This window comes from Bacteroides sp. M10 (assembly GCF_014334015.1).
In the GTDB taxonomy this organism is placed as follows: Bacteria; Bacteroidota; Bacteroidia; order Bacteroidales; family Bacteroidaceae; genus Bacteroides; species Bacteroides intestinigallinarum.
In genome coordinates, this window is record NZ_CP060488.1 from 6,181,284 (window position 1) to 6,238,954 (window position 57,671).

47 protein-coding genes and 1 pseudogene (2 of these 48 cut by a window edge) are annotated in these 57,671 nt (G+C 42.5%); 26 read left to right on the forward strand and 22 right to left on the reverse strand.

Annotated elements, in window-relative coordinates; genetic code table 11:
- Positions 1–957: the 5' portion of an ISL3 family transposase gene (locus tag H8796_RS23050; protein ID WP_117938157.1), read on the reverse strand. 711 nt of this gene lie to the left of the window's left edge; only the first 957 of its 1,668 coding nucleotides appear in the window; the start codon lies at positions 955–957; its stop codon lies beyond the left edge, outside the window.
- A 216-nt stretch (positions 958–1,173) separates the two neighbouring features.
- Complete coding sequence (locus H8796_RS23055; protein WP_117937416.1) at positions 1,174–2,190, reverse strand: energy transducer TonB; 1,017 nt, start codon at positions 2,188–2,190, stop codon at positions 1,174–1,176.
- Positions 2,191–2,310: 120 nt separating this feature from the next.
- On the opposite strand from H8796_RS23055, the gene pheS reads away from it, so the two are divergent.
- The 8 genes from pheS (at position 2,311) to H8796_RS23095 (ending at position 12,389) form a co-directional block, all read left to right on the forward strand.
- On the forward strand, positions 2,311–3,330 hold the full coding sequence (gene pheS, locus H8796_RS23060; protein ID WP_004300862.1) for a phenylalanine--tRNA ligase subunit alpha: 1,020 nt from the start codon (positions 2,311–2,313) through the stop codon (positions 3,328–3,330).
- Between the two features lie 148 nt (positions 3,331–3,478).
- Positions 3,479–4,678: an MFS transporter gene (locus H8796_RS23065; protein ID WP_117937415.1), complete on the forward strand. Its 1,200-nt coding sequence runs from the start codon at positions 3,479–3,481 to the stop codon at positions 4,676–4,678.
- Positions 4,675–5,352 (forward strand): endonuclease III, encoded by a 678-nt coding sequence (gene nth, locus H8796_RS23070; RefSeq protein ID WP_117937413.1) that lies wholly within the window; start codon positions 4,675–4,677, stop codon positions 5,350–5,352. Before H8796_RS23065 ends, nth begins: the two co-directional genes overlap by 4 nt.
- Before the next feature lie 93 nt (positions 5,353–5,445).
- Positions 5,446–6,705: a phosphoglycerate kinase gene (gene pgk / locus H8796_RS23075; protein WP_117937411.1), complete on the forward strand. Its 1,260-nt coding sequence runs from the start codon at positions 5,446–5,448 to the stop codon at positions 6,703–6,705.
- A gap of 106 nt (positions 6,706–6,811) precedes the next feature.
- On the forward strand, positions 6,812–7,780 hold the full coding sequence (locus H8796_RS23080; RefSeq protein WP_117937409.1) for an ABC transporter substrate-binding protein: 969 nt from the start codon (positions 6,812–6,814) through the stop codon (positions 7,778–7,780).
- 10 nt (positions 7,781–7,790) lie between these two features.
- Positions 7,791–8,834 (forward strand): porin, encoded by a 1,044-nt coding sequence (locus tag H8796_RS23085; protein WP_099147592.1) that lies wholly within the window; start codon positions 7,791–7,793, stop codon positions 8,832–8,834.
- Positions 8,835–8,989: 155 nt separating this feature from the next.
- The gene (locus H8796_RS23090; protein WP_074705417.1) at positions 8,990–10,174 is read left to right on the forward strand and encodes a DUF418 domain-containing protein; all 1,185 of its coding nucleotides are present in this window, start codon (positions 8,990–8,992) and stop codon (positions 10,172–10,174) included.
- A gap of 7 nt (positions 10,175–10,181) precedes the next feature.
- Positions 10,182–12,389, forward strand: coding sequence for a tetratricopeptide repeat protein (locus H8796_RS23095; protein WP_187343883.1), 2,208 nt, complete (start codon positions 10,182–10,184; stop codon positions 12,387–12,389).
- A gap of 189 nt (positions 12,390–12,578) precedes the next feature.
- Here the strand turns inward: H8796_RS23095 and H8796_RS23100 are convergent, their stop codons facing one another.
- The 5 genes from H8796_RS23100 to H8796_RS23120 form a co-directional block, all read right to left on the reverse strand.
- A complete protein-coding gene (locus H8796_RS23100; protein ID WP_008999815.1) occupies positions 12,579–13,160 on the reverse strand; it encodes a Maf-like protein in 582 nt (193 codons plus the stop codon).
- A gap of 71 nt (positions 13,161–13,231) precedes the next feature.
- Entirely contained in the window at positions 13,232–13,753 is a 522-nt protein-coding gene (locus H8796_RS23105; RefSeq protein WP_004304399.1) for an HAD family hydrolase, read from the reverse strand.
- Positions 13,734–14,528, reverse strand: a complete 795-nt coding sequence (locus H8796_RS23110; protein ID WP_008999814.1) for a Rossmann-like and DUF2520 domain-containing protein — start codon at positions 14,526–14,528, stop codon at positions 13,734–13,736. Before H8796_RS23110 ends, H8796_RS23105 begins: the two co-directional genes overlap by 20 nt.
- Before the next feature lie 7 nt (positions 14,529–14,535).
- Positions 14,536–14,871, reverse strand: coding sequence for a hypothetical protein (locus H8796_RS23115; RefSeq protein WP_004300874.1), 336 nt, complete (start codon positions 14,869–14,871; stop codon positions 14,536–14,538).
- 2 nt (positions 14,872–14,873) lie between these two features.
- Positions 14,874–15,410 (reverse strand): nitroreductase family protein, encoded by a 537-nt coding sequence (locus tag H8796_RS23120; RefSeq protein ID WP_117937407.1) that lies wholly within the window; start codon positions 15,408–15,410, stop codon positions 14,874–14,876.
- Between the two features lie 122 nt (positions 15,411–15,532).
- On the opposite strand from H8796_RS23120, the gene H8796_RS23125 reads away from it, so the two are divergent.
- Complete coding sequence (locus H8796_RS23125) at positions 15,533–15,757, forward strand: hypothetical protein (protein ID WP_008999812.1); 225 nt, start codon at positions 15,533–15,535, stop codon at positions 15,755–15,757.
- A gap of 65 nt (positions 15,758–15,822) precedes the next feature.
- Here H8796_RS23125 and H8796_RS23130 read toward each other — a convergent pair whose 3' ends face one another.
- The 3 genes from H8796_RS23130 to H8796_RS23140 all read right to left on the reverse strand — a co-directional run bounded on the left by H8796_RS23130 (position 15,823) and on the right by H8796_RS23140 (position 21,770).
- Positions 15,823–16,365: a carbonic anhydrase gene (locus H8796_RS23130; protein WP_117937405.1), complete on the reverse strand. Its 543-nt coding sequence runs from the start codon at positions 16,363–16,365 to the stop codon at positions 15,823–15,825.
- Positions 16,366–16,484: 119 nt separating this feature from the next.
- Entirely contained in the window at positions 16,485–18,506 is a 2,022-nt protein-coding gene (locus H8796_RS23135; RefSeq protein WP_117937403.1) for a RagB/SusD family nutrient uptake outer membrane protein, read from the reverse strand.
- Positions 18,507–18,530: 24 nt separating this feature from the next.
- Positions 18,531–21,770 carry a TonB-dependent receptor gene (locus tag H8796_RS23140; RefSeq protein WP_117971777.1) on the reverse strand — a complete coding sequence of 1,080 codons (3,240 nt, stop codon included), beginning with the start codon at positions 21,768–21,770 and terminating at the stop codon, positions 18,531–18,533.
- A gap of 239 nt (positions 21,771–22,009) precedes the next feature.
- On the opposite strand from H8796_RS23140, the gene H8796_RS23145 reads away from it, so the two are divergent.
- The 7 genes from H8796_RS23145 to H8796_RS23175 all read left to right on the forward strand — a co-directional run bounded on the left by H8796_RS23145 (position 22,010) and on the right by H8796_RS23175 (position 29,385).
- Positions 22,010–23,008, forward strand: coding sequence for a GNAT family N-acetyltransferase (locus H8796_RS23145; RefSeq protein WP_008999808.1), 999 nt, complete (start codon positions 22,010–22,012; stop codon positions 23,006–23,008).
- A 175-nt stretch (positions 23,009–23,183) separates the two neighbouring features.
- Entirely contained in the window at positions 23,184–23,588 is a 405-nt protein-coding gene (mce, locus tag H8796_RS23150) for a methylmalonyl-CoA epimerase (RefSeq protein WP_008999807.1), read from the forward strand.
- Between the two features lie 28 nt (positions 23,589–23,616).
- Positions 23,617–25,170, forward strand: a complete 1,554-nt coding sequence (locus H8796_RS23155) for an acyl-CoA carboxylase subunit beta (RefSeq protein WP_008999806.1) — start codon at positions 23,617–23,619, stop codon at positions 25,168–25,170.
- A gap of 31 nt (positions 25,171–25,201) precedes the next feature.
- Entirely contained in the window at positions 25,202–26,122 is a 921-nt protein-coding gene (locus H8796_RS23160; protein ID WP_008999805.1) for an OadG family transporter subunit, read from the forward strand.
- 23 nt (positions 26,123–26,145) lie between these two features.
- Positions 26,146–26,577, forward strand: a complete 432-nt coding sequence (locus H8796_RS23165; RefSeq protein WP_008999804.1) for a biotin/lipoyl-containing protein — start codon at positions 26,146–26,148, stop codon at positions 26,575–26,577.
- 1 nt (position 26,578) lies between these two features.
- Positions 26,579–27,739 carry a sodium ion-translocating decarboxylase subunit beta gene (locus H8796_RS23170; RefSeq protein WP_117937399.1) on the forward strand — a complete coding sequence of 387 codons (1,161 nt, stop codon included), beginning with the start codon at positions 26,579–26,581 and terminating at the stop codon, positions 27,737–27,739.
- A 305-nt stretch (positions 27,740–28,044) separates the two neighbouring features.
- Positions 28,045–29,385 (forward strand): lipopolysaccharide assembly protein LapB, encoded by a 1,341-nt coding sequence (locus H8796_RS23175; RefSeq protein WP_117937397.1) that lies wholly within the window; start codon positions 28,045–28,047, stop codon positions 29,383–29,385.
- A 91-nt stretch (positions 29,386–29,476) separates the two neighbouring features.
- Here the strand turns inward: H8796_RS23175 and H8796_RS23180 are convergent, their stop codons facing one another.
- Positions 29,477–30,481, reverse strand: coding sequence for a class II fructose-bisphosphate aldolase (locus H8796_RS23180; RefSeq protein WP_008648889.1), 1,005 nt, complete (start codon positions 30,479–30,481; stop codon positions 29,477–29,479).
- 423 nt (positions 30,482–30,904) lie between these two features.
- Between H8796_RS23180 and H8796_RS23185 the strand changes: the two genes are divergently transcribed.
- Positions 30,905–31,159: a type B 50S ribosomal protein L31 gene (locus H8796_RS23185; RefSeq protein ID WP_004300906.1), complete on the forward strand. Its 255-nt coding sequence runs from the start codon at positions 30,905–30,907 to the stop codon at positions 31,157–31,159.
- 80 nt (positions 31,160–31,239) lie between these two features.
- On the opposite strand, the pseudogene H8796_RS23190 reads toward H8796_RS23185, so the two are convergent.
- A pseudogene (locus H8796_RS23190) lies at positions 31,240–31,383 on the reverse strand (ATPase); the annotation flags it as partial.
- Positions 31,323–31,511, reverse strand: coding sequence for a hypothetical protein (locus tag H8796_RS23195; protein ID WP_147340116.1), 189 nt, complete (start codon positions 31,509–31,511; stop codon positions 31,323–31,325). The gene H8796_RS23195 and the pseudogene H8796_RS23190, both read right to left, overlap by 61 nt.
- Positions 31,512–31,704: 193 nt before the next feature.
- On the opposite strand from H8796_RS23195, the gene H8796_RS23200 reads away from it, so the two are divergent.
- The 5 genes from H8796_RS23200 to H8796_RS23220 all read left to right on the forward strand — a co-directional run bounded on the left by H8796_RS23200 (position 31,705) and on the right by H8796_RS23220 (position 39,204).
- Positions 31,705–32,112 carry a hypothetical protein gene (locus H8796_RS23200; RefSeq protein ID WP_004304410.1) on the forward strand — a complete coding sequence of 136 codons (408 nt, stop codon included), beginning with the start codon at positions 31,705–31,707 and terminating at the stop codon, positions 32,110–32,112.
- A gap of 732 nt (positions 32,113–32,844) precedes the next feature.
- Positions 32,845–33,273, forward strand: coding sequence for a hypothetical protein (locus tag H8796_RS23205; protein WP_117937396.1), 429 nt, complete (start codon positions 32,845–32,847; stop codon positions 33,271–33,273).
- 366 nt (positions 33,274–33,639) lie between these two features.
- On the forward strand, positions 33,640–34,692 hold the full coding sequence (locus H8796_RS23210; protein WP_117937394.1) for an efflux RND transporter periplasmic adaptor subunit: 1,053 nt from the start codon (positions 33,640–33,642) through the stop codon (positions 34,690–34,692).
- A 159-nt stretch (positions 34,693–34,851) separates the two neighbouring features.
- Positions 34,852–37,884: an efflux RND transporter permease subunit gene (locus tag H8796_RS23215; protein WP_117937392.1), complete on the forward strand. Its 3,033-nt coding sequence runs from the start codon at positions 34,852–34,854 to the stop codon at positions 37,882–37,884.
- A gap of 48 nt (positions 37,885–37,932) precedes the next feature.
- A complete protein-coding gene (locus H8796_RS23220; protein WP_187343884.1) occupies positions 37,933–39,204 on the forward strand; it encodes a TolC family protein in 1,272 nt (423 codons plus the stop codon).
- 53 nt (positions 39,205–39,257) lie between these two features.
- Here H8796_RS23220 and H8796_RS23225 read toward each other — a convergent pair whose 3' ends face one another.
- From H8796_RS23225 to H8796_RS23265, 9 genes are all read right to left on the reverse strand, one after another.
- Positions 39,258–40,493, reverse strand: a complete 1,236-nt coding sequence (locus tag H8796_RS23225) for a sodium ion-translocating decarboxylase subunit beta (RefSeq protein WP_117937388.1) — start codon at positions 40,491–40,493, stop codon at positions 39,258–39,260.
- Entirely contained in the window at positions 40,493–42,328 is a 1,836-nt protein-coding gene (locus tag H8796_RS23230; protein ID WP_117937387.1) for a biotin/lipoyl-containing protein, read from the reverse strand. The genes H8796_RS23225 and H8796_RS23230 overlap by 1 nt, the downstream gene beginning before the upstream one ends.
- Before the next feature lie 26 nt (positions 42,329–42,354).
- Complete coding sequence (locus H8796_RS23235; RefSeq protein WP_117937385.1) at positions 42,355–42,615, reverse strand: OadG family protein; 261 nt, start codon at positions 42,613–42,615, stop codon at positions 42,355–42,357.
- An 800-nt stretch (positions 42,616–43,415) separates the two neighbouring features.
- Positions 43,416–44,255: a FecR family protein gene (locus tag H8796_RS23240; RefSeq protein ID WP_117937383.1), complete on the reverse strand. Its 840-nt coding sequence runs from the start codon at positions 44,253–44,255 to the stop codon at positions 43,416–43,418.
- A gap of 10 nt (positions 44,256–44,265) precedes the next feature.
- On the reverse strand, positions 44,266–44,856 hold the full coding sequence (locus H8796_RS23245) for an RNA polymerase sigma factor (RefSeq protein ID WP_117937382.1): 591 nt from the start codon (positions 44,854–44,856) through the stop codon (positions 44,266–44,268).
- Positions 44,857–44,934: 78 nt separating this feature from the next.
- Positions 44,935–46,509 (reverse strand): peptide chain release factor 3, encoded by a 1,575-nt coding sequence (locus tag H8796_RS23250; RefSeq protein WP_008025990.1) that lies wholly within the window; start codon positions 46,507–46,509, stop codon positions 44,935–44,937.
- A 76-nt stretch (positions 46,510–46,585) separates the two neighbouring features.
- A complete protein-coding gene (gene rfbD, locus H8796_RS23255) occupies positions 46,586–47,446 on the reverse strand; it encodes a dTDP-4-dehydrorhamnose reductase (RefSeq protein ID WP_117937380.1) in 861 nt (286 codons plus the stop codon).
- Entirely contained in the window at positions 47,447–47,992 is a 546-nt protein-coding gene (locus H8796_RS23260; RefSeq protein WP_117937378.1) for a DUF4924 family protein, read from the reverse strand.
- A 10-nt stretch (positions 47,993–48,002) separates the two neighbouring features.
- Positions 48,003–48,656, reverse strand: a complete 654-nt coding sequence (locus H8796_RS23265) for a LysE family translocator (protein ID WP_008774798.1) — start codon at positions 48,654–48,656, stop codon at positions 48,003–48,005.
- A 258-nt stretch (positions 48,657–48,914) separates the two neighbouring features.
- On the opposite strand from H8796_RS23265, the gene purL reads away from it, so the two are divergent.
- The 4 genes from purL to H8796_RS23285 all read left to right on the forward strand — a co-directional run.
- Positions 48,915–52,619: a phosphoribosylformylglycinamidine synthase gene (gene purL, locus H8796_RS23270; protein ID WP_117937376.1), complete on the forward strand. Its 3,705-nt coding sequence runs from the start codon at positions 48,915–48,917 to the stop codon at positions 52,617–52,619.
- Between the two features lie 268 nt (positions 52,620–52,887).
- Positions 52,888–56,892 carry a response regulator gene (locus H8796_RS23275; RefSeq protein WP_117937374.1) on the forward strand — a complete coding sequence of 1,335 codons (4,005 nt, stop codon included), beginning with the start codon at positions 52,888–52,890 and terminating at the stop codon, positions 56,890–56,892.
- Positions 56,889–57,431 carry a chromate transporter gene (locus H8796_RS23280; RefSeq protein ID WP_117937373.1) on the forward strand — a complete coding sequence of 181 codons (543 nt, stop codon included), beginning with the start codon at positions 56,889–56,891 and terminating at the stop codon, positions 57,429–57,431. The genes H8796_RS23275 and H8796_RS23280 overlap by 4 nt, the downstream gene beginning before the upstream one ends.
- 127 nt (positions 57,432–57,558) lie before the next feature.
- Positions 57,559–57,671, forward strand: partial view of a chromate transporter gene (locus H8796_RS23285; RefSeq protein ID WP_074637856.1) — the 5' portion only. Its footprint extends 436 nt past the window's final position; 113 of the gene's 549 nt are visible here — the first part of the coding sequence; its start codon is at positions 57,559–57,561; its stop codon lies beyond the right edge, outside the window.

A 57,671-nucleotide genomic window follows, 5' to 3' on the forward strand; every position in this document is an offset into this window, starting at 1 on the left:
CAAGCTTTCCCTGTATATCTTTAATTTTTCTCTGTGTCGGACATCTCCCATGTTAAATATGTCCTGAAGAATTAACGAAGAAGCCGTGTCTCTGTCAGGATATTCGTATTTGAGCTTTTTCTTGGTCTGACGAATCATTTTCTCTATTTCCGGTATCATCGTGTCCGTCATATTCTTGATTAGATGGAACCGGTCGCAGATTTGTGTAACACCAGGGATTATTCTGTTTATAGCTTCTGTGAAACATCTTCCACGGTCTCTCGTTATATATTGTATTTGAGGATTCCGGATGAGCCAGTTATCAAGTGCTTCTCCGTTTCTATCCTCTAACAAAGCAATAGGTATGTGTGTCATCTGGTCTACGACCACACTCATATAATCCTTACCTTTTTTATAGGCAAAATCATCAATACCTACATAAATACTTTTATTATGCATAGGATTATGTTGTCCGCACTGTTGTAGGATGCGTAAGCAGGAAGAACTACTGGCCGTTATATGGAACAGTTGTAAAAGAGAAGAGGCCTTTCGGGAAGTAAGTTCCAAGCTTATCGATCTGATGCGTTCCTCAACAAGATAGCTCCGTCTACCATACCGACGAGCCAGAAAAGACAACGGTTCGCAGAATATTTTTTGTGGACAAGAAACATTATCACAATAATATTTGCCAACCTTTATGACTAACTCCAAAGTATGACCGTAAACTTCAAGATCCTGAATATGACGGGAGTAGTAACTGTGCAATCGGTGACTGAAATGTCCGCAATAAGGACAGGAAGCCCCCTTGCCAGCCGTATGTAGAAAGACCGTCAATGAGCTAACAGCTTCAGAGATACCATCTTGTTGCAGATTATCGTAGCCAAGACTGAATCTGAAATCATGGAATAATCCCCTATTTGTAGGAGTATTTTCTTTTTTTGATGTATATTTGTACGTTGTAGATATGACTTGTTGCATTGTAACTCTTAATGATGTGGTGTCTTTAAAGTTACTAAAAAGCAAACATATCTACAACTTTTAATAGGATTAAGAAAGAAGAAGACCGGTGAAATAAAAAAGAGATTACCACCAAATTTGACGAAGAACCTTTTTTTATTTATTGGAGAGAGTATAAGTTCAACTTATAAATGCAATATTTCTTTTTTATTAATCGGACTTTAGATGCAAAGTTGCTTATTTATTCCGATAGAGTTGCGGACGGAAAGGAACATAAAGAGTGTAATTACTATCCGCCGGCTTTCCTCCCACCAATGCAGGTGACCATTTCGGCATTCCTTTGACAATGCGGAGAGCCTCCTCTGCAAATTCCGGATGAGTGGAACGTAGAATATGAGGACGAAGGATAACCCCTTCTTTATCAATAGTAAACTCACATAAAGCATAACCCGAAACATTCTTCTCCAAAAGCCCTGACGGATAAACCATTTCACTGGCAATATATTCTTCCGGAGCCATCGCAGAGAAATGAGCAGGTTCCTCCACCTGTCTTCCGGAAAGTGTCTTTGAACGGGAACCCACCGGATAAATTCCGATATACATCGGCCGCTTATAAGCATCCGGCTCTTCCTTGGTACGCTGTTGCAATGCTTTTAATAAAGCAGCAGCCTCCACTGCCAACGTCTGTTCCGAAATATTTTCCCCTCTGGATAACATATAAGCCGACTGACAAACCAACACGAGACGTTCCATCAACGTTCCTTTTTCCGGCGACCATTTACGTCCCATCTGCTCTTTACCTTTGGCATCCGTAGAAGAGAAAAAATAAACAATTCCATCCAAACCAGCCGTAGAACCGTCCAAATCCTGTACCTGTTCTGTCACCAAACGAAAGATAGCCCCTAAAGACTGATATAGGGAAGCACTAATGACAACCGATTTAGTATCCACCGTCACCGTCCCCTTCTCTGCCTGCCAATAAGTACGCGATAATGTGTTCGAAACCAGCGTATAACGTCCATTCCTCTTCTCTACCGACATTGCATACTCCGGCGAAAAGGAAGGGATAGCTGCAAAACGCGCATAAGGCTGTTTCTGGAAGCCCGTATTAAGTAAAGAAAACACACTACGATAATATTCGCCTAACTCGCCTGTATAAGTGGAAAAAGGCTTCACCGGCTCCAAATAGTCAATTTGGGCCGCAAGGCGAAAAGAAAAGGTTAAAAGCAGAAGACAGAAAACAATCTTTTTCATAAGTTGCCGGATTTTCGGTACATATCGGCAACAAAGATACAAATTATTTCGATGGTTCGTGATAAAATTATATCTTTGCACGGTTTTTACTAAGAAACTGAATAACAATACATCAAAAATATGATAGCTAAGATTGAACAACTTCTGAAAGAGGTGGAAGCCTTACACGCCTCCAATGCCGAAGAACTCGAAGCTCTCCGCATCAAATACCTAAGTAAGAAGGGAGCCATTAACGACTTAATGGCAGATTTCCGTAATGTAGCTGCCGAACAGAAAAAAGAAGTCGGCATGAGACTGAATGAACTGAAAACAAAAGCGCAGGACAAAATCAACGCGCTGAAAGAAATGTTTGAAAGTCAGGACAACGATTGTGACGGACTGGATTTGACGCGTTCGGCTTATCCTGTGGAACTCGGTACACGCCACCCGCTCACCATTGTAAAGAACGAAATCATTGATATCTTTGCCCGTCTGGGGTTCAGCATTGCCGAAGGTCCGGAAATTGAAGATGACTGGCACGTATTCTCGGCACTGAACTTTGCCGAAGACCATCCGGCACGCGATATGCAGGATACTTTCTTTATCGAAGCTCATCCGGACGTAGTGTTGCGTACACATACTTCTTCTGTACAGACCCGTGTGATGGAAACTTCACAGCCTCCTATCCGCATCATCTGTCCGGGACGTGTATATCGTAACGAAGCTATCAGCTATCGCGCACACTGTTTCTTCCATCAGGTAGAAGCGCTGTATGTAGATAAAAACGTATCATTCACCGACTTGAAGCAGGTGTTGCTGCTCTTCGCCAAAGAAATGTTCGGTGCTGATACAAAGATCCGTCTGCGTCCGTCTTACTTCCCGTTTACCGAACCAAGTGCGGAAATGGATATCAGCTGTAATATCTGCGGCGGTAAAGGATGTCCGTTCTGTAAACACACCGGCTGGGTAGAAATCCTCGGTTGCGGTATGGTAGACCCGAACGTACTTGAATCAAATGGTATAGACAGCAAAATATACAGCGGTTATGCCCTCGGTATGGGTATCGAGCGTATCACAAACCTGAAATATCAGGTGAAAGACCTCCGTATGTTCTCTGAAAACGATACACGCTTCCTAAAAGAATTCGAAGCGGCATATTAATAATGTGCTAAATTTACCAGTATGCCAATGTTCCCAATGAAACCGTCGGACGGTGATCGGGACATTGGCATATTCATCAACAGACCAATCAGGCCAACGGCGTTGGTTTCCAATCAACGCGAATCGGTCGATTGAACGATCATTCATTATGGCAAAGGATAGACTCATTACTCCCAGTTATTGTTTCATCTTGGCAGCCAACTTCCTGCTATACTTCGGTTTCTGGTTGCTGATTCCTGTTTTGCCGTTCTATTTATCCGAATTCTTCCAGGCTGGAAATTCCACTATCGGCATTGTCCTCTCCTGCTACACGGTGGCAGCTCTCTGTATCCGTCCATTTTCCGGTTATCTGCTCGACACGTTTGCCCGGAAACCTCTTTATCTGTTTGCTTACTTTATCTTTATGATGATGTTCGGCGGATATTTAATTGCCGGTTCCCTTACCTTATTTATTATATTCCGAATCATTCATGGCGTCTCTTTCGGAATGGTCACCGTAGGCGGAAACACGGTAGTAATAGACATTATGCCCTCTTCCCGGCGAGGGGAAGGCTTAGGTTATTACGGGCTTACCAACAACACAGCCATGTCCATCGGACCGATGTTCGGACTGTTTCTGCATGATGCGGGAGTTTCTTTTGCTACGATATTCTGCTATGCATTCGGTTCCTGTATTTTAGGTTTTCTATGCGCAAGTCTGGTTAAAACGCCCTACAAGCCTCCTGTGAAACGGGAGCCGATCTCGCTCGACCGCTTTATCCTGATGAAAGGACTGCCTGCCGGACTTAGTCTGCTGCTGCTTTCCATCCCTTACGGAATGACAACCAATTATGTTGCCATGTACGCCCGCCAAATAGGATTGAACACACAAACCGGATTCTTCTTCACCTTTATGGCAGTCGGTATGGCCATTTCGCGTATCTTTTCAGGAAAACTGGTGGATCGCGGAAAAATAACGCAAGTAATAGCCGCCGGATTATACCTGGTTGTTTTCAGTTTCTTCCTGCTTTCAACTTGTGTATATGTGATTCAATGGAATGATACAGCCTGTACCTTGCTGTTTTTTGGCATTGCATTATTAATGGGTGTCGGGTTTGGAATTATGTTTCCGGCATTTAACACGCTGTTTGTCAACCTCGCCCCCAACAGTCAGCGGGGAACAGCGACTTCCACCTACCTCACTTCCTGGGATGTAGGAATCGGTATCGGTATGCTGACGGGAGGATATATTGCAGAAATAAGTACATTTGATAAGGCTTATCTTTTCGGAGCCTGCCTGACGGTAGTTTCCGCTCTCTATTTCAGACTAAAAGTGACGCCTCATTACCATAAAAACAAGCTACGATGAGAAAGAAAGAACGTTATGAGAAAGTAATCGCCTGGTTTCAGGACAACATACCTGTAGCCGAAACCGAACTGCATTACAACAATCCGTATGAGTTGCTGATCGCTGTTATTCTTTCTGCACAATGTACGGACAAACGGGTGAATATCATCACTCCTCCTTTGTATAAAGATTTTCCGACTCCGGAAGCACTGGCTGCCACTACGCCGGAAGTGATTTTCGAATATATACGAAGCGTGTCTTATCCCAACAACAAAGCCAAACATCTGGTCGGTATGGCAAAGATGCTGGTGAATGACTTCAATAGCGAGGTGCCGGATAATCTGGAAGATCTGATAAAGTTGCCCGGTGTAGGAAGAAAGACTGCCAATGTGATTCAGTCGGTTGTATTCAACAAAGCGGCAATGGCGGTAGATACACACGTGTTCCGTGTCAGCCACCGTATCGGACTGGTGCCGGACAGTTGCACCACCCCGTTCAGCGTGGAAAAAGAACTGGTGAAGAATATTCCGGAAAAGCTCATACCGATTGCCCATCACTGGCTCATCCTGCACGGCCGTTACGTTTGTCAGGCACGTACTCCCAAATGTGACACCTGTGGTTTGCAAATGATGTGCAAATATTTCTGTAACACCTATAAAGTTACAAAAGAGGAACCAAAAGCCAAGAATAAATAACGATTTAATAGCAAAGAACCGAAATAAATAGTAACTTTGCGGTCGTTCTAAAAGAAGAATTTTAAAAACACTTTTAAATAAAAATAGAGTATTATGCAGACAATTGACAAATTCAATTTTGCCGGTAAAAAGGCATTTGTTCGCGTGGACTTCAATGTACCCCTGGACGAAAACTTCAACATTACAGATGACACTCGTATGCGTGCAGCTCTTCCTACTTTGAAGAAGATTCTGGCAGACGGCGGAAGCATCATCATTGGCTCTCACCTGGGCCGTCCGAAAGGCGTTGCCGATAAATTCTCTTTGAAACATATCATCAAGCATCTGTCTGAATTGCTGGGCGTTGAAGTTCAGTTCGCTAACGACTGCATGGGCGAAGAAGCTGCTGTAAAAGCTGCTGCTCTGCAACCGGGAGAAGTGCTGTTGCTCGAAAACCTTCGTTTCTACGCTGAAGAAGAAGGCAAACCAAGAGGTTTGGCAGAAGATGCAACTGACGAAGAAAAAGCTGCTGCTAAGAAAGCAGTAAAAGAAAGCCAGAAAGAATTTACCAAGAAATTGGCTTCTTACGCTGACTGCTACGTAAACGACGCATTCGGTACTGCTCACCGTGCACACGCTTCTACAGCATTGATCGCTAAATATTTCGATGTAAACAACAAGATGTTCGGTTACTTGATGGAAAAAGAAGTGAAAGCTGTTGATAAAGTATTGAACGATATCAAACGTCCGTTCACTGCTATCATGGGCGGTTCTAAAGTTTCTTCTAAAATCGAAATCATCGAGAACCTGTTGAGCAAGGTGGACAACCTTATCATCGCCGGTGGTATGACTTATACATTTACTAAAGCAATGGGTGGTAAAATCGGTATCTCTATCTGTGAGGACGACAAACTTGACCTGGCTTTGGATTTGATTAAGAAAGCAAAAGAAAAAGGTGTAAATCTGGTATTGGCTGTTGACGCTAAGATTGCTGACGCATTCTCTAACGATGCAAATACTAAATTCTGTGCTGTTGACGAAATTCCTGACGGATGGGAAGGTCTTGACATCGGTCCTAAGACTGAAGAAATCTTCGCTAACGTTATCAAAGAATCTAAGACTATTCTTTGGAACGGTCCTACAGGTGTATTCGAATTTGATAACTTCACTCACGGCTCACGTGCAGTAGGTGAAGCAATCGTTGAAGCAACTAAGAACGGCGCATTCTCACTCGTAGGTGGTGGCGACTCTGTAGCTTGTGTTAACAAGTTCGGTTTGGCTAACGGTGTGTCTTATGTTTCAACTGGTGGTGGCGCATTGCTCGAAGCAATCGAAGGAAAAGTTCTTCCGGGTATCGCTGCTATTCAAGAATAAGATAATTGTTAATTTTTACATAGTTAATGTTGACAGGGCAGTTCTTTGTGAAAAGAGTTGCCCTTATTTATAAAAACAGAGTTCCTCTTATTTATAAAAACGAGGTATGAAAAGACCGGTACTATTCTTTTGGTTCATCCTTTTCTTCCTTTACTCTTGTCAGAGTAAGAAAGGAGACAGCTCTTTTTTACCTCTAACCGAACTGCAACCACTTACCCTGGGCATGATGCCTACATTGGACGGACTTCCTTTTCATATAGCCAAAACGCAAGGCATTTACGACTCATTAGGACTGGATTTGACCATTCTTTCATTCAACTCTGCCAACGACCGGGACGCTGCTTTCCAAACCCGAAAAATGGATGGCATGATTACTGACTATCCCAGTGCGGTAGTATTACAAGCTATTCATCATACTGATTTAGGATTCATCCTGAAGAATGATGGTTATTTCTGCTTCATTGTCTCCAAAGAAAGTAATATCAACCAACAGGAACAGCTCAAGGAAAAGAATATCGCGGTGTCGCGCAACACGGTTATCGAATATGCCACCGACCAGCTATTAAGCAAAGCCGGAATCAAACATGCGGAAATAAATATGCCGGAAATCGGCCAGCTTCCTCTCCGCCTGCAAATGTTGCAGTACAATCAGATTGACGCCTCTTTCCTACCCGATCCTGCCGCATCCATCGCCATGAACAGTAAACATCGTTCATTGGTAAGTACGCAAGAGATGGGCATTGATTTCACCGCTACCGCTTTTTCACGAAAAGCGCTCAACGAGAAGAGAGAAGAAATCGAGCTACTCATCACAGGATATAACTTGGGGGTAGATTATATAAAAATGCACCCGCAGAAAGAATGGGAGCAAGTGCTGATAGAGATAGGTGTACCCGAAAATCTGACAGGACTCGTTGCCCTCCCCGGTTATCAAAAAGCAAAACGCCCCTCCGCTGAAGCGATAGACAAGGCTATACACTGGTTGAAAGAAAACCACCGAATACCTCAAACCTACTCTGAAAAGAATCTGATCGACACTACGTTTATCCCCACAGTATCAACCATAATCAAATAACAACTGACTCATGCGAAAAACACTACTCAAACTCTTCACTTTTGTATTATGTATAACAGGTATACAAAATGCCCTTCTTGCACAAGAACAAACACCACTAAATCAGGTTGTCAACACACTGAAAGAACGGATTAGTCTCTCCGGATATGCACAGCTGGGATATACATACGACGATGCAGCGAATCCCGACAATACATTCGACATCAAACGAATTATTTTCATGGCACATGGAAAGATCACCAAACGATGGACTTGCGACTTTATGTATGACTTCTACAATGGTGGTATGCTACTCGAAGTATATACCGATTATCAGTTTCTTCCCGGACTTACGGCACGTATCGGTGAATTCAAAGTTCCTTATACCATAGAAAACGAATTGTCTCCTACTACAGTAGAACTTATCAATTGCTATTCACAGTCTGTCTGCTATCTGGCAGGAGTAAGCGGTAGCGATAAGTGTTACGGAATGACTTCCGGACGGGATATCGGCATGATGCTTCATGGGAAAGTCTTTCGCGACTTCCTGCAATATAAAGTGGCCGTAATGAACGGGCAGGGATTGAATACCAAAGACAAAAACAGCCAGAAAGATGTGGTCGGCAATTTAATGGTTTATCCTCTGAAATGGTTATCCGTAGGTGGTTCGTTCATCCGCGGAACAGGGCACGCCATAGCCGATTCGGAATATACCGGAATCAAAGCGGGAGAAAACTACGCCAAGAAACGTTGGAGTGCAGGAGGTGTTGTCACTACTCCCACTTTTAATCTGCGTACGGAATATCTTGGCGGAAAAGACCGAAGTGTGAAAAGTGAAGGTTTCTATGCAACAGGAAGCGTACGCTTTGCACGAAATTTCGATTTCATCGCTTCGTACGATTATTTCAACCCGAACAAGAGTGCAGATTTCAAACAAAATAACTATATTGCAGGCGTACAATACTGGTTTTATCCCAGATGTCGATTGCAGGCACAATATACCTTTTGTGATAAAAAAGGAGACGGACAGAAAGATTCCAATCTGATACAGGCACAGGTGCAGGTGAGGTTCTAACTCAAGTATTAAGTGTCAAGTATTAAGTATTAATGCGTAATAGTTGAGAACAGACTATCATTCATTCCCATAGGATTATGAATGAAATTATAAATAAGGAATATATTCCTTTTGGAACAAATATTAATCTTATTAATAACAGTAACTAAAAAAACATGGAAAGTAAAATCGCCGAAACCAACGCCCGAATAGACGTGGCCGACGTATTAAGAGGATTGGCAGTAATGGGAATCATCCTCTTGCACAGCATTGAACACTTTAATTTCTATTCTTTCCCGGAAGAAGTCCCTTTTGAATGGATGAAATTTACCGATCAGGCAATCTGGAGAGGATTATTCTTCACTTTCAGTAATAAAGCATACGCTGTATTTGCTTTGCTCTTCGGTTTCAGTTTCTATATTCAGGACAATAACCAACAACGGAGAGGGAAAGATTTCCGCCTGCGTTTTTTATGGAGATTATTCATCCTATTCATTATAGGACAATTCAATGCCGCTTTCTTTACCGGCGAAATATTAACCATGTATGCGATTTTAGGAATTATCCTGCCGATATTCTGCCGGATGAGTGACCGTACGGTTGCCATCTTTGCTACTTTATTAATCCTTCAACCTATCGATTGGGCAAAATTGATCTATGCCTTGTGCAATCCTGACTATGTGGCAGGTAAAAGTTTGGCAGGTTATTATTTCAGCATCGCTTTCGACGTACAAAAGCATGGCAACTTCCTTGAAACAGTCCGCATGAATATGTGGGAAGGGCAAATGGCTAACATGACTTGGGCATTGGAACATGGACGTATCTTACAAACACCGGGATTATTCCTATTCGGAATGCTGGTTGGCCGCCGCAAATATTTCCTGTATAGTGAACAGAACGAACGCTTGTGGTTAAAAGCATTAGCAATTTCGCTTCTCTGCTTCTTCCCCATCTACGGATTAAATAATATGTTGCCGGAATTCATCGAACGGAGTGCCGTCCTTGTTCCTCTACAATTGATATTAAGTTCATTCAGCAGCCTTAGTTTCATGGTATTACTGGTGACAGGATTACTGTTGACTTTCTACCGTGTGAAAGACCGTAGTTTCTTTATGCGTTTCACATCTTATGGTAAAATGAGTTTAACGAACTATCTCGGGCAATCCATTTTCGGTTCTCTTTTGTTCTATCATTGGGGATTCGAATTGGGACGATATTTAGGAATCACATATAGCTTCCTTTTTGGCATCCTTTTTGTTCTATTACAAATGGTATTCTGTTCGTGGTGGCTGCGGCACCATAAACATGGTCCTTTTGAGGGTCTCTGGAAACGCTTGACCTGGATTGGAAAAAATAAATAATTAGATAATGATGAACGAAAAAACGATTAATGAACAATACGCATATATACGTGCCTTACTTGAAGAGAAAAGACTCAAGGAAGCTCTGATGCAGTTGGAATCTCTGCTGTGGCAGTGTCCTGACTGGGATCTACGCACTCGCCTGGAACAATTGCAGACTTCCTACAAATATATGCTGGAATACATGAAACAGGGAGCAAATGACCCTGAACGGTGGAATCTGTATCAGAAAATGGTATCAGACACGTGGGGAATTGCCGACCAATCACGTTTGCTCATATTGGATAACGCTTCATCAAGATACTATCATGAAGTACGACGTACTCCCAAATCGCCAGATTTGTCAAACTATGGTCTTAAAACCATATTACACATACTGGAGTCTTTTAATGACGACTTGGCAGTCAGCGGATTACTGTCTGACGAAAAGATGGATGAAGTATTAAAGCGGCATGAGGACACGCTCAAGTTTATGTTTATCAGAACATGGACAAACAGCGCATGGACTCCCGAAGACGAGGAAGATGCAAAAGCCATGCTTGCCTCGGAATTACTTCCGGGAGATGATTTATGTTTGTTTGTCAGTGCCCTCACATTGAGCTTGATGGAATGTTTCGACCTACGAAAAATAATGTGGTTGCTTGATGCTTACGAGCATCCCAACGTTAACGTCAGTCAACGGGCATTGGTTGGTGCGATGATTATTTTCCACATTTACAGAAGTCGCCTTACTTTCTATCCGGAACTGATAAAAAGGGTGGATCTCATGGAAGAAATTCCTTCATTCAGAGAAGATGTCGCACGTATTTACCGCCAAATGCTATTATGTCAGGAAACGGAAAAGATTGATAAAAAGATGAGGGAGGAGATTATTCCCGAAATGCTGAAGAATGTTTCCTCCATGAAAAATATGCGGTTCGGCTTTGAAGAAAGCGATGAAGAGAACAACGATATGAATCCGGATTGGGAAGATGCATTCGAGAAATCCGGACTGGGGGATAAATTGCGTGAAATGAACGAATTGCAGCTGGAGGGTGCAGATGTATATATGAGTACTTTTGCGGCTTTGAAGAACTATCCGTTCTTCCGCGAGGTGCATAACTGGTTTTATCCATTCAGCAAGCAACAGTCTAATGTGCTCAAGGCAATGAAGCAGGCGGGAAATCAGGGAGGCAGTCTACTGGATTTAATTCTTCAATCGGGATTTTTCAGTAACAGTGATAAGTACTCTCTCTTTTTCACAATCCATCAATTGCCACAGTCACAACAGGATATGATGTTGAGCCAACTGAATGAACAGCAGGTTGCAGAATTGGCGGAGAAATCGAATGTTGAGACGATGAAGAAATTCAATGAACGTCCGGGAACGGTCAGCAACCAGTACCTGCACGATTTGTATCGTTTCTTCAAACTTAGTGTGCGCAAGAGTGAATTCAGAGATATTTTTAAAGAGAAGCTCGATCTTCATCATGTCCCTGCACTCGACAATATATTGCACTGGGAAGATGTATTGTTCCCCATTGCCGATTTCTACCTGTCAAAGGAACGTTGGGACGAGGCTATCGAAATTTATGAAGAGTTGGAAACGATTGGCGGATTTGAAGGAGAGAGTGCTGAATATTACCAGAAGTTTGGCTATGCATTGCAAAAAAGAAAGAAATATGCAGAAGCTATTCAGGCTTATCTGAAAGCTGATACGCTGAAACCGGATAATATCTGGAACAATCGTCATCTGGCTATTTGTTATCGGTTGAACAGAAATTACCAGGTAGCAATCACCTATTATAAGAAGGTAGAAGAAGCTGCTCCGGAAGATACCAATGTGACTTTCCATATCGGTAGCTGTCTGGCTGAATTGGGGCAATATGAAGAAGCACTGAATTATTTCTTCAAACTGGATTTCATCGAGAACAACTGTATTAAGGCATGGCGTGGTATCGGATGGTGTTCATTTATCAGCCAGAAACATGAACAGGCGATGAAGTATTATGAAAAAATAATAGAACAGAAGCCTCTGGCTATTGATTATATGAATGCAGGACATGTTGCCTGGGTGATGGGAGATATTCAGAAAGCTGCCGTTTTCTATGGAAAAGCCATTACGGCTAGTGGAAACCGGGAACGATTCCTGGAAATGTTCCATAAAGATGAAGAAGCTCTTCTCACACAAGGAATTCGGGAAGAAGATATTCCTCTGATGTTGGATTTATTATAGTTTTCCACATCTTTCAGTTTGGGATATTCAATAAATGTTCCTGCTTAAAAATACAGAAAAAGGCTGCCTCATTTTCGATTTTGAGGTAGCCTTTTTGCATTATTGAACTAAGTATATCTTGTGTATTTCATGTAATCAATAAGTTAATTACACTGATACTGATATATTCAGATATATTCAAGATACTTACTACAGTTTTTTCAACTCTCCGTACAGTTTCTGTATGGGAAGTCCCATAATATTATAAAAACTACCGGAAATTGATTTAACCCCGATATACCCGATCCATTCCTGGACGCCATAAGCTCCTGCCTTATCCATTGGCTGATAACGATCTACGTAATACAGGATTTCATCTTCCGACAAGACATCAAACAATACTTCGGAGGAAGCGGTAAAGCTTTTTTGCCATTCGGTAGTAGTCAGACAAACTCCTGTGAAGACCTGATGAGATTTTCCCGAGAGAGCACGAAGCATTTCAACGGCTCCTTCCCTACCCTCCGGTTTTCCAAGTACTTTCCCATCCAGCCAGACTATGGTATCTGCCGTAATCAATAATTCTCCCGGCTTCATCATGGTACGGTAGGCATCTGCCTTTTCACGGGCAATATATTCAGGTATTTCAGCACCCACCAATGTATCCGGGTATGACTCGTCTACATCCGGTAATGTTCTGACTACATAGTCTACTCCCAGTCCCGACATCAGTTCTTTCCGACGGGGAGAATTGGAAGCTAATATAATCTGATATTTCTTTAAGTTATCAAGCATGGTTTTATTTACGATTTGACGATTTACTATTTACGATTGAAAATACTTTTTATTGATGTCACCAGTTGATTTCACCAGCCGAAAGCATCTTCCGCCATCCATAGACCGTGAGCTTTCAGCACCTGCTCCACTACATCACGTCCGCATCCCCGACCACCGTCTGCATAAGAAATATACTTTGCAACGGATTTCACTTCCGGCACGGCATCTTTCGGGCAGCATGGCAGTCCACACTCACACATCACTTCAATATCCGGTACGTCATCACCCATATATAGAATTTCATCATCGGTCAATCCGTACTTATCACGAAAAGCACGATAATCGTGTATCTTCACAGCAGAACCCATGTATAAATCCTTCACTCCCAGTCCCTCAAAACGGATACGTACCGCTTCTGTCCGGCCACCGGTGATGATAGCTATGTGAAGTCCTTTTTTCACAGCCAACTGGATGGCATACCCATCTTTGATATTCACGGTACGCATTGGTTCCCCGGAAGGATGCAAAGGTACGGTAGTCGAACTCAATACTCCGTCCACATCAAAAGCTAAAGCTTTGATACGGGATAAATCATAATTGATGGTGCTCATGGATACTTTTGCTCATTAGTTTATATATTTCCTGCAATGCCGGAGAATCTACCAACATGGCAAGATGATTACTCATCACATTCTCATCGTAACGAACAGCGGGTCCGGTCTGTGCATCACGTGGCGCCAATTCGTGTACTTTACGTGCTGTTTCATCTATCAGCGGAAGCATGACATCGAAAGGCAAGTTGTATTTTTCAAGCAAATCAGCTGCTAATGCATACATGTGATTTGTGAAGTTACAGATAAAAACAGCAGCCAAATGTAGGCTTTTACGTTGCTCGGAAGAAGCCTCGTAGACCTTTTCCGAAAGTGTGGCGGCAACAGCCTTCAACAATTCCACGTCTTCCGGCCTTTTCGCTTCAACAAAGAAAGGCACTTCCTGAAATTTAACTTCACGTTGTTTGCTGAATGTCTGCATCGGATAAAATACTCCGTAACGTTCTGCATGCCCTTCCCAAACGCTCATCGGAATGCTTCCTGCCGTATGCACTAACAAAGACGCTTGCTTTCCTTCTGTTATCTGCGGTAACAAATCTACTAAAGCATCATCTTTCACTGATACGATATACAATTTTGCATCTTTGGAGACTGCCTGTAAATCTGTTGTATATTCAGCTTCTACTTTCTCGGCTAAGGTACGGGCAGATTCCATGGTCCGGCTATATACCTGTACAATGCGGAAACCTTTACGATAAAGAGCTTTCGCCAGATTAGTAGCCAAGTTACCTGCACCGATAAACACGATCGGTGTATCTTCTATACTTCTTTTCATTATTCTCTTATCGTTTTGCAAACCAGAATAAAACGATTCCGATGATGAGCAGTGTCAATGGCAACAGATATCCGGATAACGAACCCAATAAGGACATGACCAAACCGATATTCATCACTAGCCAAAGCCCAAGCAACACAAAACCAATTGATTTATCGCGTTTGAAAATAAGGAAACAGATCGAAGCGTACAATAGCATATTGTCCTTATTCATCACCCAGGGTAGCCCAATGGAAGAAAAATGAATCAGCTTATCGATCAGAAAAAGTGCTCCGATTACAATAAAGGTAACAGCAGTAGCCAGATAGGTATCTTTACTATTATTCGCTTTAGCAGCTCCCATGCTTATTTTCCTCCGAACTTATTAATATGAATTTTCTCCCATTGAAGATGTTCTTCATTGAAAGGTTTACGTTCCATCCCTTTATGGCCGATAGCAATGACAGAAAGAATCTGAAGTTGCAAGGGAATATCCAAAATTCCATGGACAAATTCATCGGAAGGCATTCCGGTGGCAGTGAAACGTTCGCGAACCTGCACCCAACAACTTCCCAAGCCAAGATCTTCAGCCTGCAACTGTATCATGATGGAAGCAATGGAAGCGTCTTCAATCCAAACATCGCTGGCCAACGGATCGGCCATTACAACAATCGCCAAAGCTGCATCGGCAATGAACGAAGAAGCCTGTTCTTTGCAATGAGACAATTCTTTCAATATCTCTTTATCATCAACCACTACAAACTGCCAACTATTACTACGTTTGGAAGAGGGAGACATCAAGGCTGCCTTCATCAATGTAACTACCTGATCTTGTGTCAATTCTTCATCGGTGAACTTCCGCATACTACGACGGTTCTTTATCAATTCACTGAAATTTTCCATATTATTTCCGGTTTCATTTGATTAATGTATGCAAAGATAATGCAAACCGAGCGTAATAGGAAATAAAAGTTTATACTAAATGAAGAATATATTGTATCTTTGCACAGAGAAATAATTTCATTATGAAAAAGCGAATTACACAAGACGATTACGTTAAAGCGAATCGTAAAGCTAGCCGTGAGGCAGAAATTGAGATGTACGGGCACCCTATTTGTCACAAACGAGTGCACCAATCAAAGAAAGTATATAACCGTAGAAAGATAAAGGCAGCCGATAAAAAGCTGCCTTATTTTTTTGTATTCAAGATAGCGTCACTATCCTATAGACATAGCGATACCATACAATAAGGATAGTATCACTATCATGACAGGATAGCGTCACTATATTTAGAGGAATTAAAAAGATAGTTTATCTATACAATCCGTGTTAATTCTCCGGTTGTAGAATCGATAATAAATCCGTAAACTATCACATCTGAAGGAATCAAAGGATGACGCACGATAAAATCGACTGTTCCCCTCACGGACTTTTCCGTATCTTCGAAGCCATCCAGCCAAGCATGAAAATCAACTCCGCAGAAGCGCATCATGTCAATATAATCCGGATTTATCCTCCGTGCCGTCATCTTTTCAAGCATCGTTTCACTATGCATGTGACAAGCTCCACAATCAGAATGAGCAATCACCATTATCTCCTCCACACCCAGTTCAAAGATAGCTACGAGTAAACTCCGGATCACGCTACCGAAAGGATGGGAAATAACGCCACCTGCATTCTTTATCATTTTTACATCGCCATTCTTAATTCCTAATGCGGCTGGAAGCAAAGCAGTCAGTCGGGTGTCCATACAGGAAAGAATAGCTATTTTCTTATCGGGATATTTATTGGTAATATACGATTCGTATCCCTTGTTTTCAACAAATTCCTTGTTGTAAGCTAATATTTCTTCTACCATAGTTCCGCTTAAATTATAAAGCTCTGTTTGATGGCACAAAGATATAGAAAATATATAAAAAAGGGACATGTCATCACGACATATCCCCTCCGAAAATTAAAATTTAATCTGTAAGAGTACTAATACCCATTGTTTCCATATTCTTCTGCATTATCAATCTGACTCAAGAAGTTAAAAGAGATCGGACGTAAATAATGCTTGCTTTCATCAAAGTTTTCAGCAGCACGAGGATTACCAACAGTAAGACGTTGTTTGAAAGAATCTTTGTGACGTTTCATCGTCACCCAACGTTGATATTCTCCACATAATTCACGAGCATACTCGTCCATGACATCATTTTGTGTAGCATTACTCAATTTCATAGCATTGTAAGATGCATCATCACGGGCAGCACGTTTTTTCAGTACATTTAAATATTCAGCCGCTTTTCCGCCATTTCCTAATTGCTGGTTAGCTTCAGCTGCAATCAAATATACTTCAGCCATACGCATAATGAACACATCACCTGTCTTACGTTGCAAATTGCTACTATATGAATCTTCCGACAACCAATTGTATTTGTTGAAACCAGGGTACATATTTTTGTCATTAGTGACTTTTATATCTGTTTTACGATATTGTCCGTTATCAAACAAATCATCAATATTGATTACATAATATCGACGTTTTGCTTTTTCTGCATCCGAAAGTCTTTTCTTTGATAAGTAGAAACAAATTCTATCATCATCTTCAGCTACAGGGTAAGGTATCACATAGGGATTCTTCACTTCCTGCAATTTGGAAGGATCACCGCTATTTTCACCTTTCGGCCAAACTTTGGCTATCATTTTGGGAGCCCAAGTTCCATCATAATATGCATAATTCAAATCACCATAAGGATAAATATACTCATTATGGAATTTTGCATCCAATCCATAAGTATTAATTATATTTTGAGTAAGAATTGTAAATGAACTGATATTATCATTTACCCCATGTTTGGTGCCTATTTTCGGGGTTGTACCATCATCCAATGTCTGCTTCTTGGTAAATAAATAACTACCTCCCGACTGTACAGCAGAAAATTGTACAAACGCTGTTGTAAAGGTAACTTCCCATCGCTTATCATAATCAGCATCAAAACAATCCAGCAAATATTTAGACGGTGCCAGAGTGTTATTATTGGTACGTCCATACCAATAGTTCTGATTATCCGGAGTAGGATAAATAGTTAGAGTATTTGGCTTTGGATACATATAAGTAAAGTTGTTATTACATTGTGTCCCAGCATTCCAATTCTCCAGATTCGTGGCATCCGGACCGGCAGCAATAAATAAAGCTTCTTTATTATTCCGATTATTTGCCGGAGCCCAAACATCTTCCACATCATCATACAGACAATCACTATACGCCAAAATCATATCCTCTGCCACTTCTTTAGCACGTTGCCAATAGGAAACTCCCTCTTCAGTCAACCCATATTCACCGCCACCTTGAGCATAAACGCGAGCCAAAAGTCCTAATGCGGTTTTCTTAGTCACGCGCGCACGATTATTATCATAAGGAGTATCTTCAAGATTATTGGCCGCAAATTTCAAATCATCAATTATCTGCGTATATAGTTCTTCAATAGAGTTACGCTGTGGAGTCAAAATAGGATCTTGAGATGATTCTTCCAATGTTAACGTTACATTTCCATACGTATTCACCAATATGGAATAATAAAACGCACGAAGACAACGAGCTTCAGCCACTAAAGTCGTTATATCTTTTTCATTGCCATCCGTTAGTAGTTCAGCCCTGTTTACTACAGCATTACAATTACCGATCATAGAATAAGCCTGACCGAATAATTTATTTGTAGCGTTTGTATTCGTAGCTAAACCATCATAATAAATCACCTGCTTGGCATAATCCGGATTACCGGCAGGAGTTATCCAGCAGTCCGTACCACCTTCAGCCACAGACAAGAAATCATAGACACTGAATAACTGCCCGTAAAGTGATGAATAACAATAAGACTGTAACCCTTTAAGCCCATCGAACGTTGCAAGAATTTCATCTCCTGTTTTTTGGCTTGGATTATACTCATCAAGCGAGCAGGCAGACATTGAAGCCACAGCAAATGTAAGCGCTGCTATTTTATAGATTGTACTTTTCATTTCAATACTTTTTTTAGTAAAAAACTAGAATGTAACATTTACACCAAATACAAATTGTTTGGTCAATGGATACTTCAGAGAACCATTCATTTCCGGATCATAGTCTTTCAGCAAATGGCTTTTTGCAAATACAAACGGATTTGTAATAGTAGCATAGAAACGACATTTCTCTATACCGGCTGATTTTAAGATAGATTTCGGCAGACTATATCCCAATGTAATGTTCTTAATCTTTATAAACGAACCGTCTACATAGCGTAATGCGTAATATCCCGTATATTGTTCAAGACCTTTATTAGCATTGGCAGCAGGAAAATCATTTGAGGGGTTGTTTTCAGTCCAATAATTGAAATAGGTCGGGAAGTTACGTATACCCTTCGGGTCATAAGACGTCAACATATCATAAGCAAACATCTGTCCGTAACGTGCATAAACAAATACACTTAAATCAAAATCTTTCCAGGTAAAATTATTCTGGAAGCCTAAAGACCAATCCGGAGAGTTGTGCCCCAGAATTTGATAATCCGCATCACTTGGAGTATATTTATTATCAGAAGTGTAATAAATAACATTACCATTTTCATCTACAGCAGCACTACCCGTTTCTTCATCTATTTTATAGAATCTACCATCAGATTCTTTTACTAAATTAGGTATATTGATTTTCAAATCACCAGGTGCAGCACCAAATACCGCCGCATCAGTTTCCTCACCTTTTTGCCATACACCGTCCAACTTATAATGATAATAAGAATTAATGGCTTCTCCCAATGCCAATGCATAACCGGTGTCACCATTATTAAGCACATCTGAATCTCCGCCGGACAATTTAGTTATTTTCTCTTTATTATGATTAAAAGTTACACTTGAACTCCAGGTAAAGTTTTTTGTTATAATATTACGTGTATTAAGAGCCAACTCAAAACCTTTATTGCTAGTCTCACACATATTTAAATTAGTAGTATAATTCGCTTTAGGTCCGCCATCCGGAGAGAATGCTCCATTAATAACAGGAAGTGCCTTGTTCCATATAACATCTTTTGTTTTTGTATTATAATATTCCATACTGACATCAATGCGATTATTTAAGAATGCAGCGTCAATACCAATATTCGTGTTATACGACTTTTCCCATGTAAGCAAATAATTCGGAATATTCTGTGAGAATTTATAAATCGGCGTCAAAACACCTCCTAATATCATATTTACAGCAGTAGCATCTAATGATGCAGCAGATGAATACGGATCAATGCCTGCTGTACTACCCGTAACACCATATCCGAAGCGAATTTTCAGATTACTCAACCAGTTAGTCGTACTCTCCATAAATTTTTCATCAGAAATTCTCCATCCCAAAGAAAAAGCTGGGAAAGTATCCCATTTATTACCTTCTGCCAGTCTGGAAGAGCCGTCATGACGGACAGATGCAGCAAATAAATACCTACCCATATATGAATAGTTTAAACGGCCAACATATCCCATCCCCTTAGACATACTATAAGAAGTACTTCCCGAAGTTGCGGAATTGCCATCAAGAATATTATGCCATAAGAATTTATTATCAGAAACACCTTTTTGATATAAGGTAGTAACATCACTACGATTGTGATTCCAAGATGTAACTGCAGTAAGAGTTATATCATGCACTTTCTTAATCTGGAAATTGTAAGTGAGTATATTTTCCCACTTATAGTTATACGAACGGCTGTCTTTAACCTGTGCCTTAATGCCGTCTGCTGTTTGATTCGCCTTATACCATTGGACAGATCCCTCTCCTGTAAAAGTGTTACTACGTGAATATCCCAAACTGGCACCGGCACGAGTAATGAAAGTCAATCCTTTAAGAGGAGTAATTTCCAAATAAGGATTAAAATAGACCTTAAGGTTTTGAGCTTGATTACGGTACAAACTTTTATCTTCATTTAAAAGATAATTATATACTGTAGATGAAGGATCAGCGACAGGTTGCGGATTGATGCTTCCATCTTCATTATACAAGGATCCAAGAGGATTTGACGCCATCAAAGTCTGTAAATCAGAATCAGCTTTATTTTGATGTACATAAGACAATTGAGTATCAATACCAACCTTCATCCACTTCTTAATCTTATGATCTACCCGGATTTTGGATGAATAAAGTTTATAGCTGTCTTGTGCAAACTGTCCATCCTCATTAGAAAAGTTCAGAGAAAAATAGGCCTTTGTTTTTTCCGTTCCACCAGCTACAGAGACAGAGTAATTCTGTGTTACACTGGTTTTCAACAAGGCATCCACCCAGTCTATATACTGACCATTTTGATGTGCATTCCATTCAGCATCAGTAGTAAACAGATTTTTATCATCATCAACTGAACTCCAACGCCCATCACCGGCACCAATAGATGCATCTCTCAATGTCTGTATATAGCTCTCTCCACTACGCATCTCCGGCGTTCTTGACCAGCCGTTTACACCTACATACGCATTGAAATTAACAATAGCTTTACCTTCCTTACCGCCTTTTGTAGTAATTAAAATAACACCATTTGCACCACTCGAACCATAAATAGCCGTTGAGGAAGCATCTTTTAAAACTTCAATACTTTCAATATCATTAGGATTCAATGTAGAATAATCCCCCGGCATACCATCAATTATAAATAAAGGATTTCCAGAATCTTTCTGGAATGACCGGTTACCACGCAACTGCATCTTTACTCCCGAACCGGCCTGTCCCGATTCACGCGTAATATCCAATCCTGCCACCTTACCTTGTAAAGCCTGCATCGGATTTGAACTCGGATTCATCACTACATCTTCACTTTTTACAGAAGTGATAGCTCCTGTCAAATCACGTTTCTTCATCGTACCATAACCCACAACCACTACTTCATCCAATGCCTGCGTATCCGAAATCATTTTCACATTGACCGGTCCATTCCCCGCCACTGTCACAGTTTGTTCTTTGTAACCGATATAGGAAATGACCAGTTCTTTTCTTCCCGCCGAAAGATTGATAGAGAAATTACCGTTAAAATCAGTAATCGTACCTGTACTTGTTCCTTTCACAACAATAGAAACGCCAATCAGCGGCTCCCCGCTTTCATCAATGACAGTTCCTTTCACTGTCTTCGTTTGTGTGACAACTTGCACCATAGTATTAGATACTCCATCTTCTGCATAAACAGAATATGACAGAGGGGCAGACAATAAAGACAACCCTAAAATCATGGAAGCGCGTCTATGATGATTCTTCCATGCTTCAACAAATGCATTGTATCTCATTCGTTCTAATTTAAAGTTAATATTAATTCTCGTTGTTTTGCAAAAGCTATTCGATTATAATCTTATATATAGACGAACATAATTTATACACGTACTCACTTTTCATACCATTTTTCTCTTAAAAGATACATTTTTTCCAATAAATCCGCAAAGATAAACAGTACTTTACTTCAAGCATCTCCAACAAATTCTTTGTTTTGTTGTTGAATAAAGAATAAAAAGTGTAAATTTGTACCTAGATGCCACTTAAACTAACGACATATTATCAAGGGAAGGATATTCCTGAATTGCCGGGAAAAAATACCTTCCATTCCAAAGAGTTATTTCAGATTTATGAAGCAACTCCTGGATATACTCCTTTATTAATAGTAGCAACGGAAGACGGCAGACCGGTAGCACGCCTGCTAGCCGCTATCCGCAAAGCAAAGAAGTGGCTCCCTTCCTCTTTAGTGAAACATTGTGTAGTATATAGCGAAGGTGAATTTCTAGACGAATCCCTTTCTGCCAATAAAGAGAAAGCAGAAGAAGTCTTTGGGGATATGCTTGAACATCTCACGCAGGAAGCATCGCGCAGCTGTGTCCTGATCGAATTCCGAAACCTGAACAATTCGATGTTCGGTTACCGGGTTTTCAGAGCCAACGATTATTTCCCTGTCAACTGGTTGCGGGTACGCAATTCGTTACACAGTATGAAAAAAGTGGAAGACCGGTTCAGTCCGTCACGCATTCGGCAGATCAAAAAAGGACTCAAAAATGGAGCCAGAGTAGAGGAAGCACATACAGTGGAAGAAATACGCGACTTCTCACGGATGCTGCACAAAGTCTATTCCTCCCGCATACGCAGATATTTTCCTGCCAACGATTTCTTCCGCCACATGAACAACATGTTAATCAAGGGAAAACAGGCAAAAATATTCGTTGTAAAATATAAAGAGAAGATCATCGGCGGTTCCGTCTGCATCTATTCGGGAGACGATGCATACCTCTGGTTTTCAGGAGGTATGAGAAAGACGTATGCACTTCAATATCCGGGCGTGTTGGCCGTTTGGAAAGCATTGGAAGATGCGCACCAACGGGGATTCCGCCACATGGAATTTATGGATGTGGGACTTCCATTCCGCAGACACGGCTATCGTGATTTCGTTCTCCGTTTCGGAGGAAAACAAAGCAGTACTCGCCGCTGGTTCCGCGTCAGTTGGAGTTGGTTGAACAAACTTCTAGTCAAATTTTATATCTAAATGTAATCTCAAGATTACAAAATGACTCTTTATGTTCCTTTCCCACCATTTTTTCTGCTTTATTACCCAACAATTAAATGCAGAAATATTTCTTTATTAGGTAAGAATTGTCTTTCTTTGTGCTGTTTTATGCCTTATAAGCACAGATTTAAAACCAAATAAAAAAAGTATAGTTATGAAGATTTCACACATTGAACATCTGGGCATTGCTGTAAAAAGCATTGAAGAAGCCCTTCCTTACTACGAAAATGTATTAGGTCTGAAGTGTTACAACATTGAAACAGTGGAAGATCAGAAAGTAAGAACCGCTTTTTTAAAAGTAGGCGAAACCAAAATCGAACTGTTGGAGCCGACTTGCCCTGAAAGTACCATTGCCAAATTTATTGAAAACAAAGGTGCAGGTGTTCACCACGTTGCATTTGCTGTAGAAGATGGCGTAGCTAATGCTTTGGCAGAAGCAGAAAGCAAAGAAATCCGCCTTATCGACAAAGCTCCCCGCAAAGGTGCTGAAGGTTTAAGTATCGCTTTCCTTCACCCGAAATCAACTCTGGGCGTGTTGACAGAACTCTGCGAACATTAATCATAAACTCTAAAACCAACAAGAACTCATGAGTAATCAACTTGAAAAAATTAAAGAGCTTATTGAACGCCGTGCCGTAGCACGTATCGGAGGCGGTGAAAAAGCAATTGCGAAGCAACACGAAAAAGGGAAATACACAGCACGCGAGCGCCTGGCTATGCTGCTTGACGAGGGTAGCTTCGAAGAAATGGACATGTTCGTTGAGCACAGATGCACGAACTTCGGTATGGATAAGAAACATTATCCAGGCGACGGTGTAGTAACCGGTTGCGGTACAATCGAAGGACGTCTGGTATATGTGTTCGCACAGGACTTCACCGTTTCTGCCGGATCACTGTCAGAAACAATGTCACTGAAGATTTGTAAAATCATGGATCAGGCAATGAAGATGGGTGCTCCCTGCATTGGTATCAACGACTCGGGTGGTGCACGTATCCAGGAAGGTATCAATGCTTTGGCCGGTTATGCAGAAATCTTCCAACGCAATATCCTTGCTTCCGGTGTTATCCCACAGATTTCAGGTATCTTCGGTCCTTGTGCCGGTGGTGCTGTTTATTCTCCGGCTCTGACCGACTTCACGCTGATGATGGAAGGTACTTCTTATATGTTCCTTACCGGACCGAAAGTTGTAAAAACCGTAACAGGTGAAGACGTTAGCCAGGAAAACCTCGGTGGCGCAAGCGTTCACTCCACTAAATCAGGTGTGACTCATTTCACCGCTAAAACAGAAGAAGAAGGTTTCGCCCTGATTCGCAAACTGTTAAGCTATATTCCTCAAAACAACCTTGAAGAAGCCCCTTATGTAGATTGTGTAGATCCAATCGACCGTTTGGAAGACTCTTTGAACGATATTATCCCCGACAGCCCAACTAAACCGTATGATATGTACGAAGTAATCGGCGCTATCGTGGACAACGGTGAATTCCTTGAAATCCAAAAAGATTATGCAAAGAATATCATCATTGGTTTTGCCCGTTTCAACGGACAGTCAGTAGGTATCGTTGCTAACCAGCCTAAATACTTGGCAGGTGTGCTCGATAGCAACGCATCTCGCAAGGGTGCACGTTTCGTGCGTTTCTGCGATGCATTCAATATTCCTATCGTATCGTTGGTAGACGTACCGGGATTCCTTCCGGGAACAGGTCAGGAATATAACGGTGTTATCCTTCATGGAGCTAAATTGCTGTATGCTTACGGTGAAGCTACTGTGCCTAAGGTTACGATCACATTGCGTAAATCTTACGGAGGTTCTCACATTGTGATGAGCTGTAAGCAACTTCGCGGTGACATGAACTATGCATGGCCTACTGCCGAAATTGCAGTAATGGGTGGTGCCGGAGCAGTAGAAGTATTGTACGCACGCGAGGCTAAAGATCAGGAAAATCCTGCTCAATTCCTTGCTGAAAAAGAAGCAGAATACACGAAACTGTTTGCCAATCCTTACAATGCAGCTAAATACGGCTACATTGACGATGTGATTGAACCGCGCAACACACGTTTCCGCGTGATCCGCGCTTTGCAGCAGTTACAGACTAAGAAATTGAGTAATCCGGCTAAGAAGCATGGTAATATTCCGTTGTAATCCAACTTTTCACATTAAAACAAGAACGATTATGAACAAAACCAAAATCGGAATATTCCTTTCTTTGCTATTGCTGATTGGGCTGACTTCTTGTGGAGAGAAAAAGTCTAACAACAAGTTGGTGCTGAATGAAATCCTGATAGACAATCAGAGTAACTTTCAGGACGACTACGGATTGCACAGTGCATGGATTGAAATATTCAATAAATCATTCGGTAGCGCCGATCTGGCAGCTTGCTTGCTGAAAGTAAGCAACCAACCAGGCGATACAGTTACTTATTTTATTCCGAAAGGTGACGTACTAACGTTAGTGAAACCACGTCAACATGCCCTGTTCTGGGCAGACGGCGAGCCTAACCGCGGTACTTTTCACACAAGTTGCAAGTTGAATCCGGAAACAGCCAACTGGATTGGCTTGTACGACTCCGGCAGAAATCTGCTTGACCAGATTGTAGTGCCGGCAGGCGCTCTTGGTCCCGACCAATCATACGCTCGCGTAAGCGACGGAGCGGTAAACTGGGAAGTAAAAGGTGGAAGCAGTGACAAATACGTCACTCCGAGCACCAACAACCAGACTCTTGACAGCAATGCCAAGATGGAAAACTTCGAAGAACATGATGCGGTAGGTATCGGTATGTCTATTTCTGCCATGAGTGTAGTATTTGTCGGATTGATTCTTCTTTATATTTCCTTCAAGGTTGTAGGCAGAGTTGCAGTCAACTTGAGCAAACGTAACGCCATGAAATCCAAAGGCATCGACAAACAAGAAGCGAAAGAGCTGTCACAGGCTCCGGGCGAAGTTTATGCTGCTATTTCTATGGCATTGCACGAAATGCAGGATGAAGTGCACGACGTAGAAGAAACGGTACTGACCATCACTCGTGTAAAACGTAGCTACTCACCGTGGAGTTCGAAGATTTACACCTTGCGTGAAACTCCTCCTAGAAAGTAAGTCACCTTTTAAAAAGTAAAACGATGAAAGAATATAAATATAAAATCAACGGTAACTCATATAAAGTAACCATCGGAGATATTGAAGATAATATCGCTCATGTAGAAGTGAACGGTACACATTATAAAGTGGAAATGGAGAAACAGCCTAAAGTGGCTCCGAAACCAGTAACAGTGCGTCCTATGCCTAATGCTCCTACTGCTCCTACTCAAGTAGTGAAACCAGCTGCTCCATCTACCGGAAAATCGGGAGTGAAATCTCCGCTGCCGGGCGTTATCCTCGACATCAAAGTAAATGTAGGCGATACTGTAAAGAAAGGCCAGACTATCATTATATTGGAAGCCATGAAGATGGAAAACAATATCAATGCGGATAAAGACGGTAAGATTACTGCCATCAACGTAAACAAAGGTGACTCTGTTCTTGAAGGTAATGACCTCGTAATTATTGAATAATATGGGAGATTTTATAAACTTTTTAGGAAATAACCTCGCCGACTTCTGGACATATACGGGCTTTGCAAATGCTACTGTAGGGCACATCGTTATGATTCTTGTGGGTTTGGGGTTCATCTATTTGGCAGTAGCCAAAGAGTTCGAACCGATGTTGCTGATTCCTATCGGTTTCGGTATATTGATCGGTAATATACCTTTTAATATGGATGCGGGATTGAAAGTCGGCATCTATGAAGAAGGTTCTGTATTGAATATCCTGTATCAGGGAGTGACCTCCGGCTGGTACCCGCCGCTCATCTTCTTGGGCATCGGAGCCATGACGGACTTCTCGGCACTTATCTCCAACCCGAAATTGATGTTGATCGGTGCAGCTGCACAGTTCGGTATCTTCGGTGCATACATGATCGCATTGGAAATGGGTTTCGACCCGATGCAAGCCGGTGCTATCGGTATCATTGGTGGAGCAGACGGTCCGACAGCCATCTTCCTTTCCTCCAAGCTAGCACCTAACCTAATGGGAGCCATTGCGGTGTCCGCCTACTCCTACATGGCGTTAGTTCCGGTGATACAGCCGCCTATCATGCGTCTGCTCACCACCAAAAGCGAACGCGTCATCCGTATGAAACCGCCGCGTGCAGTTTCTCACACGGAGAAGGTGATTTTCCCGATCATCGGTTTGTTGCTGACTTGCTTCCTGGTTCCTTCCGGTCTGCCTTTGCTGGGTATGCTGTTCTTCGGTAACCTGTTGAAAGAAAGTGGTGTAACCCGTCGTTTGGCTAATACAGCCAGCGGTCCGTTGATTGATACCATCACTATCCTGTTGGGTCTGACAGTAGGTGCTTCTACACAAGCATCCGAATTCCTGACGCTTGACTCTATCAAGATTTTTGCCCTTGGTGCATTATCGTTCATCATTGCAACGGCATCCGGTGTCATCTTCGTTAAGATCTTCAATATCTTCCTGAAGAAGGGTAATAAGATCAATCCGTTGATCGGTAATGCAGGTGTTTCTGCTGTTCCCGACTCTGCACGTATCTCACAAGTGATTGGTTTGGAATACGATTCGACCAACTATTTGCTGATGCACGCTATGGGTCCGAACGTTGCCGGAGTGATCGGTTCAGCTGTTGCTGCCGGTATCCTGCTTGGATTCTTGATGTAAGATATAAGGCAAGAGAGGACGCTTGTTTGAACAGTTCTTAAAACAAAAAATAAGATTATCCTAAAAGCCTTGAATTTATAAAATCACCTTTACTGCATCATTGTAGTAAAGGTGATTTTTTATTGTAAGAACTTGCCGCCTAAAAAATATTACATTTGCTCTGGCGTATACATCGTATCGCGTTCCGTTGTGTTATCTTCTCTTATCATTTCGTTAATCTATCTAAAACAACCTACGAACAATTCGTAATTATAATATTTTTAGTAACTTGCAACAGATAAGTCAAACAACTAAAATAAAATATTATGAAACGGATTATCATTCTATTCTTTCTTTGCTATACTATTCCTTTAATAGCGCAACATACAGACCCTATTCAAGAAGCCATGGCAAATTATGACTATGAGACTGCCCTTTCCCTCATTGCCCAAAAGAAATCCACCCCTCCCCTGCTATTGCAGAAAGGCAAAGCATTGCGCGGACTAGGGCTCACCACAGAGGCACTTGCCACCTATCAGGAAATTATCCGTAATGATACCACAAATACTCGTGCTTTCATCGAAGCAGCCGAATGTTGCCGGACATTAGCTAACTATAATCAAGCCCTGAAATATTATGAACATGCACTCGATCTGAATCCGGAAAACAAATATGCACGTATTCAATATATCAGTTTGCTTCTATCCCAGCAGAAGTTTAGGGAGGCGCTTGGTGAAAGCAGCCTGATGACGGAAAAAGACAGTTCCGCCATTGCCCTGCATCTACAGGCACAAAGTTTTGAAGGAATGGGCGAACTTCTTCCCGCCGCAGGTTGCTATTACAATATCCAGGCTAAATATCCCGACGATTATCTGGCAGCCAGCAAACTAGGTGCTCTAAATATATCCGGTTCTTATTTCGACGAAGCCATCGAAGCTACAGAAAAATACCGGCAGATTGACAGTACCAATATTTCCGTCAACCGGCAGAACGCTTTAGCGTACTGCTTGAAACAAGACTACCCCACTGCCATCCGGCGTTATGAATATCTTGTCAGTCAAGGGGACAGTTCTTTTCATACTTGTTATTATTTAGGCATTAGTTACTATGCAGCAGAGAAGTATTATGAAGCTCATGATTTCTTGGAAGTCGCCCGCAAATATGATCCCAACAATATCAATCTCCTTTATTACCTTGGCCGTGCCTGTTCCAAAACTTCCTGGAAAAAAGAGGGCGTAGACTATTTGGAAAAAGCCATTGATCTATCCATTCCCAAAGACAGCAGTATGACCCGGCTCTATATCGGGATGACCGACTGTTACAAGATGGCACAAATGTACAAAGAACAGATTGCATCCATCAAAAAACGCTATCAACAGTATGACAAACAAAACCACAAATTATTATATGACATGGCCTACATATACTTCTATGACTTAAAAGACAAAAAAAATGCGGAACGCTGCCTGGAAGCGTTCCTAAAAACACGCCCCAAAGACGATAAAGAAGAAGCGGAAATGAACGAGAGAGGCGAACTCATTCTAGGAAAATCCAATTATTACAATGCTGCCGCCAACTGGCTGAAAGATATTCAAAGTAAACAAAAAATAGAAGACTTCTTTCAAAATTCCGCTCCCCAGCCCCCTCTCCCAAAGAAAGATAAATAGGGATAGAACTGTAAAGAGACAAAAAAGGCTGCTACCGATGTTCAAACCGGAGCAGCCTCTTTCTTTTATTTATGGAATAATCCGGAGATTATTACTGTGCCAATTTGTTGTCAGAACCGAGCACGTTGATGATTTTGTGCTTGTACAGTTTTTCCATGTTGTCACGAGCCGGGCCAAGATACTTACGTGGGTCGAATTCAGCTGGTTTTTCAGCGAAAGTCTTACGGATAGCAGCAGTCATAGCCAGACGTGAGTCAGAGTCGATGTTGATTTTACAAACAGCAGACTTAGCAGCCTTACGCAACCATTCTTCGGGAATACCGATAGCAGCTTTCAATGCGCCACCGTATTGGTTGATAGTTGCCACTTCTTCCTGTGGAACAGAAGATGAACCGTGAAGAACGATAGGGAATCCCGGAAGTTTTTCCATTACAGCGTCCAATACTTCGAATGCCAATGGAGGAGGAACCATTACGCCTGTAACCGGGTCGATGTGACATTGTTCCGGAGTAAACTTGTAAGCACCGTGAGAAGTACCGATTGAGATAGCCAAAGAGTCGCAACCAGTGCGAGTAGCGAAGTCGATTACTTCTTCAGGGTCAGTATATGTGTGGTGGTCAGCAGAAACTTCATCTTCTACACCAGCCAATACGCCAAGTTCACCTTCTACAGTTACATCGAACTGGTGAGCGTATTCAACAACTTTCTTTGTCAATGCTACGTTTTCTTCGTAAGGAAGGTGAGAACCATCGATCATTACTGAAGAGAAACCTGAATCGATACAAGATTTGCAAGTTTCGAATGTATCTCCGTGGTCAAGGTGAAGAACGATTTCCGGATGTGCGCAGCCTAATTCTTTAGCATATTCTACAGCACCCTGTGCCATGTAACGCAACAAAGTAGCGTTAGCATACTGACGAGCACCTTTAGAAACCTGAAGAATCACAGGAGATTTAGTTTCAACAGCAGCCTTGATGATAGCCTGCATTTGTTCCATATTGTTGAAGTTGAATGCTGGGATAGCATATCCACCTTTGATAGCCTTAGCAAACATTTCTCTTGTGTTTACCAATCCTAAATCTTTGTAATTTACCATTTTGTTTAAAGTTTATTGTTAGTGAATAAAAATTCTACGCAAAAGTAAGCATTATCCATCGAATAACGAACATCGGAAAGAAAAATATAGTAGAAAAAGGTTTAAATCAGACAGCAAAATTTAGCAGGAATACGAGTGTGACATTAGATTGTAATGTCCACCTTGCAAACTTTGGGATTTATGATTTCTGAATTCTGATTTATGCCTTCAGATTTATATCTCCTTATTTATACCTCATTTTTCATTCATTTAATCACCAAAATCTGCATAGCAAATCAGAAATCATAAATTAGAAATCAGAAATTTTAGAAAACCTTTTTCTATTTCACAGAAAAGCATTATCTTTGCGCTCTGAAAAATGACCATTACACTATTTCTTACCAAAATAGTAACAGAATATAAATTAAAAAAACAGATACTGAAATGAAAAAAGGCCTTCATCCAGAATCATACCGTCCGGTAGTATTTAAAGATATGTCAAATGGTGACATGTTTTTGTCTAGATCAACTGTAGCAACTAAAGAAACCATCGAATTCGAAGGTGAAACTTATCCGTTGCTGAAGATTGAAATCTCAAACACTTCTCACCCGTTCTATACAGGTAAATCTACATTGGTAGATACTGCAGGCCGTGTTGATAAGTTCATGAGCCGTTACGGTGACCGTAAGAAGAAATAATTCGATCTTTCGTGAAAGATGAAAAAAGAGGAGATTCTCGCAGAGAATTTCCTCTTTTTCGTTTTCTATATTCCTTAGCGTCAAGCATCATCCAACAAGAAATCGGCTATATGACGATGTCTTACACCCTCCACATTATCCTGCCACAAGCTGTCCATGCTAACTACATATTTAGGATAATGGTCGTTAATAGCGAGCAAAGGAGCAAACTCCCTCTCAACAGTTCATCACGAATCAGACGCAGCACTACCGACGTTCCACTGCGACGAATACCCATTATCACTTTTACAAACAGCTTATCTATAAAAAGGAACGATTTGTTCCATATACTATACTGTTCACGATTAATCATATCCAAAAGTTTTTAGGATTATAAGCATAAAAATAGACTATTTCCGGAAAGTTTTTAGGGTTATAACCCTAAATAAATCCATAAATTCAGATTCTTTTAGGGTTACAAGCCGAAAAATAAATAAAAGAAATATGACTAAATCCGATTTATTACCAAATAAAGAAAGTACCTTTACCCGACTAATTAATAAAAAATGGAAATAACCGATTTAAAACAAATGACAAAGGAAGAAGTTTTTAATTTCATCAGACAACGCCTTTCTTTCAGTAAAGAGCTGCAAGAACAATTCAGACATGTGAATAAAGACGATCTCGCAAAAGAACATCGCAGATTCGAAATGTCCGGAAATGAATCAAAGACAGGCCAATGCACGATTTTCAACACTGCGATTCTGAACGAGTTTGCCGATCTTGGCATCTATGATTATACTTCTTATCTTTTTCTCGACTTCCACAATGGCACTCCAACCGTTTATCTCAAATACTTCTCCGAAAATGAAAATTTGGAATATACATTTACCGGATATACCACAACGGAAATCATCTTTGCAATTCTTGAACTGACTATCTTCTCCGGAAAGCCCAAAAGAAATCGCAGCTAAAAAAAGAATTGCACGGAAAGACAATACGAGGTCAAAAGACTTTTATGGCTTTCATTTAGGCACGGATTAGACGGGTTTCACGGTTCCATTAGACTAAAACCGCGAAATCCGTGTAATCCGTACCTAAATAATATCAATCTAATAGATGGTTTTACTTTTGGCTCCCTCCTTTTTATCATCACATTATATTTGCCACCCGTATAGCATATTTACCATCTTTATACCATACTCTCTATTCTCATACCATATTTCCTGCATTTATTTCCTCTTTTCCATCCTATTCCGAAAAAAACATATATCTTTGTCATACGCTTTCTGCCCATCAGCGTGATGAAACAGGCAAAAGCGTTTTTTATTCCTTAATGGAGTAAATAACGTATTGTCTCTCAAACTTAAAAATTAGCAGTTTTTTCACACCGAGAGATGATACAACAGATACTCCACGTAGATAGTCGTATATCAACATATCGATTAGAGATTTGTTATATATAAACGTTTGGCGTGGGTGTCTGTTGTTTATCATTATCTGGTGAAGGGTGTTGCTAAGCCTTAAGTTTAGATAATGGTACAACAGCACTCACGCTTTTATTGTATCCGGTCGGTTTCAACAATCCTTATACCCCAACCAATTCCCCAGCCGACCGAAATCATAAAAATCGTGGGTGTTCGTTGCACCTCTCCAAACAATACGTTATTTACTCCTTTTTTATAACACATTAAAACAAAAGCAATATGCCAAAATGGATTAGTGTAGAAAAAGCAGTGATTAAGTATCACATCGAAAAAGAAGCGATCCTGCTTTGGGTGGAAATGGGACAATTCCCTATGTTATACATAGACAATGTTCCGAACGTTGACGAAGAATGTATTCTGGAACTCTTTCGCCGAAGTAAAGCCGGCATTACAGCAGAATATATTGATACGCTGGAACAACTGTGTATAGACAAAACGATGGTCTGCGAGAAATACGCCCACATTATTCAATTGAAAGAAAAGGAAATTCAGCTGCAGAAGGAAATAAATACGTTGATAAACGAAATACAGGCAGCAATGAAAAGACAAAACGAACGGATCCGGGATTTAAAAAAAGCGATTGGAGAGAATAATAATGTTATACATAGCGACAGTTGGATAAAAAGACTACGCAAAAAGTTCCAATAGTGAATAATTATCAGTGTACCAATTACCATGTGAGACACAACGTAAACAATTAGCATATTGGCACATTATTGCACGGTTTTTACCACAGAGGACACGGAGGACACAGAGGTTAACTATTTTTTATTCACTATAAAGTAATACAGAGTAATCGTATTTATCGCTCTGTTTTGCTTACGGAAAGAGAGAGAAGAACTCTGTGTCCTCTGTGGTGAACTCGTAAAGTTCCCGTTTTTTTTGTGTGTTCCATATAAAGGTTAAGAGGCAGGATATGAAAAGATAGGAATATTGAACATAAATAAACAGGAGTTGTTTTAGTATATTATTCGCTATTTATCAACGCAAAACCTCTAAACATCAACGTGGTATATGAAAAAGAATTTTGGATTCGTCCTGGCGGCTGCAATCTTGCTGGCTGGCTGCGGACAGAAAAAAGAAACGACAACGACAACTGCACGTCCCGTAAAGACTACGATTGTCGAGTCAAGATCGATTATCAGAAAAGATTTCTCGGGAATCGTGGAAGCGGTGGAATATGTGAAGCTGGCTTTCCGGGTCAACGGACAAATCATCCAGCTTCCTGTCATCGAAGGACAGAAAGTGAAAAAAGGACAGCTCATCGCAGCTATCGACCCCAGAGACATTGCGTTGCAATATGCCGCTACGAAATCGGCATACGAAACGGCTTCGGCACAAGTGGAACGTAACAAACGGCTCCTCTCCCGGCAAGCGATCTCCGTGCAGGAATATGAAATCAGCCTCGCCAACTTCCAGAAGGCGAAATCTGAATACGAACTGTCTGCCAACAATATGCGCGACACCAAGCTGACAGCTCCTTTCGACGGTTCTATCGAAAAACGACTGGTGGAAAACTATCAGCGTGTCAACTCCGGTGAGGGTATCGTGCAGCTTGTCAATACACACAATCTGCGTATCAAATTCACCATTCCGGATGCGTATCTTTATTTATTACGCGCCAAAGACCCGCGTTTCCTTGTAGAGTTCGACACATTTAAAGGACACGTGTTTCAAGCGAAACTGGAAGAATATCTTGATATTTCTACGGATGGCACAGGAATTCCGGTCAGCATCACGATTGACGATCCGTCATTCGACCGCGATCTGTATGCTGTGAAACCCGGTTTCACATGCAGCATCCGTTTCACGGCAGATGTAGGTCCGTTGGTGCAGGATAGCTGGACGATTGTACCGCTTAGTGCCGTATTCGGCGAAAACGAAGGGAATAAAATGTATGTCTGGGTGGTAGAAGACAATAAAGTCCACAAACGGGAAGTGACCGTCAGCGCCCCGACCGGAGAAGCACAGGCACTCATCTCGGAAGGTTTGAAACCCGGTGAAAAAATCGTCATAGCAGGCGTATACCAACTAGTGGAAGGAGAATCTATAATAGTTGATAAGTGATAGGTGATAAATGATAGTGGGCTGCGCCATAGGGTACTGCTAATTAGAATCGGCTAGTAATAATTCTTTTTTACCGATCATTTACCAACTATCATTTATCATCTATCAACTATTATTTAGTCTCAACTATCATTTATCAACTATCAACTATCATTTATTATGAGTTTAGCTAGATATTCATTAGATAATACGAAAATCATCTATTTCTTTCTTGCTGTATTGCTGATTGGGGGAATCACTTCCTTCGGCAAGCTGGGTAAGAAAGAGGATGCTCCTTTCGTCATAAAGTCGGCGGTTATTATGACCCGCTATCCGGGTGCCGAACCGGCAGAAGTGGAGCGGTTGATTACCGAGCCTATCTCTCGTGAGATTCAAAGTATGAGCGGTGTGTACAAGATAAAATCGGAATCGATGTACGGGCTCTCAAAAATCACATTCGAGTTGCAACCTTCCTTATCGGCAAGCTCCATTCCGCAGAAGTGGGATGAGTTGCGACGGAAGGTGCTAAATATACAGCCACAGTTGCCGAGCGGTGCTTCCGCACCGACGGTTTCCGATGATTTCGGCGACGTGTTCGGCATCTATTACGGTCTGACGGCGGACGACGGTTACACATACGAAGAGATGCGCAACTGGGCGGAACGGATCAAGACGCAGGTAGTGACGGCGGACGGGGTGATGAAAATCGCCCTATTCGGGACGCAGACGGAGGTGGTCAATATTTTTATTTCCACCAATAAGCTCGTAGGTATGGGCATCGACCCGAAACAGCTTGCCAGTCTGTTGCAATCGCAGAACCAGATTATCAATACCGGAGAAATCCGTGCCGGCGAGCAACAGCTCCGGGTGACTGCCAACGGTATGTATACCACCGTAGACGATATCCGTAACCAGGTGATTACCACCAAAGCCGGACAGGTGAAACTGGGCGATATCGCCGTCATCGAAAAAGGGTACATGGACCCTCCATCCAATATCATGCACGTGAACGGCAAACGTGCCATCGGCATCGGCGTCTCCACCGACCCGCAACGGGACGTGGTGCAGACGGGCAAGAACGTGAAAGCCAAACTGGACGAATTGCTGCCACTGATGCCTGTGGGACTGGAACTGCAAAGCCTGTATCTGGAGAACGAAATTGCCAACGAAGCCAACAACGGATTTATCATCAATCTGATCGAATCGATTCTGATTGTTATTGTGATTATCATGTTGGTGATGGGTTTGCGCGCAGGTGTGCTGATCGGCTCGTCACTGATTTTCTCTATTGGCGGCACATTGCTTATCATGTCTTTCTTCGGTGTCGGGCTGAACCGTACTTCATTGGCGGGATTTATCATCGCCATGGGGATGCTGGTGGATAACGCCATCGTGGTAACGGACAACGCACAGATTGCCATCGCCCGCGGAGTAGACCGGCGGAAAGCGCTGATAGACGGCGCAACCGGTCCGCAATGGGGATTGCTTGGGGCTACGTTCATCGCTATCTGTTCGTTCCTCCCGCTCTACCTTGCTCCTTCTGCCGTGGCGGAAATCGTGAAACCGCTTTTTGTGGTGCTTGCCATCTCGCTGGGATTGAGCTGGGTGCTTGCGCTGACGCAGACTACTGTTTTCGGTAATTTCATCCTGAAAGCAAAAGCAAAGGACGGCACGAAAGACCCGTATGACAAACCGTTCTATCACAAATTCGCCTCCATCCTCCGCACGCTGATTCGCAGGAAAACATTGACACTGGGTTCGATGGTAGTGCTCTTTGTTGCTTCGCTGGTTATCATGGGGACGATGCCTCAAAACTTCTTCCCTTCTCTGGACAAGCCTTATTTCCGGGCGGACGTGTTTTATCCCGACGGGTATAGCATTAACGATGTAGTGAAAGAGATGAAATCCGTAGAAGAGCATCTGGCAAAGCAGCCGGAAGTGAAGAAAGTATCGATCACCTTCGGCAGCACGCCGTTAAGGTATTATCTGGCTTCTACTTCGGTGGGTCCGAAACCGAATTTTGCCAATGTATTAGTTGAATTGACGGACAGTAAATATACAAAAGAGTATGAAGAAGATTTCGACGCGTACATGAAGGCGAATTATCCGAATGCGATTACCCGTACCAGTCTGTTCAAACTGTCGCCTGCGGTGGATGCCGCTATCGAAATCGGGTTTATCGGTCCGAATGTGGACACGCTTGTGGCGCTCACCAACCAGGTTTTGGAGATTATGCACCGGAATCCGGATTTAATCAATGTACGCAATTCGTGGGGAAATAAAGTTCCTGTATGGAAGCCTGTATATAGTCCCGAACGGGCGCAACCATTAGGGGTATCGCGTCAGGGAATGGCACAAAGTATCCAGATCGGAACCACAGGTATGACGCTTGGAGAGTATCGGCAGGGCGATCAGGTGCTTCCTATCTTATTGAAGGATAACACGGTGGATTCGTTCCGCATCAACGACCTGCGCACGTTGCCCGTGTTCGGCACGGGGAATGAAACGACCAGTCTGGAACAGGTGGTATCGGAATTTGATTTCCAATATCGTTTCTCGAATGTGAAGGATTACAACCGGCAAATGGTGATGATGGCGCAATGCGATCCGCGTCGCGGAGTGAATGCGATTGCTGCTTTCAATGAGGTTTGGCCGCTGGTGCAGAAAGAGATTAAAGTGCCGGAGGGGTATACGATGAAGTATTTCGGGGAACAGGAAAGTCAGGTGGAGTCTAACGAGGCGTTGGCCAAGAATTTACCGTTGACGTTCTTCCTGATGTTCGTCACGCTGTTGTTCCTGTTCAGGACGTATCGTAAGCCGACAGTGATCTTGTTGATGTTACCGCTTATTTTTATCGGTATCGTTTTGGGATTGGTGTTGCTAGGCAAGTCGTTCGACTTCTTCTCCATCCTTGGTTTGCTCGGACTGATTGGGATGAATATCAAAAATGCGATTGTACTGGTGGAACAGATTGATCTGGAGGCTAAAACGGGCAAAAAGCCGTTGGATGCTGTTGTCAGTGCCACCGCCAGTCGTATTGTGCCCGTAGCGATGGCGTCGGGTACTACTATTCTGGGTATGTTGCCATTGTTGTTCGATGCGATGTTTGGCGGTATGGCGGCTACGATTATGGGAGGTTTGTTAGTGGCTTCGGCACTGACATTGTTTGTTCTTCCGGTAGCCTATTGTGCCATTCAGAGAATCAAAGGCTAATTACCTTCTCTTATATGAAACTTGAATTTATTGTTTAGATTGAATAAAATGAAAACTCAACTTATAACTCTGTCTCTGCTGCTCCTCGGCCTCACAGCCGGGGCACAGCAGCCCTATCTTAGCCGGGAAGCTTACCGGGATAAAGTGGAAGCTTACAGTCAAATTCTGAAGCAACAGAAACTAAAGACGATAGCAAGTACGGAAGCACGGAAGATTGCTCACACGGGATTCTTGCCAAAAATTGATGTCAATGCGGACGGGACTCTCAACATGAGCGACCTTAATGCCTGGAACGAACCGGTAGGCGAATACCGCAACCACACCTATCAAGGTGTATTTATCGTCTCGCAACCGTTGTACACGGGCGGGGCACTCAACGCCCAGCACAAGATTGCCAAAGCGGATGAAAAGCTGAATCAACTAAATGAGGAGCTCACCATCGACCAGATTCATTATCAGAGCGATGCGGTTTATTGGAATGCTTCCGCTTCACAGGCTATGTTGCAGGCGGCGGACAAGTATCAAAGTATTGTGAAGCAACAGTATGACATCATTCAGGATCGTTTCAACGACGGGATGATTAGCCGAACGGACTTATTAATGATTTCCACCCGGCTGAAAGAAGCGGAATTGCAATATATCAAGGCGCGTCAGAATTATACCCTGGCACTGCAAAAACTGAATATCCTGATGGGAGAAGAGCCGAACAATCCCGTAGACAGTCTGTACACGATTGACACGGCTTCCGCTCCGGTGCAGATCCTTTCTCTGGAGAATGTACTGCAACGTCGCGCGGATTACGAAAGTACGGAGGTGAATATCATGAAAAGTCAGGCGCAACGCAAAGCGGCTCTTAGCCAGTTCAACCCGCAATTGAATATGTATTTTAGCGGTGGATGGGCTACAGCTACACCTAATCTCGGTTATGATGTTTCTTTTAATCCCATCGTCGGCATTAACCTGAATATACCGATCTTCCGTTGGGGAGCCCGGTTCAAAACAAACCGTCAGCAGAAAGCGTATATCGGCATACAGAAACTGCAACAAAGTTATGTGACGGATAATATCAACGAGGAACTTTCTGCCGCCCTGACCAAACTGACGGAAACGGAATATCAAGTGAAAACCGCCAAAGAGACTATGAGTCTGGCTAATGAAAATCTTGATTTGGTTTCTTTCTCGTATAATGAAGGAAAGGCAAACATGGTGGATGTACTCTCCGCACAATTGTCATGGACGCAGGCGCACACCAATCTGATTAATGCATATCTATCGGAAAAGATGGCGGTAGCGGAATACAGAAAGGTGATTAGTGAATAAAAAAAAGAGGCTTTGAAAAGCCTCTTTTTTTATAATATCAGTTACGTTCAGCGTTACGCAAGGAAGGAGATCAACACACCCGCAGCTACGGCAGAACCGATTACTCCGGAGATGTTGCTCGCCATGCAATATTGCAATACGTGATTCTTCGGATCGTACTTCAAAGCTATTTCATTGGCTACGCGGCTTGCCATCGGAACGGCACTCAAACCGGTTGCACCGATTAGTGGATTGATTTTCTTCTTCGAGAAGAGATTCACTAGTTTCACAAAGAAAATACCACCGGTTATTGAAAGTGCAAATGCAAGGAATCCACCGATCACGATACCGATTGTTGTCCAGTTGAGGAATGCTTCGGCAGTCATTGTTGCTCCGACAGACAGTCCGAGGAAGATGGTAGCCGCATTCATGATGCTATTGGAAGCAGCGTCGAACAAGCGGAACGTATTGGTTCCGATTTCTTTCACCAGATTACCGAACATCAGCATTCCGATCAATGGCACAGCACTTGGTACGAAGAGGGCCACAACAGTAGTTACCACAATCGGGAAGATAATCTTCAAGACACGCAGGTTCTTGATTTCCGTCTTTGAAGGATACATCTTTTCCTGTTCTTTCATATTGATGCTCAATTCCTTCTTAGTACAGAGCAGTCTCACTACGAGCGGAATAATCACCGGAACGAGTGCCATGTACGAATAAGCGGCAATGGCAATCGGGCCCAGCAAATGTGGCGCCAGTTTGATAGTCGTAAAGATAGCTGTCGGACCATCCGCACCACCGATAATTCCGAGAGAAGCGGCTTCTTTCGGGGTGAATCCCATCAGGATAGCTACCAACAATACGGTAAAGATACCCAGCTGTGCGGCTGCACCGAAAATAGAAAGACGCAGGTTACGCAACATCGGTCCGAAGTCCGTCAACGCACCGACACCCATGAAGATGATCGGAGGTAGGAAACCTGTTTTAATCAGCATATAGTAGATGAAATTCATCAGTCCCAGTTCGTGGGCGATATCATGCAGAGGCATTTCCCAGATGTTTTTCATTACTCCGTTTATCATAATCATGCCATTCTCGTCTGCCTGAATCACACCCATTTCTCCTCCGGGGAAGTTGGCCAACAACACACCGAAAGCGATGGGGACAAGCAGCAACGGCTCGTACTGTTTCTTGATACCCAGATAGAGCAGGACGAACGCGATGGCATACATTATCAGGAACTGCGGATCGGCAATGATATTGCTGAACGCAGTCATGTCATATAAGTTCTCAAATATTTCGTTCATTATCCTATCTTCATTAATACATCATCTTCTGAAACAGTATCTCCCGGATTGGCACAGATAGCAGTCACCGTACCGCCAAACTCTGCACGGATAGCATTATAGGTCTTCATCGCTTCTACATAGCAGATTACGTCTCCTTCTTTCACCGTATCGCCTACTTGCAAGGCGGTTTCTTGTGCATTCTTCACCAAAAAGAACTTGCCTTCCAACGGAGAAAGTACTTCTTTGCCTTCGCCTGCCGGAGCAGCGGAAGCACCCGCTGGAGTAGCAGGAAGCTCGGCATCGCCATAAGCTACGGTGACACGATAAGCCTGTCCGTCTACCTGTACGGTCAGTGTTTTCGGTTTAACATCTTCTTCCGGTGATTTATCTTTTTCGGCACGGCGTTTTGCCACGTCTTCGAGGAAGTCTTCTTTGGCTTTACCACTCTTGTAGGCTTCATATTGAGCCGGGTGCATCGCATATTCGAAGAGTTCTTCGTCGTCCTGTCCTGCTTCCCATTTGTTCTCTTTCATCAGTTTGCGATATTTGTCGAGAGCATCCGGATAGTTGTCCTGTGGATCGCCTTCGAAGAACTTACGGCCTTCACGTTCCGCCTTTTCAATGATTTCCGGAGCAAGTTTGCCCGGCAAACGTCCGGCTTTACCCAGAATCATGTCCCAAATATCATCGGCAATCATTCCCCAACGGTCTTTTCCTTTTTCCATTGCCATCACGTTCATCATGGCAAGGTTCTTCACATATTGACTGAATGGAGTCACCAATGGAGGATAACCGACACGAGGCCATACGTAAGCCACTTCGTCAAACAGTTTGATGAGCAGCTGATCTTGCGTCATAAACGGCAGATTGTGTTTTGCCTTATATTTATTGATGGATTCCAGATTGGATTCGAGGTCGGCCATCAGACTACCCATCATACCGCCGGGAAGTCCGGGAGCAATCAGCAAGGAGTTCATCAGGCGGTTTTTCGGGCTGATATACAGGCCGAGGAAGTCGTCCATAAATTCCTGAATCATGCCACGCACTTTCATGTAGGCTTCCATATTGATTTCGGGCACTTGATATCCGGCATCTTTCAGCATGGCTTGTACGCTAAGCAAATCGGCGTGACCTGTTCCCCATGAAAGTGGTTCTATACCGACATCGATGTAGTCGCAACCTGCTTGGCATACTTCAAGGATACTTGCCATATTGAATCCGGGACCTGCATGACTATGATACTGAACAGGGATTTCGGGATGTGCCGCTTTGATATTGGCTACGATCTTACCTAATGATACCGGACGGCCAATACCTGCCATATCTTTGATACAGATTTCATCTGCACCCAGTTTGATAAGTTCCAGCGCCATATTGGTGTAGTACTCTACCGTATGGATAGGCGAATGAGTGATACAAAGCGAGCATTGTGAAATCATGCCTGCTTCCTTTGCGTATGTGATGGAAGGAGCGATATTACGCACATCGTTCAATCCGCAGAACGTACGAGTAATGTCTGTTCCTTGTGCTTTCTTTACTTTGTAGAATAATTTGCGGACGTCTGCCGGAACGGGGCTCATACGAAGTCCGTTCAGTGCGCGGTCGAGCATGTGGGTTTGAATACCGGCTTCATGGAACGGTTTCGTCCATTCGCGCACGGCTGTATTCGGGTTTTCACCAAACAATAAATTTACCTGTTCAAAACCTCCGCCATTTGTTTCTACGCGGGCAAAACAACCCATTTCAATGATGGCCGGAGCTACCTTTACGAGTTGGTCTACACGAGGTACATATTTTCCGGCTGATTGCCACATATCTCGGAAAACCAAGCTAAACTTTACTTCTCTTTTCATGTCTTTCAGTGATATTCTTTATAGATTTATAATTTTTCTACTTTAGTGATTTTTCCTTTACCCTGTGTCACCACATTTACAGCAGCAGTAATGGCTGCTAAAATGTTTCCCGGAACAGGTGCAGGACCTCGTGCTGCTTCCCGCTTCACAGGAACCACTTCTTCGGGGGCATACTTGTTGACCAATGTAATCAACAGCTTACCTAAATAAATCACAATCAGCAGAATAACAAATACGGTAGCCATTCCGACCACCATCAGCAGGATCGCTGTTTCGATATTTTCCATATAATAAACTATTAGTAATTTAAGTTGTTCGTCTAAAAAGCGTTCGAAAATACCAAATTTTTATTATAAAATAAATTAAGAAAGGAATATAATGTATAAAACTGTCATTTCTCTGATTGATAATCAGAGCATTTATGAGCAGAAACTTATTACAAAAAAAATGTGAGAGAAAGCCCCTCAACTTTCTCTCACACTCTGATAAAACAATTATTAAATAAAAATACTCAATGATAAACCGGTTTAGCCCTCATCTGGTTTCATACCCTCTTCTTAACCTATTAAATTACCAGATAAAAACCGGTCTTGTTAAACCTCTCATGCGCCATCACGGCTTTCATTCTTTTAATTAGCGTAGCAGTCTAGTTGAAAAACCCTTTTAAGCCAACTTGTTTGATCGGGAAAAACAAGCCTTCTAAAGCTCATATAACCCTGGCGAGGGAACCATTTCTGACCTACGTCTCTGGCAGGAATTTTTCATCTGCCCACTGTCTATTGTTTGCTTTGAGCCCTAGTTTGTATTCTTTTCGAAATATTGTTTGTTTTGAATTTAGCTTGTAATTCCCTATAAGGCTTTCTATTGTTTGTTTTGAGCTCCGGCCTTTATTCCTATAAGGAAGATGGCCGGATAATTCCTTCTACAACATTTAATCTTCTAATCAATTCTACCGTTTTTTTCAAACATCATTAAATAGCTCTTATATTAGAAAGAGAAGCATCCATTTGTTTTTTACCAAGAAAAAATGAAGAAAATTTGAAGAAAAATAAAAAAGCCTCTCCTGACTATCCAGAAGAGGCTTTTTTTATTGCAAAATAATTTCTTTCCCTCGAATTTGATAACTGATTCCACACGAGCCGAAGACTTTTTCCAGCGTGGCGTTCAGGTCTTTCGTCAAAACCGTCCCGTTGTAGGTCAGCCCTTCGCACTTCTCGTGCCCGACGACTGTTACCTTAAATATGTGTTCAATATCTGCCACTACATTTATCAGCGGATCGTCTTCATACCCCAACACCTCGGGGAACTCCGATTCTTCTGCCTTTTTCTCTACCGGCACAATCTTGTTCTCATCGCAATGCACGCTTTCTCCGGCAAGCAATGTATGCTTACCTACAGCAGTCTCGACTTTCACACTTCCTTCCTCACAGTCGACAGTCATCTTCTTTCCTTGCTGATCGATGAGGAATTTCGTTCCCAGTACGGTTACGTCGCCGGCTTCTGTACGGACCGTGAATGTCTTGCCTTTGGTTACGTTAAAAGAGGCTTTACCCAATAGTTGCAATTTGCGCTCCCAAAGCCATGTGATATGATTGTAAGTCAGGCGGGAATTTTCCATCACCTGCACAGTACTACCATCCGGCAATTCATAGTTCATAGCAGTGTTATCAGTCACCACCTTTTCTTCTGCCAGGAAGTAACCACCTATCCCCAAAAGAAGGACAACTGCCGCTGCCACTCCCCATGAGAAAGAGAAACTTCTCCCCGCACCTTGTTTTCTTCTCCGGCTTAAGGCGATCTTATGGCTCTCCTCACGTTGCAACTTCAACTTATCACCTATTTCTTTTTTACGAGAAAAGATTTCGCCAACCAGAGGAAGTTTTCCTTCTTCTAAATATTTATCTAAAGATTCTGTCCACTTTTCCATATCTCACACCTCAATTAAAAATCCACAAATTAGCTGCTACCAACAACAAGAAAGATTTGCTCATACGCTCCCGCAAACTGGAGATAGCCATATGAGTAGTATTGTAAACCGTACGTGAAGTGAGTCCCATCACCTGGGCTATTTCTTCCGAACTCATCTTCTTATAGTACTTAAGATACAATACCTCCCGCTGTTGCTTCGTCAAATTGTTCAGTTCTTTCTGCAAAACTTCCAGCTGTTCTTTTTCTAACTCTGAACGGATAATAGCAGTTTCAATATCGATCTCCAGATCAAACTGATATTCGTTTGTGCCTACTTCATCCAGTGATTTTAATGAGCCACTATTCTCTTTTTTCAGTTCGTTCACTATCATGTGTCTCAACGAGACACATAAGTAAGCGGGTATGGATTGAGGGGCCGCGCAAGTTTCTCTTTTCTCAAAGATGTAAACAAACAACGACTGTATCGCCTCGGTTACCAAAGTCTCATCACCGGCTATCTTCATGCCATATCCATACAGTAAATCTGCATATTGCTCATAAAGCTGCCGGAATGCCTCTTCATCCCCTTGCTGAATTTTATCCCAGGATAGTGTCTTCATTTCTATTCACTCATTTATATGAGATATGTTTTTCCTTTTTTTACCTGATTTTTTAGTTAAAAATCAACGGAATATATTTTAAAACTCACTTGTAAAGTGGAATTTGATGTGTTTAAAGTCCATCTGCGCCATCTGAAGTACATAACCGGAGTCTGCCAGGAACACATCGCGCCCTTCTCTATCCTTTGCCATATACTGGTATTTACGTTTCTTGAAGGCTTCCAGTTCTGCGGGATCATCACTTTCTACCCAGCAGGCCTTATAAAGACTTACCGGTTCCCAGCGACAGGACGCATTGTATTCATTCAACAAACGGTACTGAATGACCTCAAACTGCAACTGTCCCACCGTACCGATAATCTTACGGCCATTGAACTGATTGACAAACAACTGTGCCACACCTTCATCCATCAACTGGTCGATACCTTTCGCCAACTGTTTCTGTTTCATCGGATCGGCATTTTCGATATACTTGAACATCTCCGGTGAGAAGCTCGGTAATCCGCGGAAATGAAGCATTTCACCTTCTGTCAGCGTATCGCCGATCTTAAAGGTACCATTATCCGGCAGACCGATAATATCTCCTGCATAGGCTTCGTCAATCGTTGTTTTACGCTGTGCCATAAATTGGGTGGGCGATGAAAAACGCATGGTCTTTCCATGACGAACGTGCACATAAGGAGCATTGCGGACAAACTTGCCGGAGCAAATCTTACAGAATGCCACACAAGAACGGTGGTTGGGATCAATATTGGCTGTAATCTTAAAGATGAATCCGGTGAATTTCGGTTCATCGGGGTTCACTTCACGCTCTTCTGCCTGTACAGGACGAGGACTGGGAGCTATCTCCACGAAACAGTTCAGCAGCTCTTGCACACCGAAGTTGTTCAACGCTGATCCGAAGAATACCGGTGCACAGTCTCCTGCGAGATAGGATTCCGAATCAAATTCGGGATAAACGCCTTCGATCAGTTCCAGATCACCACGCAGTTTGTCTGCCAATGGCTTGCCAATCTGCTGATCCAGTTCTTCCGTATGAATATCGACTGCCACTTTTTCTGTTACCATCTGTTTGGATGGCTGGTATAAGTCCAGTTTCTGTTCGTAGATGTTGTATACTCCTTTGAAACGTGCTCCCTGCTCTATCGGCCAGGATAAGGGACGAACCTGAATCATCAGTTCTTCTTCGAGTTCATCGAGCAAGTCGAACGGGTCTTTTCCTTCACGGTCCATTTTGTTGACGAAGATAATTACCGGAGTCTTTCTCATGCGGCATACCTCCATCAGTTTACGCGTCTGCGTTTCCACACCTTTCGCACCGTCTACAACGATGATAACGCTGTCCACAGCAGTCAGTGTACGGTATGTGTCTTCGGCAAAGTCCTGGTGACCCGGAGTATCGAGAATGTTGATTTTATAATCCCGATAGTCGAATTCCATCACGGAAGTCGTTACCGAAATACCACGTTGTTTCTCGATTTCCATCCAGTCGGACGTAGCCGTCTTTTTTATCTTATTACTCTTTACAGCACCTGCTACCTGTATCTGACCACCGAAAAGCAATAGCTTTTCCGTCAATGATGTCTTACCGGCATCTGGATGCGCAATAATGGCGAACGTTCGCCGTCTCAAAATTTCTGTATTATCTGCCATAGTTGTTAAATTGAGAATTGAAAATTGAAAATTAAAAAATGATACTCAAAGTAGTTTCTTTTTTATTTCTCAACTCTCAATTTTTAATTTCCAATTTCTCCAGGCATCGTTGGAGACTTTCCTCCCAATGGGGGATTTCGATGCCGAATGTTGTTTTTATTTTTGTTTTATCAAGTACGGAGTATGCCGGACGGTTGGCTTTTGCAGGATATTCAGCTGTATGCAGAGGTTTCACTTTGCAGGAGGTTATTCCCGCCAGGCGATAAATAGCCACTGTGAAATCATACCAGGAACAAACGCCTTCATTGCTGAAATGGTAGATGCCGCGGACTATACCTTTATTAATAATGGTATAGATGGCACGTGCTAGGTCATTGGCATAAGTCGGGGTTCCGATCTGGTCGAAAACAACTCCCAGACTGTCACGCTCTTTTCCAAGACGGATCATTGTCTTCACAAAATTATTGCCGAAGATGGAATAAAGCCATGCAGTACGGATTACGACTGCTTTCTCGCAATAATTCATCACGTCATATTCTCCTTCCAGTTTGGTGGTGCCATATACAGAGTCCGGACAAGGATCGCAATCCTCCGTATACGGAGTGTGTGCAGTACCATCAAAGACATAATCGGTAGATACTTGTATCATAGCGGCTCCGTTGAATTGTGCCGCACTTGCCAATTGTTTCGGTGCTTCGCAATTCAATTGATAGGCTAGTTCCGAATTATCTTCCGCTTTATCTACGGCCGTATAAGCGGCACAGTTCACGACAAGCTCAATCCGCTTCTCTGCGATATAAGCCCAAACGGCTTGCTTGTCACAGATGTTTAGTTCTTCTACATCTGTGAAATAATACGTATGTTGCGGGTTCTCTTTTGCAAGCACCTGCATCTCATTGCCAAGCTGACCGTTGGCACCCGTTACCAAAATTCTCATTTATTCATCCAGTTTTAATTCACCTTTACGGTCTTTATCATAATAGTTTGCCAACATAGAAAGGAAACTAGTGATAGCTTCCACTGCCTTAGCAGTACCTTCACTGATAGGCTTTTTTTGAAGACGAAGCAGGAGTACTCCATACAATGCCTCAAAACAGGTCTCCAATTCGGGCTCGTCTTTCTTACCGTTTTTATTCCGTAATTCTACAATAAACGGCAATGCCTTGAAATAAGCGGCACTGTAAAAAGGAAATTTAGGAGAAGAAGCCAATGCGTTATGCAACTCTGTCAGATTGATAATCACATTCTTATTAATCTGCAAATGACCTTTTTCCCGTACTCCTTCCTCACTCATCATCGTAATCAGATTGGTATACCATTCTCTCATGGCAGGCTGCTGATCTGCCGGATAACGGGCAATTATATTTGCCTCCATCTCTTCCGGTTCACAATGATTGGCGCGGATCAAGTCTTCCTCTTGCCACATATATATAAGGTACTCGGCAATATTCTTCTCTTTCAGTTGTTGTGCTATCTGATTCATAAGTTATCTCCTAATAAAGTGATTCTCCCAACAAAGTAAAAATCAGTCCGGCAAGGGATACCAGCATTACAATACTTCCTACAACACGATTCAGTATCCAGATACCACGCAAGTTGAATTTAGTGCGCACTTTGTTCACAAAGTAAGTAATCCCCAACCACCAGGTCAATGCCCCTATAGCAATAGCAACATAGCCTGTGATTTCTTCGAACACCAGAACTCCCGGCTGCACAAAAGCAAAACGGGCGAAAAGTCCGATAAACAGGAAGATTATCAAGGGATTGGAGAGAGTGACGAAAAATGCGGTAATAAAGTTATGGAAATAAGAACCTTTGCTGGAGGAAGCCGGACGAATGGACTGCACCGGGTTGCTACGAAAGGTATATATACCAAAAAGGAGTAGCATGATGCTCCCCAATAATTGCAGATAGAAAATATTCTTATTAATATAATCGAACACAAAGCTCATCCCGTAGCCGGTGAGCAAAGCGTATGCTATATCGCTCAAAGAGGCTCCCAGACCTGTTACAAATCCATACCAACGCCCTTTATTCAAAGTCCTCTGGATGCATAATACGCCCACCGGACCGAGGGGTGCGGACACAACAACGCCAATAATAAAGCCTTTCACTAATATATCGAATATGGTCTCTATCTGAATCATGTCGCAAATATCGCACTTTTTTGTGATATGGGGATAGTATATTAACGTTTTTTCCACACAAGAATCACTATATATAGCGATAATAAGTAAAACGTACATCGAAAATAAACATATTAAATAAGGTATAGGAATTTATTCTCTATTTTTTTCCTACCACCAACGAAATTGATTATCTTTGCGCCACAGAAAAAGAGAAGAGTTTCTCCTGCAGGAACTTCAATCGTAAAATCGTAAATCGTAAAATCGTAAATATACAACATGATTCTTTTTTTCAGAACCCCTTCCAAGAGCGTGATTGCCGTAGAGAGCAACCATCAGCTCACCCCTGACGAAAGTAATAAACTCTGCTGGCTTTTTGGCGAAGCCGTGATGGAAAGTGAAGAAAACCTGAAAGGCTGTTTCGTTGGCCCACGCCGCGAAATGATCACTCCCTGGAGTACAAACGCAGTAGAAATCACCCAGAACATGGGGCTCGAAGGCATAAGCCGCATCGAGGAGTACTTCCCTGTTAAGGACGAAAATGCCGATTACGACCCGATGCTCCAGCGCATGTACAAAGGACTCGACCAAAACGTATTCACGACAAACCGTCAGCCGGAACCGATCATCTACATTGAAGATCTCGAAGTGTACAACGAAAAAGAAGGTCTGGCTCTTTCCAAAGAAGAAATGGACTACCTGAAGAAAGTAGAAAAGGACCTCGGACGGAAACTGACCGACTCTGAAGTATTCGGTTTCGCACAAATCAACTCCGAACACTGCCGCCACAAAATTTTCGGCGGAACGTTTATCATCGATGGTGTAGAGCAGGAATCTTCTCTGTTCCAGATGATTAAAAAGACGACACAGGAAAATCCGAATAAAATAATCTCTGCTTATAAAGATAATGTAGCCTTCGCCGAAGGTCCGGTTGTAGAACAGTTTGCTCCGGCAGATCATTCAAAACCTGATTTCTTCCAGATAAAGGACATCAAGAGTGTTATCTCACTGAAAGCGGAAACTCATAACTTCCCTACTACTGTAGAACCGTTCAATGGTGCTTCTACCGGTACCGGTGGTGAAATCCGCGACCGTATGGGTGGCGGTAAAGGTTCATGGCCGATTGCAGGTACTGCTGTCTACATGACTTCTTACCCGCGCACAGAAGAAGGACGCGAATGGGAAGAGATTCTTCCGGTACGCAAATGGCTATACCAGACTCCGGAACAGATTCTAATCAAAGCATCCAATGGTGCTTCCGACTTCGGTAACAAGTTCGGCCAGCCGCTGATCTGCGGTTCGGTACTGACTTTCGAACATACGGAAAACAAAGAAGTTTATGGTTACGACAAAGTAATCATGCTTGCCGGTGGTGTTGGTTACGGTACACAACGTGACTGCCTGAAAGGCACACCGGAAGCAGGAAACAAAGTGGTAGTAATCGGTGGTGACAACTACCGTATCGGACTGGGTGGCGGTTCCGTATCTTCTGTTGATACCGGTCGTTACAGCAGTGGTATCGAGTTGAATGCCGTGCAACGTGCCAATGCAGAAATGCAGAAACGTGCCAACAACGTCGTACGCGCTCTTTGTGAAGAAGAAGTGAATCCGGTGGTTTCTATCCATGACCACGGTTCTGCCGGACACGTAAACTGTCTGTCCGAACTCGTGGAAGAATGTGGTGGTTTGATCGACATGAGCAAGTTGCCTATCGGTGACAAGACTTTGTCTGCCAAAGAAATCATCGCTAACGAAAGTCAGGAACGTATGGGTCTGCTGATTAAAGAAGAGGCTATTGAACATGTACGTAAAATTGCCGAACGCGAACGCGCTCCGATGTACGTAGTCGGTGAAACAACCGGCGATCATCGTTTCGCTTTCCAACAGGCTGACGGTGTACGTCCGTTCGACCTTGCCGTAGAACAGATGTTCGGTTCTTCTCCCAAGACATATATGACAGACAAAACAGTGGAACGTCATTACGAAATGCCGAAATACGAATTGTCTAAACTACATGAATATCTGACAAATGTATTGCAGCTTGAAGCTGTAGCCTGCAAAGACTGGTTGACAAATAAGGTAGATCGTTCGGTAACAGGTAAAGTGGCTCGTCAGCAATGCCAGGGTGAACTTCAGTTGCCGTTGAGTGACTGTGGTGTCGTAGCACTCGACTACCGTGGCGAAAAAGGTATCGCTACCTCTATCGGACATGCTCCGCAAGCAGCATTGGCTGATCCGGCTGCCGGCTCTATTCTTTCTGTATCCGAAGCACTAACCAATCTGGTTTGGGCTCCAATGGCAGAAGGTATGGACAGTATTTCGCTGTCTGCCAACTGGATGTGGCCTTGCCGCTCTCAAGAAGGTGAAGATGCCCGTCTTTACACAGCTGTCAAAGCATTGAGCGATTTCTGCTGCGCACTGCAAATTAATGTTCCTACCGGAAAAGACTCTCTGTCTATGACACAGAAGTATCCGAACGGTGAGAAAGTGATTTCTCCGGGAACTGTGATTGTTTCTGCCGGTGGTGAAGTTTCCGACGTGAAGAAAGTGGTATCTCCGGTATTGGTTAACAATGAAAAGACTACACTTTATCATATTGATTTCAGCTTCGATGAACTGAAACTGGGTGGTTCGGCTTTTGCACAATCTCTGGGTAAAGTTGGTGACGAAGTACCTTGCGTACAAGATGCCGAATATTTCCGTGATGCTTTCCTTGCCGTACAGGAACTTGTCAACAAAGGCCTGATCCTTGCCGGACACGATATTTCTGCCGGTGGTTTGATTACTACATTGCTCGAAATGTGCTTCTCTAATGTAGAAGGCGGTATGGAAATCAGCCTCGACAAGATGAAGGAACAGGATATCGTTAAAATTCTGTTTGCTGAAAATCCGGGTATCGTTATCCAGATCAGCGACAAGCATAAGGATGAAGTGAAGAAGATTCTGGAAGATGCCGGCGTAGGCTATATGAAGTTGGGTAAACCGACTGACGAACGTCACATTCTAGTATCTAAAGATGGAGCTACTTACCAATTCGGTATCGATTATATGCGCGATGTGTGGTATTCTTCTTCTTACCTGCTCGACCGCAAACAATCTATGAACGGTTGTGCTAAAGCACGTTTCGAGAACTACAAGATGCAGCCTGTTGAATTTGCTTTCATGCCGGAATTCAAAGGTAAGCTTTCTCAATATGGTATCACTCCGGATCGTCGCACTCCAAGCGGTATCCGCGCAGCTATCATCCGTGAGAAAGGCACAAACGGTGAACGCGAAATGGCTTACTCACTCTACCTGGCAGGTTTCGACGTGAAAGACGTGACGATGACCGACCTCATCAGCGGACGCGAGACACTGGAAGATGTAAACATGATCGTTTACTGTGGCGGTTTCTCTAACTCCGACGTATTGGGTTCCGCTAAAGGATGGGCAGGCGCATTCCTGTTCAACCCGAAAGCTAAAGAAGCATTGGATAAATACTATGCACGCGAAGATACATTGTCATTAGGTGTCTGCAACGGTTGCCAGTTGATGATGGAACTCGACCTTATCAACCCGGAACTGAAGAAGAAAGGCAAAATGTTGCATAACAACTCGCACAAGTTCGAATCACGCTTCCTCGGCCTTACTATCCCGACTAACCGCAGTGTGATGTTCGGCTCTTTGAGTGGAAGTAAACTGGGTATCTGGGTAGCTCACGGAGAAGGAAAATTCTCTTTGCCGTATGACGAAGATAAATACAATGTAGTAGCGAAATACAGCTATGACGAATATCCGGGCAACCCGAACGGCTCCGATTATTCTATCGCAGCACTGGCTAGCGCAGACGGACGTCACCTGGCTATCATGCCGCACCTGGAACGTTCAATCTTCCCATGGCAAAACGGTTGTTATCCGGCCGACCGCAAGAACAGTGATCAGGTTACTCCATGGATAGAAGCGTTTGTCAATGCTCGCAAGTGGGTGGAAGCGAAAATGAAATAAATCATTTCTATACTCTACAGAGGCTGGTACTTTCAATAGTGTCAGCCTCTTGTTTTATTAAACTTTCCGCTCTACCGAAAGGCGTTTGGCAGATACCAAAACACCGAAAACAAACAGTATATACCAATAGCTATCAAATAGTCTGTTTTCTTCATTTTTGGAGCGCTGTTATCTTTCACCAAAATTTTGTAATATCGGAAAATCTTCTTAATTTTGTCAAACTTTCCCCCTCATAAAAGATTCAATAACCCTTAAAAGTCCTATTTGTATGAAAAAATGGCTTTTTCTAATCTTATTGTTTCCTCTAACTTGTGTCGCGCAGACGTATCGATATCTTGGAGTGGAAGATGGGTTAAGTAACCGGCGGGTATACTGCATTCAAAAAGATAAAACCGGATACATGTGGTTCCTCACACACGAAGGTATTGATCGATACAATGGAAAAGAGTTTAAACGATATAAGTTAATGGATGGTGACGCAGAAGTGAACTCTCTGTTAAATCTAAACTGGCTTTATATCGACCAAGAAGGAGTTTTATGGGAAATCGGAAAAAAAGGAAAAGTATTCCGATATGACCAAATTCACGATTGCTTCAGCCTTGTATATAAATTACCAATGGATAGTTTCAGCGAACAGCCGGACCCGGTCACTTATGCCTGGCTCGACCAGAACAAACACATCTGGTTGTGTAATAAGGATACCATCTTCCTCTATAACACGGAAACTCAACAAGTCACCCATATAAAGAATGATATAAGTGAAGACATCACAGATATTGAACAGATAGACGAATCACATTTCTTCATCGGTACGGAAATGGGTATTCATTATGCCAAACTAGAAAATAGCACACTGGAACTTATCAATTGTGATAAGTTGGAGAGTGTGAAAGTTCAGGTTGTCGATTTACATTTCGACAAAAAGATTCGTAAACTATTCATCGGAACTTTCCTGCGGGGAATCATGATTTACGATATGAATACCAAATCTGTCATACGCCCCGAACAGAACCTGAAGAATATTAGTATCACACGATTCAAACCGCTAAATGACAAAGAGTTATTGATAGCTACAGATGGCGGAGGAGTACACAAGATGAATGTGGATACTTATCAAATCGTACCCGAAATTGTAGCTGATTACAATAGTAATTGTGGCATGAACGGTAACAGTATCAATGACATTTTTGTAGATGATGAAGAACGGATATGGCTGGCTAATTACCCCATCGGAATCACGATACAAAATAACCGTTATACGAGCTACAAATGGATTAAGCACTCCATTGGCAATAAGCAGTCTTTAATCAATGACCAAGTGAACTCCATTATCGAAGACAGAGACGGAGATTTATGGTTCGCAACGAATAATGGCATCAGCTTTCTTAATTCAAAGACCGGACAATGGCGATCGATACTTAGCTCTTTTGAAGAGTCGCAAAGTAATAAAAGCCACATCTTTCTTACTATATGCGAAGTGGCTCCCGGAACTATCTGGGCAGGCGGGTACTCTTCCGGTGCTCACCAGATAGATAAAAAGACATTCAACGTCAGCTATTTCATGCCGCCTTTGTACACTCATACAAACAAGCGGCCGGATAAATATATACGTGATATCCGTACAGATATGCAAGGGTATATCTGGTCGGGAGGATTCTACAACCTCAAACGTATTAATCTGAAAACGCAGGAAGTACGGTTTTATGATGGATTAAATTCCATTACCGCCATCGTTGAGAAAGATGAAAAAAGTATGTGGATCGGTAGTGCCACCGGGCTATGTCTTTTAGATAAAGAATCCGGTAAATTCGAGCGTATAAAACTTCCGGTAGAATCGAGTTATATCTACTCCCTGCACCAGGCAAAAGATGGATCATTATATATAGGTACCAGCGGATCGGGACTCTTGATTTACGATATTAACAAAAAACTATTCACTCATTACCACACAGAAAACTGTGCTTTAATATCCAATAATATCTATACTATATTATCGGATGCGGACAGAGACATACTGATGAGTACAGAAAGCGGACTGACAAGCTTTTACCCTAATGAAAAGAAATTCTACAACTGGACCAAAGATATGGGATTGATGACTACACATTTCAATGCACTGTCGGGTGTTCTCCGGAAAAACAATAAATTTATTTTAGGGAGTTCGGACGGAGCTGTGGAATTTGATAAGGACATGAAATTGCCCAGAGGTTATTCTTCTAAAATGATTTTCAGCGATTTCAAGATTTTCTATCAGACAATCTACCCGGGCGATGAGAATTCTCCGCTGAAAGCAAGCATCAATGATACAAAGGTATTGAATTTAAAATACAATCAGAATATATTCTCTTTGCAGGTTTCTTCTATCAACTATGACTATCCTTCCAACATTCTTTATTCCTGGAGACTGGAAGGTTTCTATGATGAATGGAGCAAACCCGGAACGGAGAATACGATTCGTTACACCAATCTTGCCCCGGGCACATATACGCTAAGAGTACGCGCCATTTCCAATGAAGACAAACGCATCATGCTTGAAGAAAGAAGTATAGATATTATCATAGCCCAACCTTTCTGGTTGACATTCTGGGCCATGCTGGTTTATACAGCTATCCTTTGTCTCATTGCCATCGTCCTATTGCGTATCCTGATTTTAAGAAAGCAGCGTAAAGTCTCCGACGAGAAAATACATTTCTTTATCAATACGGCACATGATATCCGTACCCCATTGACGCTTATCAAAGCACCTTTGGAAGAACTACGTGAAAAAGAAGAGTTGAGCAAAGAAGGTATTTCGAACATGAATACGGCATTACGAAACGTTAACGCCCTACTGCGCCTGACGACCAATCTTATCAACTTTGAGAGAGCGGACGTATATTCTTCCGAGCTATATATTTCAGAGCATGAACTCAATACGTTTATGAATGAAATATTCAATGCATTTCAACAGTACGCCAACATCAAACATATCAACTTCACTTATGAAAGTAATTTCAGGTATATGAATGTATGGTTTGATAAAGAGAAAATGGAGTCTATTTTTAAGAACATCATTTCGAATGCATTGAAATATACTCCCGAAAATGGGAATGTACAGGTTTTCGTTTCTGAATCAACAGATTCATGGAGCGTGGAAGTCAGAGACACGGGAATCGGAATTCCGGCTAACGAACAAAAGAAGTTGTTCAAGCTCCATTTCCGCGGCAGCAATGCTATCAACTCCAAAGTAACGGGAAGTGGTATCGGTCTGATGCTTGTATGGAAGTTAGTCCGTTTGCACAAAGGAAAGATCAATCTGTCAAGTATCGAAAACCAAGGATCAGTTATCAAAATAACGTTCCCCAAAGATAGCAAGCGTTTCCGGAAAGCACATCTGGCAACTCCGAGCAAACAGCGTATAGAAATCGAAAACGTTCCGTCTTCATCGCCTGAAATTTACGAAAACGCACAGAAGAAAGAGAACATAAATCATCGTCGTATCTTAATTGTGGAAGATAATGATGAGTTGCGCAACTATCTGTCGCAAACGCTATCCGAAGAATATATCGTACAGGTTTGTTCCAATGGAAAAGAAGCACTGACGATTATTCCCGAGTACAAACCGGAGCTGGTTATTTCAGACATTATGATGCCGGAAATGCGGGGTGATGAATTATGCCAGGCTATCAAGAACAATATCGAGACTTCCCACATCCCCGTTATCCTGCTGACTGCTTTGAATAATGAGAAAGATATTCTCTCGGGACTTCAGATTGGTGCGGATGAATACGTTGTGAAGCCATTCAACATTGGTATATTGAAAGCAAATGTGGCCAATCTATTGGCTAATCGTGCACTCTTGCGCAGCAAATACGCAAATCTGGATCTGAATGATGAGGAAAATGATGAAGACTGCATTAACTGTTCACAGGATATTGACTGGAAGTTTATTGCAAACGTCAAAAAGAATGTGGAAGACAACATCGACAATCCGGCTCTGACTGTAGATGTGTTATGCAGCCTGATGGGAATGAGTCGCACAAGTTTTTACAATAAATTAAGGGCATTAACCGATCAGGCACCGGGAGATTATATCCGGCTGATTCGTCTGAAACGTGCCGTACAATTACTAAAAGAAAACACACATAGCATAACAGAAATTGCAGAAATGACGGGATTCAGTGATGCCAAGTACTTCCGCGAAGTATTTAAGAAGCATTTTAATGTAAGCCCCAGTCAGTATGGCAAAGAGAAAAAAACAGCTAGTAAGGAAGGAGGAGAAAAGAAAGAATGAACATTTATCTCGAAGCATTTGGAATCTTTTTTAAAATAGGCGCCTTTACCATTGGAGGAGGGTATGCAATGGTGCCACTGATTGAAAATGAAATTGTCACCAAGCGAAAATGGATTGCGCAGGAAGATTTTATAGACCTGTTAGCTATCTCCCAATCCGCTCCGGGAATTCTGGCAGTCAATATTTCTATCTTCATAGGATATAAACTGCGTGGCATCCGGGGAAGTATTATCACAGCATTGGGAACTATTTTGCCGTCTTTCATTATTATATTAGCTATCGCCCTGTTCTTTCATAGTTTCCAAGATAATCCGATAGTGGAACGTATTTTTAAAGGAATCCGCCCGGCAGTGGTGGCACTTATCGCGGCGCCGACCTTTACCATGGGACGATCCGCAAAAATCAACCGCTACAATCTGTGGATTCCTGTTGTCTCGGCATTATTAATCTGGCTGTTGGGCTTCTCCCCTATCTGGATTATCATTGCTGCCGGTGTAGGAGGGTTCCTGTGGGGAAAACTTAGAAAAGTTGAGAGTTGAGAGTTGAGAATTGAGAAGACACGGATTACACGGATTAACGCTATCATTTTACAGATTCATAATTTCCAAAACCGCGAAATCCGTGTAATCCGTGCCTAAAATTATTATATAATAAATTATTAATCACATGATTTACCTACAGTTATTCTATACATTTTTCAAAATCGGCCTCTTTGGTTTCGGAGGTGGGTACGCCATGCTTTCCATGATTCAAGGTGAAGTGGTTACCCGTTACGGATG

Bases quoted from the DNA above. Each gene is read 5' to 3' on its own strand.
- H8796_RS23180 (WP_008648889.1), bottom strand. From the start codon at position 30,481: ATGGTAAATTACAAAGATTTAGGATTGGTAAACACAAGAGAAATGTTT.
- H8796_RS23205 (WP_117937396.1), top strand. From the start codon at position 32,845: ATGCCAAAATGGATTAGTGTAGAAAAAGCAGTGATTAAGTATCACATC.
- H8796_RS23155 (WP_008999806.1), top strand. From the start codon at position 23,617: ATGAGTAATCAACTTGAAAAAATTAAAGAGCTTATTGAACGCCGTGCC.
- H8796_RS23120 (WP_117937407.1), bottom strand. From the start codon at position 15,410: ATGGAAAATTTCAGTGAATTGATAAAGAACCGTCGTAGTATGCGGAAG.
- H8796_RS23130 (WP_117937405.1), bottom strand. From the start codon at position 16,365: ATGGTAGAAGAAATATTAGCTTACAACAAGGAATTTGTTGAAAACAAG.
- H8796_RS23260 (WP_117937378.1), bottom strand. From the start codon at position 47,992: ATGAATCAGATAGCACAACAACTGAAAGAGAAGAATATTGCCGAGTAC.
- H8796_RS23235 (WP_117937385.1), bottom strand. From the start codon at position 42,615: ATGGAAAATATCGAAACAGCGATCCTGCTGATGGTGGTCGGAATGGCT.
- H8796_RS23105 (WP_004304399.1), bottom strand. From the start codon at position 13,753: ATGAGCACCATCAATTATGATTTATCCCGTATCAAAGCTTTAGCTTTT.
- H8796_RS23240 (WP_117937383.1), bottom strand. From the start codon at position 44,255: ATGGAAAAGTGGACAGAATCTTTAGATAAATATTTAGAAGAAGGAAAA.
- pheS (WP_004300862.1), top strand. From the start codon at position 2,311: ATGATAGCTAAGATTGAACAACTTCTGAAAGAGGTGGAAGCCTTACAC.
- H8796_RS23090 (WP_074705417.1), top strand. From the start codon at position 8,990: ATGGAAAGTAAAATCGCCGAAACCAACGCCCGAATAGACGTGGCCGAC.
- H8796_RS23140 (WP_117971777.1), bottom strand. From the start codon at position 21,770: ATGAGATACAATGCATTTGTTGAAGCATGGAAGAATCATCATAGACGC.
- purL (WP_117937376.1), top strand. From the start codon at position 48,915: ATGATTCTTTTTTTCAGAACCCCTTCCAAGAGCGTGATTGCCGTAGAG.
- H8796_RS23100 (WP_008999815.1), bottom strand. From the start codon at position 13,160: ATGCTTGATAACTTAAAGAAATATCAGATTATATTAGCTTCCAATTCT.
- H8796_RS23095 (WP_187343883.1), top strand. From the start codon at position 10,182: ATGATGAACGAAAAAACGATTAATGAACAATACGCATATATACGTGCC.
- H8796_RS23280 (WP_117937373.1), top strand. From the start codon at position 56,889: ATGAACATTTATCTCGAAGCATTTGGAATCTTTTTTAAAATAGGCGCC.
- H8796_RS23055 (WP_117937416.1), bottom strand. From the start codon at position 2,190: ATGAAAAAGATTGTTTTCTGTCTTCTGCTTTTAACCTTTTCTTTTCGC.
- H8796_RS23265 (WP_008774798.1), bottom strand. From the start codon at position 48,656: ATGATTCAGATAGAGACCATATTCGATATATTAGTGAAAGGCTTTATT.
- H8796_RS23080 (WP_117937409.1), top strand. From the start codon at position 6,812: ATGAAAAGACCGGTACTATTCTTTTGGTTCATCCTTTTCTTCCTTTAC.
- H8796_RS23135 (WP_117937403.1), bottom strand. From the start codon at position 18,506: ATGAAAAGTACAATCTATAAAATAGCAGCGCTTACATTTGCTGTGGCT.
- H8796_RS23175 (WP_117937397.1), top strand. From the start codon at position 28,045: ATGAAACGGATTATCATTCTATTCTTTCTTTGCTATACTATTCCTTTA.
- mce (WP_008999807.1), top strand. From the start codon at position 23,184: ATGAAGATTTCACACATTGAACATCTGGGCATTGCTGTAAAAAGCATT.
- H8796_RS23145 (WP_008999808.1), top strand. From the start codon at position 22,010: ATGCCACTTAAACTAACGACATATTATCAAGGGAAGGATATTCCTGAA.
- H8796_RS23065 (WP_117937415.1), top strand. From the start codon at position 3,479: ATGGCAAAGGATAGACTCATTACTCCCAGTTATTGTTTCATCTTGGCA.
- pgk (WP_117937411.1), top strand. From the start codon at position 5,446: ATGCAGACAATTGACAAATTCAATTTTGCCGGTAAAAAGGCATTTGTT.
- H8796_RS23275 (WP_117937374.1), top strand. From the start codon at position 52,888: ATGAAAAAATGGCTTTTTCTAATCTTATTGTTTCCTCTAACTTGTGTC.
- H8796_RS23210 (WP_117937394.1), top strand. From the start codon at position 33,640: ATGAAAAAGAATTTTGGATTCGTCCTGGCGGCTGCAATCTTGCTGGCT.
- nth (WP_117937413.1), top strand. From the start codon at position 4,675: ATGAGAAAGAAAGAACGTTATGAGAAAGTAATCGCCTGGTTTCAGGAC.
- H8796_RS23110 (WP_008999814.1), bottom strand. From the start codon at position 14,528: ATGAAAAGAAGTATAGAAGATACACCGATCGTGTTTATCGGTGCAGGT.
- H8796_RS23250 (WP_008025990.1), bottom strand. From the start codon at position 46,509: ATGGCAGATAATACAGAAATTTTGAGACGGCGAACGTTCGCCATTATT.
- H8796_RS23160 (WP_008999805.1), top strand. From the start codon at position 25,202: ATGAACAAAACCAAAATCGGAATATTCCTTTCTTTGCTATTGCTGATT.
- H8796_RS23115 (WP_004300874.1), bottom strand. From the start codon at position 14,871: ATGGGAGCTGCTAAAGCGAATAATAGTAAAGATACCTATCTGGCTACT.
- H8796_RS23225 (WP_117937388.1), bottom strand. From the start codon at position 40,493: ATGAACGAAATATTTGAGAACTTATATGACATGACTGCGTTCAGCAAT.
- H8796_RS23230 (WP_117937387.1), bottom strand. From the start codon at position 42,328: ATGAAAAGAGAAGTAAAGTTTAGCTTGGTTTTCCGAGATATGTGGCAA.
- H8796_RS23245 (WP_117937382.1), bottom strand. From the start codon at position 44,856: ATGAAGACACTATCCTGGGATAAAATTCAGCAAGGGGATGAAGAGGCA.
- H8796_RS23185 (WP_004300906.1), top strand. From the start codon at position 30,905: ATGAAAAAAGGCCTTCATCCAGAATCATACCGTCCGGTAGTATTTAAA.
- H8796_RS23195 (WP_147340116.1), bottom strand. From the start codon at position 31,511: ATGATTAATCGTGAACAGTATAGTATATGGAACAAATCGTTCCTTTTT.
- H8796_RS23165 (WP_008999804.1), top strand. From the start codon at position 26,146: ATGAAAGAATATAAATATAAAATCAACGGTAACTCATATAAAGTAACC.
- H8796_RS23125 (WP_008999812.1), top strand. From the start codon at position 15,533: ATGAAAAAGCGAATTACACAAGACGATTACGTTAAAGCGAATCGTAAA.
- H8796_RS23170 (WP_117937399.1), top strand. From the start codon at position 26,579: ATGGGAGATTTTATAAACTTTTTAGGAAATAACCTCGCCGACTTCTGG.
- rfbD (WP_117937380.1), bottom strand. From the start codon at position 47,446: ATGAGAATTTTGGTAACGGGTGCCAACGGTCAGCTTGGCAATGAGATG.
- H8796_RS23220 (WP_187343884.1), top strand. From the start codon at position 37,933: ATGAAAACTCAACTTATAACTCTGTCTCTGCTGCTCCTCGGCCTCACA.
- H8796_RS23200 (WP_004304410.1), top strand. From the start codon at position 31,705: ATGGAAATAACCGATTTAAAACAAATGACAAAGGAAGAAGTTTTTAAT.
- H8796_RS23085 (WP_099147592.1), top strand. From the start codon at position 7,791: ATGCGAAAAACACTACTCAAACTCTTCACTTTTGTATTATGTATAACA.
- H8796_RS23215 (WP_117937392.1), top strand. From the start codon at position 34,852: ATGAGTTTAGCTAGATATTCATTAGATAATACGAAAATCATCTATTTC.